At 39.3% G+C, this 45,531-nt stretch carries 47 protein-coding genes and 2 tRNA genes; 18 read left to right on the top strand and 31 right to left on the bottom strand.

Annotated features, from left to right (window positions below; genetic code table 11):
- The 17 genes from KZ793_RS00235 to KZ793_RS00160 form a co-directional block, all read right to left on the bottom strand.
- Window positions 1-677, bottom strand: a 677-nt coding sequence (locus KZ793_RS00235) for a tail fiber protein (RefSeq protein ID WP_225812459.1), incomplete at its 3' end; no start/stop codon positions are given.
- 2 nt (window positions 678-679) lie between these two features.
- Entirely contained in the window at window positions 680-1,252 is a 573-nt protein-coding gene (locus KZ793_RS00230; protein ID WP_225812457.1) for a DUF2612 domain-containing protein, read from the bottom strand.
- Entirely contained in the window at window positions 1,249-2,442 is a 1,194-nt protein-coding gene (locus KZ793_RS00225) for a baseplate J/gp47 family protein (RefSeq protein ID WP_225812455.1), read from the bottom strand. Before KZ793_RS00225 ends, KZ793_RS00230 begins: the two co-directional genes overlap by 4 nt.
- Window positions 2,435-2,782 (bottom strand): hypothetical protein, encoded by a 348-nt coding sequence (locus KZ793_RS00220; RefSeq protein ID WP_225812452.1) that lies wholly within the window; start codon window positions 2,780-2,782, stop codon window positions 2,435-2,437. Before KZ793_RS00220 ends, KZ793_RS00225 begins: the two co-directional genes overlap by 8 nt.
- Window positions 2,779-3,534 carry a phage baseplate assembly protein V gene (locus tag KZ793_RS00215; RefSeq protein WP_225812451.1) on the bottom strand — a complete coding sequence of 252 codons (756 nt, stop codon included), beginning with the start codon at window positions 3,532-3,534 and terminating at the stop codon, window positions 2,779-2,781. The genes KZ793_RS00220 and KZ793_RS00215 overlap by 4 nt, the downstream gene beginning before the upstream one ends.
- Window positions 3,534-4,487, bottom strand: a complete 954-nt coding sequence (locus KZ793_RS00210; protein ID WP_225812449.1) for a phage protein — start codon at window positions 4,485-4,487, stop codon at window positions 3,534-3,536. The genes KZ793_RS00215 and KZ793_RS00210 overlap by 1 nt, the downstream gene beginning before the upstream one ends.
- Window positions 4,488-4,592: 105 nt before the next feature.
- Window positions 4,593-4,898, bottom strand: a complete 306-nt coding sequence (locus KZ793_RS00205; protein WP_225812447.1) for a phage baseplate plug family protein — start codon at window positions 4,896-4,898, stop codon at window positions 4,593-4,595.
- Window positions 4,883-5,488, bottom strand: coding sequence for a phage baseplate protein (locus KZ793_RS00200; protein WP_225812445.1), 606 nt, complete (start codon window positions 5,486-5,488; stop codon window positions 4,883-4,885). The genes KZ793_RS00205 and KZ793_RS00200 overlap by 16 nt, the downstream gene beginning before the upstream one ends.
- Window positions 5,489-5,490: 2 nt before the next feature.
- Entirely contained in the window at window positions 5,491-7,257 is a 1,767-nt protein-coding gene (locus tag KZ793_RS00195) for a hypothetical protein (RefSeq protein WP_225812443.1), read from the bottom strand.
- A complete protein-coding gene (locus tag KZ793_RS22480) occupies window positions 7,247-7,372 on the bottom strand; it encodes a DUF6889 family protein (protein WP_255619107.1) in 126 nt (41 codons plus the stop codon). The genes KZ793_RS00195 and KZ793_RS22480 overlap by 11 nt, the downstream gene beginning before the upstream one ends.
- 56 nt (window positions 7,373-7,428) lie before the next feature.
- Window positions 7,429-7,860, bottom strand: coding sequence for a phage tail assembly chaperone (locus tag KZ793_RS00190; protein WP_225812440.1), 432 nt, complete (start codon window positions 7,858-7,860; stop codon window positions 7,429-7,431).
- Window positions 7,861-7,974: 114 nt separating this feature from the next.
- On the bottom strand, window positions 7,975-8,415 hold the full coding sequence (locus tag KZ793_RS00185; RefSeq protein ID WP_118986726.1) for a DUF3277 family protein: 441 nt from the start codon (window positions 8,413-8,415) through the stop codon (window positions 7,975-7,977).
- Window positions 8,416-8,424: 9 nt separating this feature from the next.
- Window positions 8,425-9,894, bottom strand: a complete 1,470-nt coding sequence (locus KZ793_RS00180; RefSeq protein ID WP_225812439.1) for a DUF3383 domain-containing protein — start codon at window positions 9,892-9,894, stop codon at window positions 8,425-8,427.
- Between the two features lie 3 nt (window positions 9,895-9,897).
- Window positions 9,898-10,446 carry a phage neck terminator protein gene (locus KZ793_RS00175; RefSeq protein ID WP_422615443.1) on the bottom strand — a complete coding sequence of 183 codons (549 nt, stop codon included), beginning with the start codon at window positions 10,444-10,446 and terminating at the stop codon, window positions 9,898-9,900.
- On the bottom strand, window positions 10,430-10,579 hold the full coding sequence (locus tag KZ793_RS00170; RefSeq protein ID WP_225812435.1) for a hypothetical protein: 150 nt from the start codon (window positions 10,577-10,579) through the stop codon (window positions 10,430-10,432). The genes KZ793_RS00175 and KZ793_RS00170 overlap by 17 nt, the downstream gene beginning before the upstream one ends.
- 180 nt (window positions 10,580-10,759) lie before the next feature.
- Complete coding sequence (locus KZ793_RS00165) at window positions 10,760-11,179, bottom strand: antiterminator Q family protein (protein ID WP_225812433.1); 420 nt, start codon at window positions 11,177-11,179, stop codon at window positions 10,760-10,762.
- A 1,365-nt stretch (window positions 11,180-12,544) separates the two neighbouring features.
- Window positions 12,545-12,620 (bottom strand) — tRNA-Thr (locus KZ793_RS00160).
- A 713-nt stretch (window positions 12,621-13,333) separates the two neighbouring features.
- Here KZ793_RS00160 and KZ793_RS00155 point away from each other — a divergent pair.
- The 8 genes from KZ793_RS00155 to KZ793_RS00120 all read left to right on the top strand — a co-directional run bounded on the left by KZ793_RS00155 (window position 13,334) and on the right by KZ793_RS00120 (window position 19,556).
- A complete protein-coding gene (locus tag KZ793_RS00155) occupies window positions 13,334-13,699 on the top strand; it encodes a Dabb family protein (RefSeq protein WP_118986721.1) in 366 nt (121 codons plus the stop codon).
- Complete coding sequence (locus KZ793_RS00150) at window positions 13,689-14,111, top strand: DUF2000 domain-containing protein (RefSeq protein ID WP_118986720.1); 423 nt, start codon at window positions 13,689-13,691, stop codon at window positions 14,109-14,111. Before KZ793_RS00155 ends, KZ793_RS00150 begins: the two co-directional genes overlap by 11 nt.
- A 13-nt stretch (window positions 14,112-14,124) precedes the next feature.
- Window positions 14,125-15,528 (top strand): phenylacetate--CoA ligase family protein, encoded by a 1,404-nt coding sequence (locus KZ793_RS00145; protein WP_225812426.1) that lies wholly within the window; start codon window positions 14,125-14,127, stop codon window positions 15,526-15,528.
- A complete protein-coding gene (locus KZ793_RS00140; protein ID WP_225812424.1) occupies window positions 15,525-16,472 on the top strand; it encodes a branched-chain amino acid transaminase in 948 nt (315 codons plus the stop codon). The genes KZ793_RS00145 and KZ793_RS00140 overlap by 4 nt, the downstream gene beginning before the upstream one ends.
- A gap of 21 nt (window positions 16,473-16,493) precedes the next feature.
- On the top strand, window positions 16,494-17,072 hold the full coding sequence (locus tag KZ793_RS00135; protein WP_225812422.1) for a prephenate decarboxylase: 579 nt from the start codon (window positions 16,494-16,496) through the stop codon (window positions 17,070-17,072).
- Window positions 17,073-17,140: 68 nt separating this feature from the next.
- A complete protein-coding gene (locus tag KZ793_RS00130) occupies window positions 17,141-17,764 on the top strand; it encodes a carboxymuconolactone decarboxylase family protein (RefSeq protein ID WP_225812420.1) in 624 nt (207 codons plus the stop codon).
- Window positions 17,765-17,829: 65 nt separating this feature from the next.
- Complete coding sequence (locus KZ793_RS00125; RefSeq protein ID WP_225812418.1) at window positions 17,830-18,777, top strand: ornithine cyclodeaminase family protein; 948 nt, start codon at window positions 17,830-17,832, stop codon at window positions 18,775-18,777.
- A gap of 152 nt (window positions 18,778-18,929) precedes the next feature.
- On the top strand, window positions 18,930-19,556 hold the full coding sequence (locus KZ793_RS00120) for a LysE family translocator (RefSeq protein WP_225812415.1): 627 nt from the start codon (window positions 18,930-18,932) through the stop codon (window positions 19,554-19,556).
- 337 nt (window positions 19,557-19,893) lie between these two features.
- On the opposite strand, the gene KZ793_RS00115 is transcribed toward KZ793_RS00120, so the two are convergent.
- Window positions 19,894-19,981 (bottom strand) — tRNA-Ser (locus tag KZ793_RS00115).
- Window positions 19,982-20,319: 338 nt separating this feature from the next.
- Here KZ793_RS00115 and rcsD point away from each other — a divergent pair.
- Window positions 20,320-23,010, top strand: coding sequence for a phosphotransferase RcsD (rcsD, locus tag KZ793_RS00110; RefSeq protein ID WP_225812413.1), 2,691 nt, complete (start codon window positions 20,320-20,322; stop codon window positions 23,008-23,010).
- A 4-nt stretch (window positions 23,011-23,014) separates the two neighbouring features.
- Window positions 23,015-23,668, top strand: a complete 654-nt coding sequence (gene rcsB, locus KZ793_RS00105; protein WP_118986712.1) for a response regulator transcription factor RcsB — start codon at window positions 23,015-23,017, stop codon at window positions 23,666-23,668.
- An 86-nt stretch (window positions 23,669-23,754) separates the two neighbouring features.
- Here rcsB and rcsC read toward each other — a convergent pair whose 3' ends face one another.
- Both rcsC and gyrA read right to left on the bottom strand, forming a co-directional pair.
- Window positions 23,755-26,571, bottom strand: coding sequence for a two-component system sensor histidine kinase RcsC (rcsC, locus tag KZ793_RS00100; RefSeq protein ID WP_225812402.1), 2,817 nt, complete (start codon window positions 26,569-26,571; stop codon window positions 23,755-23,757).
- Window positions 26,572-26,732: 161 nt separating this feature from the next.
- Window positions 26,733-29,369 (bottom strand): DNA topoisomerase (ATP-hydrolyzing) subunit A, encoded by a 2,637-nt coding sequence (gene gyrA / locus KZ793_RS00095; RefSeq protein WP_225812399.1) that lies wholly within the window; start codon window positions 29,367-29,369, stop codon window positions 26,733-26,735.
- 180 nt (window positions 29,370-29,549) lie between these two features.
- Between gyrA and ubiG the strand changes: the two genes are divergently transcribed.
- The 4 genes from ubiG (at window position 29,550) to yfaE (ending at window position 34,339) form a co-directional block, all read left to right on the top strand.
- On the top strand, window positions 29,550-30,272 hold the full coding sequence (gene ubiG, locus KZ793_RS00090; RefSeq protein WP_225812398.1) for a bifunctional 2-polyprenyl-6-hydroxyphenol methylase/3-demethylubiquinol 3-O-methyltransferase UbiG: 723 nt from the start codon (window positions 29,550-29,552) through the stop codon (window positions 30,270-30,272).
- Window positions 30,273-30,638: 366 nt separating this feature from the next.
- Window positions 30,639-32,930, top strand: a complete 2,292-nt coding sequence (gene nrdA, locus KZ793_RS00085) for a class 1a ribonucleoside-diphosphate reductase subunit alpha (protein WP_225812395.1) — start codon at window positions 30,639-30,641, stop codon at window positions 32,928-32,930.
- 12 nt (window positions 32,931-32,942) lie between these two features.
- The gene (nrdB, locus tag KZ793_RS00080; protein ID WP_225812393.1) at window positions 32,943-34,073 is read left to right on the top strand and encodes a class Ia ribonucleoside-diphosphate reductase subunit beta; all 1,131 of its coding nucleotides are present in this window, start codon (window positions 32,943-32,945) and stop codon (window positions 34,071-34,073) included.
- Window positions 34,073-34,339, top strand: coding sequence for a class I ribonucleotide reductase maintenance protein YfaE (gene yfaE, locus KZ793_RS00075; RefSeq protein ID WP_225812391.1), 267 nt, complete (start codon window positions 34,073-34,075; stop codon window positions 34,337-34,339). Before nrdB ends, yfaE begins: the two co-directional genes overlap by 1 nt.
- 127 nt (window positions 34,340-34,466) lie before the next feature.
- Here yfaE and KZ793_RS00070 read toward each other — a convergent pair whose 3' ends face one another.
- A complete protein-coding gene (locus KZ793_RS00070; RefSeq protein WP_225812389.1) occupies window positions 34,467-34,700 on the bottom strand; it encodes a FitA-like ribbon-helix-helix domain-containing protein in 234 nt (77 codons plus the stop codon).
- A 933-nt stretch (window positions 34,701-35,633) separates the two neighbouring features.
- Here KZ793_RS00070 and KZ793_RS22475 point away from each other — a divergent pair.
- From KZ793_RS22475 to KZ793_RS00055, 4 genes are all read left to right on the top strand, one after another.
- Complete coding sequence (locus KZ793_RS22475) at window positions 35,634-35,759, top strand: hypothetical protein (RefSeq protein WP_255619106.1); 126 nt, start codon at window positions 35,634-35,636, stop codon at window positions 35,757-35,759.
- A gap of 410 nt (window positions 35,760-36,169) precedes the next feature.
- Complete coding sequence (locus KZ793_RS00065; RefSeq protein ID WP_225812387.1) at window positions 36,170-37,183, top strand: PseG/SpsG family protein; 1,014 nt, start codon at window positions 36,170-36,172, stop codon at window positions 37,181-37,183.
- 37 nt (window positions 37,184-37,220) lie between these two features.
- Window positions 37,221-38,069 (top strand): phytanoyl-CoA dioxygenase family protein, encoded by an 849-nt coding sequence (locus KZ793_RS00060; protein ID WP_225812385.1) that lies wholly within the window; start codon window positions 37,221-37,223, stop codon window positions 38,067-38,069.
- A 1-nt stretch (window position 38,070) separates the two neighbouring features.
- Window positions 38,071-39,066, top strand: a complete 996-nt coding sequence (locus KZ793_RS00055) for a Gfo/Idh/MocA family protein (RefSeq protein ID WP_225812383.1) — start codon at window positions 38,071-38,073, stop codon at window positions 39,064-39,066.
- A gap of 425 nt (window positions 39,067-39,491) precedes the next feature.
- Here the strand turns inward: KZ793_RS00055 and KZ793_RS00050 are convergent, their stop codons facing one another.
- From KZ793_RS00050 to KZ793_RS00005, 10 genes are all read right to left on the bottom strand, one after another.
- Window positions 39,492-40,025 carry a hypothetical protein gene (locus tag KZ793_RS00050; protein ID WP_225812381.1) on the bottom strand — a complete coding sequence of 178 codons (534 nt, stop codon included), beginning with the start codon at window positions 40,023-40,025 and terminating at the stop codon, window positions 39,492-39,494.
- A 156-nt stretch (window positions 40,026-40,181) separates the two neighbouring features.
- Complete coding sequence (locus KZ793_RS00045) at window positions 40,182-40,508, bottom strand: zinc ABC transporter substrate-binding protein (RefSeq protein ID WP_225812379.1); 327 nt, start codon at window positions 40,506-40,508, stop codon at window positions 40,182-40,184.
- A 257-nt stretch (window positions 40,509-40,765) separates the two neighbouring features.
- Window positions 40,766-41,116: a nuclear transport factor 2 family protein gene (locus tag KZ793_RS00040; protein ID WP_225812377.1), complete on the bottom strand. Its 351-nt coding sequence runs from the start codon at window positions 41,114-41,116 to the stop codon at window positions 40,766-40,768.
- A 164-nt stretch (window positions 41,117-41,280) separates the two neighbouring features.
- Window positions 41,281-41,472 (bottom strand): contact-dependent growth inhibition system immunity protein, encoded by a 192-nt coding sequence (locus KZ793_RS00035; protein ID WP_225812375.1) that lies wholly within the window; start codon window positions 41,470-41,472, stop codon window positions 41,281-41,283.
- A 159-nt stretch (window positions 41,473-41,631) separates the two neighbouring features.
- The gene (locus tag KZ793_RS00030) at window positions 41,632-42,138 is read right to left on the bottom strand and encodes a contact-dependent growth inhibition system immunity protein (protein WP_225812373.1); all 507 of its coding nucleotides are present in this window, start codon (window positions 42,136-42,138) and stop codon (window positions 41,632-41,634) included.
- 158 nt (window positions 42,139-42,296) lie between these two features.
- Entirely contained in the window at window positions 42,297-42,803 is a 507-nt protein-coding gene (locus KZ793_RS00025; protein ID WP_225812371.1) for a contact-dependent growth inhibition system immunity protein, read from the bottom strand.
- Window positions 42,804-42,961: 158 nt separating this feature from the next.
- Window positions 42,962-43,468 carry a contact-dependent growth inhibition system immunity protein gene (locus KZ793_RS00020; RefSeq protein ID WP_225812370.1) on the bottom strand — a complete coding sequence of 169 codons (507 nt, stop codon included), beginning with the start codon at window positions 43,466-43,468 and terminating at the stop codon, window positions 42,962-42,964.
- 163 nt (window positions 43,469-43,631) lie between these two features.
- Window positions 43,632-44,138, bottom strand: coding sequence for a contact-dependent growth inhibition system immunity protein (locus KZ793_RS00015; protein WP_225812368.1), 507 nt, complete (start codon window positions 44,136-44,138; stop codon window positions 43,632-43,634).
- A gap of 158 nt (window positions 44,139-44,296) precedes the next feature.
- Complete coding sequence (locus KZ793_RS00010) at window positions 44,297-44,803, bottom strand: contact-dependent growth inhibition system immunity protein (protein ID WP_225812366.1); 507 nt, start codon at window positions 44,801-44,803, stop codon at window positions 44,297-44,299.
- Window positions 44,803-45,531, bottom strand: a 729-nt coding sequence (locus tag KZ793_RS00005; protein WP_450091396.1) for an endonuclease toxin domain-containing protein, incomplete at its 5' end; no start/stop codon positions are given. The genes KZ793_RS00005 and KZ793_RS00010, both read right to left, overlap by 1 nt.

Below are 45,531 nucleotides of genomic sequence, written 5' to 3'. Positions count from 1 at the left end.
GTTTCCACTAAACCAAGGTTTTTTATAAACTCACTTTTATTAGGGATATCTGCGCCATTTTGGTTTTTTGCCAACCTGCTGTTGGCATTATCTGTAGCCCTGTTCGCTTCATCATGAGCATTTTTAGCTGCTACATTTGCCGTATTTGCAAAATCATACGCTTCCTTAATTGCTTTTGGCGTCGCCGCTAAGGTTTCATTTGTGCTATTTGTTGCACTACTCAGTTGTACAACGCCCTTCTGAGTCAATGAGGCATCAGAAACACCACTCAATTTGCTTTCAGCGATTTTTCTAACATCGTGAACCGCTTTTGGAGTTGCCGCCTGATCTTCTCTGTCAGAGTTTGTCGCGCTGTTGAGTTGCGATATGCCTTTCTGCGTCAGTGAAGCATCAGGTATTTCTGTAGTAATTTTATGTTTTAATGCTAAATCCAATTGCGCTACGAGTTTCTCCAGATCACCATCATCCATAACGTCTTCACCGGTTTTTTCTGCAATGTATTTCCCTATCACCGCAGCAATAACCGAAGATTGTCGCCAAACTTTATTTAATCGCTCACTCCTCGCTATTCCCGATTTAAATCCCTCCTCAATGAAATCTGAACTTTCATATTCTTCTTGCGACAAAGCATTCGCGTTTTCACCAATGGCAAATGCTTTAAAGTCATTTTTAGCCATTTCTAACCCTCCACTATATGGTAGTTAACCGTTATACCCATAGGTTTAAGCGAGAGATAACCCTGATGGATGATTTCTTTAGTAATAGTACTGATTGATTTACCTTTAATAGTCACAGTGAATGACATATCCAAGTTATCTTCGAAAGATACAGATAGGCCATTATTTGAATGAATAAAACTCAGGATGTTATTAAACGACTCAGCCGTTCCATCCCAGTTATTTGCGCCTATTTTAGCTTTAATGACGATTCGGTAATTATCGTCATCCAGTTTGATATAACTTTTATCGCTATCAAACCGCCCTTTCCATCTACCATTATCAAATCCCAAGTCAGTAATATCAAAGGAGAAGTAATAGGATTCAATTGGGGTTTGAATCATTCGATTCCTCCCTACCCATTCTCCAATAATATCAAGCTGTTTGCCCACCGCTTTATCAAGGTCAAAACTGCTAATTAGTAAGTCTGTTGTCAGTGCATTCTGGTTGAAAATATCAGTCACAGCTTCAAGCATCCTGACATATTTTTTACCTTCCATGTGATATGCAGGAATCAGCTTCATATATTTGTTCATTCGAGCACCGTTACTATTTTAATATTTTCAGGTGAACACGTCGGCGCTTCATTAAAAGCTATGTCAATGTTCGCCGTTCCAGTTGTCGATGCTGATTTTCCCACTATCACAGATAATATTTCATATGTCTGTCCACCGTTTTTATTGCATAAGTTTGCCGGTACAAATAAGCGAGTAACATATACTCCATCACCAATATAAAGGGACTTTATATAGTTAGATACTTCATTACGAATATTATTGCCAATATCCGATGTATATCCGATAAAGGGTTTAATGTGTATTTCAACATAAATTGGCACCAGTGTAGGACGATAGAAGTTAATCGTTTTTTTATTGCCATAATCATCGGTAATCGTTTCAGAGGTGGTGCCAAATGTCGGTATACCCGGCGTTTTCTTCACCAAAATAGTCCGGGCAATCTCTTTCGAATCTCCACCATCAATGACAAGTGCAATGCTATGAGCGGGTATGCCATTCTCATCCGTTTTGTCCGAGTCGTTGTCATATCCCCGGTAACGTGAAACTCCATGCAGATTGGCAATGGCACCCATCAGTCCATCTATAATGGTTCTCGAAGGCAACGCAACCGAAACCGCTTGCCGTATTCGTAGTTCTATATCGGTTTCAATTCCCCGACCAAGTGTAGCAGCAACCGGGTTCGTCACTGTTTGCCAGCCCAGTGTCGGCGTAGCAATCTGATTAACTGTGTGAGGCAGTGCGCCAATCGCACCCGATTTTTGACATACCGCCGTTATAATAGCCTGCCCGTGTGTATCTATAATGACTTCATCCGGTAGTGACCAGTTGTTTCCCGAATCATCCCGAACAGAAGCGTTGCGGATAACAGTGCCCGCTCGACCAGTGACCAAAACATCCACTGTTGAGTTGCTGGAGCTTTTTCGGGTAATGCCGTTGATTTTGACATTACGGGAAAGTCCTTCACCCACCGCGGTTGTCGGGCTGAATGAGTTATAGGAGGCAATGGTTGCGTTATTACAACCGTGAACCACATAAGCTATCAACGATAGAAAAACACCGTCTTTACTGTCAGATTCAATGTAAATATCATCCCCATAAATATCCCTGAATATCGCCTTCCAGCTATTCAAGATGGTTTGATAATCAGGCGCATTGATCCCGTTTTTATCAATGGCAGGTAACATTGTGTTGATAATATTTTCATACATCAGCAGTTACTCCTGTCTGTCCATAAATCGTGTCAATCGTAACGGTAAGGGTGATTTTTCTTGTTTCCGGGTTTCTTTCACTACGGTAGTGGATAATGTTTAATACACCTGGCGTTTGCAGTATTCGCTGTCTGATAACCAGGTCATAAAAACCCGATGTGCCTTTACCCAACACGTCGTCGTAATCGGTTCCCTCCCGGTTATCAAGAAACCATTCGCCACTACGCAGCATCAAGCGAGTTTTGACTGCCTGTGCAACCGCTTCCGGTGTATTGATAAGAAAACTCGCTTCTCCGCGACCAAATACATAATCGTTGTCAATCTCTCTTCTGTATCTCATTGAGGTTTCCCCGTATGGCTTCCACCTGATTGCACACCACTATGTACGTGGTTTTTAAGGCTAATCCCCGCGGCTGTCACATCGTTACTCACCGTGACAGGGCCTTGCATGGTTGCGGTGCCACCACCAGCGCCCATCCCCTGCGATAAGTTGCCGTTAATGGTGACGTTGCCGTTCAGGATGATGTCAGGTGATGTGATTTCCGTACTGCCATTGGCAGTGGCGGTTAGTTTCGTCGGTGTGATAACCGTGACGTTATGGCTGTTGGGATCGAGTTCGATATACGCCGCACCATCATCACTTCTCAGTTGCGCGGTGTTTGTGCTGATATGCGATATTTTTTGTTGCTGAGATTGCGGGCCAATAATCGCAAATCCATCGGATAGGTTGTGCTGCCGGGGATCTACCGGCTCTTGTACACCACCCGATTGCCACCAATAATCAATGCAACGATCGGCAAACACGACCAGACATTCATCACCGGCTTTTACCGGGAAGGTTAGCGTTACGCCGCCGCCTCTTGGGAATATAACGGGGACATCCACTAATAATGGTAAGGATACTGATTCCAGTTCCCCGTCTTTTTTGCTGATTTTCCATCTAATAGCCGGTTGTGCTGTAACGGTTACCGCATCAGCATCAAATGATTGAATAATGCAAGGCAGAGAGACATATAATCCGGCGCTAATCACCTCTTGCATAGCAAAAAAGACCGCTTCGGGTCTATTTAGTCGTTCGTCAGTATTTATCATTAGCTGTCTGCCTTATCCTTATTACGCGTCAATTGATTCAGCAGTGTGTGATCGCTCTTAGCAATACACATCATTTTCATGTACCACTCAGTTCCGCGCGTGTCGCCGGAATAATTTACATTGAAGACGATGTAATCACCGTCAACATCCAACATTGCCGGCTGTTCTTTTGGCTTTTTATGACTTTCAGGATTAAACGTTTCTCCAGTAGAGAGATCGGCCGGCGTGATTGAGCGGTTATCCAGCCTGATTAATGTACCGGGGCGGATATTGGGATTAATTAAGCATGTAACGTTAATACCTGATCCAATAGTTTGTTCAGGCATACCAATCAAACCCGTTTTTAAGGTAAGTACAATCGCTTCCGTCAGATACTTATTTTTGGGCACAATATGCAATTGGTTATCTTCATAGCGCCAATTAGCATCACACTGTTTTGCCAGATTAGAAACTTCATTACGGTGCATACCAAAAAGTACTTTTCCTCTGGGTGAAGCTGATTGACTAAATTCCGGACGCAAGCCTGTGGTAATGCCATATTTGGCAATATCACGCATCAGTAAATGATCTAAATCTGCTTGCGAATATCCCGCCGCAATGGTGGTATTCACGGTTGCGTAATTGTGTGGTTCATCCCCATCCGCCGCATAAATCACAACACAAGTATCGGTTGGGTTATCCCTCTTTACATACGTGTATTGGATCTGGCCTGAGAATATTTGCCCTGAGTTCTCTTTATAACCGGCCACAAATTTAATCTTGTTAAACTCATTCCGGCGTAATTTATTACTGGTTTCGTTATTAAGATTATATAGGGTGAAAACACCGGTAGCAGGATTGGAAGATTCCGTCCTGCTAATGTTAAATGTGATTTTCAAGTCTGATAAATTTACTTTTTCGCCATCTTTGTCTACAACGATAAGGTGGCATTCTCTTATCCATTGTTTTGACATAATTCACCTAATTAATAGAAGTAAAATTAATAGAAGTAAAAAACCGCAATTACGCGGCGTATGTAATAAATTATTACAAAATATCTTACCCTTACTCTCATCACGTTAACTTACTACAAAGTATAACCTATCCTCTTTACCAAGATTATTTCTGAAAGGTTTCTCCTGATTTATATCACCATAAAAAATTAATGAGCCGTTAAAACCAAGATGACGATGCTGTTCCAGTAAGTCAGCCCCAAAAACCAACGGTAAACCTGTGACAATAAATTCACTGTCCGGCGTCATAATATCCAAAATCCAACCCGCGATATCACGCCACATCAATCTCATTTTATAGTTGATGCCATTTAGCTGAATATCGAATTGCTGATTTTTGGGTGATAAAGGAATTTCTACAACCCTAGCCATTTTTTACCCCGCTTTATAACAATGTCAAGAATACGTTGTGGTAATGACGGCTTTACCGTGACTTTAGCGCCCATATTAACTACAGGTGCTGTATCTTCAGGATTTTTCATATTTTCCGCTGGCGCAGCCTTATTCGGTGATGTTTCAACAATAACAATTTCACGTAGGTTTAAAACCACCGATAAAACATTTTCACTGGTTTTATCCGTTGTGACACTGATATCTTTAATCAGCATATTTTTATATAAGCGTTTTCCCGTCACGACATCAAACGGTTTATGTGATGCCCTCAGGTCAAGTAGCTGTTGATATATATCGCGCGGACGGGTTCCAAGGCTCAGTCCGGTAGAAATATCAAATACCTTTGTCGTATCAATAGCATCAAGCAGCGAACCGCCACCCGCGAAACCTAAATCCATTCTCACTTCCGATGGGCTGTCATAAGCATGATCACTGAATGTTACCCCCTGCTGGACCGGATGATCGGTGATATTGGATGAGTCCGTATGTGTTTCTGAAATAACAACGCTCGGTACAATGACACCTATTTTTCTCTTTTGCTGAGAAAACATGACTGATAATATATCCATCGTTATCTCACCTGTGTTTGCATATTTCTCAGGAGCATACTGTGAGTACGTTCTACCGTTTCTCCGGTCAGTCTTGCCGCTTCTTTGGGAGATTCAACGCCGTTAACCTCAATATAGTAGTTTACGTCTCCTATTCCCTTCATATTATTGCTGGCAAATATTGGCGCACGATGTAATAAAGCAGGAGTAAATTCCTGATGATTCACCATATTATTGATATTTGTCACCGCACCGTTGATCATTCGATGATCAATGGAAATATTCCGCAAAGAATGAACCATATGATTTAAATGCCCAGCCTGCTTTGGAGGTTTATTCGCTGGCTGTAACTCCGCGATAATCGCTGACCTGATAAATTCAGGTGAATAGGGATTACCACCACTTTCCACTATCATCATGCTATCAATCAGTCGTTGCATCACATCAGGATCAGTGAGATCAAGGACCGTATCCTTAGAAACCCCCATCATTTTAGACACATTGGCAATATACTGTTTGGTTTTATTATGATCTTTCTTTGGTGCCCATACCGGAACAATACTTGCGATAGTCTGTAGCTTTGTTCCTGTAGTTTTACCATGAAAATAACGACTCAACTGGTGAGCTGTAGCCCTTAATCCACTGAATGCATCTGGATACTTAGCAAATCTGGGTTTTGGATTATCTTCAGGTACCGCTCCTGTCTGATGTACAAAGTTCATATTTAATGGATTGTTATTCCGTACTCCTCGCGAAGATTTTAATCTTTTTAGCTTTGCTGCTGTAAGCTCACTATTAAAAATATTCGTTGGCGGATTAACTGGTGTATTTAATCCCTTAGGAGCATTATGATGCTCAACAATGATAGCCTTAAGATGCTCCTTATTTAGTCGCTTATTCTGTCGTTTCTTTTTCGTTTTACCTGATCGTTCTGATACTTTACTGGAAATATCAGCAACTTTCTGGCTGTGTGCTTTATCGATTATCGTTTTTTTACCATCAATTTGTTCTTGGTATTTTTCATATTTATCTTTGCTGAAAAATGGAGTCAAGTCAGAAGCAATATAAATCCCATGTGTTGACATCCAATTATTGAGTTGATCATATGTTATCAGTGGTTTTTTATTTTCTTCATATTCTCTTTGCCGCCGTGATAATGTTTCAGCCATTGTTTCGTGATTTTTCTTTGCTTCTTCCTGTAATGCATTTAACCGACTATTAAAATCAAATAATACACCCAGAACAATTTTTCTTCCTGTAAATTTCCACAATTCATTCAATGTCGCCAATAAACCTTTCGCAGAAATTTCTCCTTTGTCTAACCATTTGACTAATTCCTCAATGGCATTAAATATGTCATCACTATCAAGTATGTTGGTATTTTGATTAGCACAGTCCGTTGGTATTTTTAATAACTGCTCACCCATCGATGCGACCAAGGAAGCAGAATTAAAATGGCGACCATTTGTAGCATGGGATTGAACATCAATACACGGCAGAAATGTCTCTACGCTCCCCACAGCTCGGCTGACGCCGCCATTAATAGATTTAATTTTTTCAATTGTTGCGTCTGTTTTTTGCAACTGTCCGCAGAGTTTGTCCAGCCCATTAGCAGCTTGAGTAATAAAATTCACCACCGCTAATGTTGCTTCTTCAATTTCCGCCCTCATTTTGAGAATATTAGACGTGACTTCGGCAGTAACAGCCATAAATTTACGCTGCCCTACTTCATCAACGTCAAACTTAAGTGATACCAGGAAATCTTTAATTATTTCAGCATTATTGCTCATTTCGCCACCTTTCTACCACGGCTTCATTTTCCGATTTAACATCAAGGGCATCATTCATCAATGCAATATCAGCCAGATCAAGGACGCCATTTTTCAATGATTCATAACGGCACATGCCCGCAATGACCGGGCGTAACAGATAATCACGCCCTTTCGGGAGGGTTTCAAAATTTAAACTGGATTGTCCTGGAATGACACTGCGCTCTCTAATGGGGCGGGAAAAAAATTTCCCAATGAGTCTCGAATAATAAAACCGACAATTTTCAGCAGTTCGAAGCCGTTGATGTCATCAAACATCAATACCTGTCCATCAGGTTCATAAATCCGACTCCAGATACCATTTTGTTCACGAGAAACCACTGATAAGCAAATATCATTAATTTCATGTCGGTTGGATTTTCCTAATGCGCTGATGGATTCCACCAAATAAGGGAGCACTTCTTCAAAGCCCGTTATCCCATCATCATTTCTGGCTGTCACCATCTTTTTCATCAGTGGCCCAAGTGCTGGAATAGCCGGAGCCAAAGCTACTGCTAAGTCCTGTTGCTGAAAAGCGTTTAATTTACCACCGCGATATTTTTTACCCTCAATTTCAAATTCCATGATCACTTATCCTCAAGCGCACTCAAACTACCGCAGCATAAGTCCGATATTAAAAATACGGACAAATGCTCCGGTAGATTTGACGGTGATTTCAATGTTTGTGAAGTAAGCCGGTTAGAATGTGCCTAACATGATGTCGATTTTTCCGCAATCAAATACCCAGGCAACAGTATTACCCGCTTTGGCATTCTGCAAGTCCGGCTGTTTCTGAAAGGCAACAGAACGTGCAACAGCAATGTCGTTACTTTGCTTATTGCGAATAACAATCACGTTATTGCCCCATGCTGCTGATGAAAGTGATTGCGCACTGAGCATAGCATTTAGTTTGGCGTTTACTGGACTGGTCTTAAGTAAATTAACCGTGATGGTTCCAGACTTGGTTGCATGCAATGAATGCATGACTTCCCCGTCTGCGCCAGTGGTCATGGTGTTTTTACTCTCCGACATGGTGACTGTAATCCCCTCATCTGAGAGCGCGGCACCGTTACCAAGATCAAAAGAACCACCGACTCCCGTAATAGAAGCGGAAACATCAAGAAAAGAATATGTAGCCATTTTCAACCCTTATCTGTTTACATTAATAATGACATCAGCGTAGTGAACAGCGCCTGCTAATTTTATGGCACACTGAATAACTGGCGCTTTTCGAGCTTCCCGATCAGCCTGTGCCTGTGTCGCAATTGGCGGTGCGTAAACGTAATACCCCTTAGTTAATGTTGCGCCCGTATCCAATGCGCCGATTGGATCACCTCCCCATACGCCATGAGCGATTAATCCGTTTGTCACCGCTTGAGCAAGTGATTGTTCAACATTGGTGATTAAACGTGTAACACCTTCATCAGTCTGTGGGATCTTGCTGATGCTGGTGTAAAGCAAGTTATAAAGATTGTTCTGAACGTAGTTTTGTAGCCAATCCAGGCCATGACGCTCATCAATGAAATCCCCATTCGCCATGACACCTTCCTGAATAATGGCAGTATCATTGCTGTATTTAACAAAAACATTGCCGTTTTGATTCTTCAATATATTGGCTTGCGTTGCGGTTAGGTTTTCTGCGATTACAGCGGGTTCCTGTTTAAATTTCAGGGTAATAGTGGTGTTATTACCGTCGAAATTGACGGTAAACATACGTCCAAATAGAGAAGCAACGGTATAAGGTTTACCGGTTGAATATTGCCAGAGTGTGCGCTGATAGTTTTTCTCTTTCAGTTTTGAACCAATGTCGGTCTTAATGTCAGCATCCAATACATCCGCTTTTTGCACTGTATGCCCATAGATACGGGAAACAGACGCGGATTCGATGTAATCAGCAACAGACAGAATATCTTCATCCGTCAACGTACCATCGGCAATAACTAGCCCATACCAGCCACTGGATGCCGATCCCAGTGCTGCCACCGCCTCAGCAATGGTTTCTGCTTTGGTAGATTTGATAGCGGTAGCACCCGATATTTCATCCAACTTTAATACATCACCAATATAAGTTCCCGTCGTTGCCGGTGAAACATAACCAACCGTACCAACAGAATTCGGCATAATAGCGAAACGTGAAGAGGAACTATCATATGTGACTGAACAATCTTTTAACTTATCCGCCACCCGTTGGGCCACGCCATTAAGATTGGTCTCTTTACTCAAATCGACGCCGCTATATACCGTTTCTTTACCGTTAATTGTCAATTTAAAAGAACCATCGGTGACGGCAGTAAATTTGCTGATCAATTGTTGCGGTTTGGTCAGTATTGCTCCTTGTAAAGCAGAGGCCACATTGTCCTTAGCCCATCGGCCAATATATAAATCAACCGGACGGGGTGACTGGGAATAATAAAGCGCTGCGGCCTGATACTCTGGTGAAGTCAGTCCAAAATCAGCACCGACACCATCGATATCCGAATACCGGCGTAAACGCTCGTGAGGGTTGATCACGTTGCTTGCGCCGATGATCAATAACGCACCAAAGTTCCGGGACTGAGCCGCATGAGGAGCCATATTCAACGTGACATTGATAATGTTTGAAACAGGTAAACCCTGCATAATTTAATCTCCAAAAAATTTGACAGGCGCTTCCACCAGTGATTTAACACCGTATTCACGCACCACTTTTCGCCGCAAGGTGATCGTCATGTCATAACGACGCACCCTCTGGTTATTGATAAGTTCCGGTAAAGAAGTTAGCCGGCTGAGTTTATCTACTGAAAGACCAAAACGTTCCAACTCGTCATTGTTCTGACTGACCGCCAGTCCATCACGAAAACGGGCGCCGTACCGCTGGCCGTTCGGGCCATAAAAGGAAATCAAGCACACAATTTCCTCATGACGCCATAATTTGGTTCCTTCATCAGTCTGGTTCTCAAAAGCAGGCGAGGCATCCGAAATAAAATCCGTGATAACAAAATCACACCAGTCATCATCTGCCGGTAACCGGGGCAGTTGTGCTGATGTCCATCGAGAACGCACTTTATCGTCAGGCAAACCAGAAACACCCTCCACCCAACGACTCAGTACGTGTTCCAACTCATCATCGTACTCAGGCCCAGGCGTGACAGGTGTTAACCAACCCGCTTTATCACTACCGTTGCTCATCAAAAATACCTCCATCAAACAGCAATAACTCACCATGTGCCTGGGTAAACCAAGCACAATGCAGGCTTCGTTCCCAGTAGCGGGTTATGATTGATTTAACAGGGATACCAACCGCAAAAAATAAGGAAATAGCCATGAGCGATTCGCGGTGGTAAATACGAAAAAGGCCGCAACAAAGTGCGACCTCTACAATTATTATTTAAATTTTCACTTCTATCGGTACGTAATAGCAGATGCTGCAAGAACCGAATGAAATAAGCCCCGATAAAAATATCGGGGCTTATTAGCTTTAGCGCTTATTCGCAACTTTAACAGATTAGTACACTACCATAGCTTTTTGCGTACGCGTAAGCTTTTTGTGCTCTCGTATTTCATCATCCATTTCTAACTTAATATCAAGCATAGCCAAACATCCCTGCACAAAACTTTCTCCCTTTTGTAACCGGGAACGTACTTCAATATCAGGTACTTTAATTAAACGCGCGATGGCGCGTTTGGAAAGCCTTAAAGCGTAGTACATAAATAAAACTTCAATTTCTTCAGACTTATCTACCGTCTGCAACTTTGCGATACAAGCATCAATGATCAAGCCATCGTTATCACAGCAGGAAGAACGTAATGAACGAGTTGACGCAATCAGACCTTTAAATCCAGCAGCGATCGGTGGCCAATTAACACCCGTGGCATCATCAACCCAACCGCCCCAACACTCTAAAACTTGTTGAATATTGCGCATACATTTTGACCTTAACTTTTATACCCTTCATCTTTCAAGCTGCTGCTTTGTTGGCTACTTTCACTCACCCCAGTCACATAGTTATCTATGCTCCTGGGGATTCATTCACTTGCCGCCTCGCTGCAACTCGAAATCTATTAGGTATAGTAAAAAATAGTAGTAAAAATTATTTTCATGATGGTCTCATGCATCCATGCATTCGGTATTATAACAAATTTCTCATTCTCTATTTTTGTGTTTCTCTGTTACGTAACTACATCGTTTAAATAAATCTGTTTACTTAGTCTACTAAATGCAAATAGTAAATAACCCCGATTCTGGACTAAGCTTAGTTTCAGAGGAAAACACATAATATCGTTGTTAATACGGATGACCACAAAGTGTTTATCTTCCTCATCAACGTATTTATTATATAAATTCATAATCTTCATTTAATCCTCTAATGTACCTTCCTTTAAAACGCTTAACGCCTAAAATAATACGCCTGTTCTTTATTATTTATCAAAAGTTTTCAAGTAACATAGAACCCCCTTTTTATTATGAGATGAAAAACTCATTAAATAAAAAGTAGCACAGATTTTTTATCTCATGGATATTTAAGTGCAAAAAATATTTTAAATCCACTTTGAAGCCCGCCGTAAAATGCCGATTAAGAATGGTTCCCATACCTATGCCAAAGGCACAGAAATCAACCTGTTTACATGGTAATGGACAACGAACCGGTGCAAAAGTGAGATCTCAATAACCTTATTCCAAATATCTCCACCAGATTAGACAAAACATTTAAGACATCAACAGGATTAATGTTGCTAGCGATAAATTACCGATTATCAGGTAAATATCTATGTGAAAAGTTTTAACATTGTCAGATATACCCTCTGCTGATTAATGAGATTTTTAAACTCACACTCTTCGGTAAATAGTTAGCAAAAAGTATTCTCCTGGCCTGAAATTGCTTTTATCTGACATACTTTCACAGCATCTAATACCCCTACTATTTCCTGCTTTATCTCATCTTATTTTCGGCTCCCGCCAAACGAATAGATGGGCATACGCCTATAGCAAACATTCTTTCATGTCTGGAAAACAGACATCCCAAACGCTAATATTTTTCTCTGTTAGTTTTTACCAGCGAAAATAAATCCGTATTATCTGAAAATTTGCCATCCTATATTTCTAGTTACGTGGTTTCATTTCGACCCGCTTAACCGTAAATTTAACCATGCTATAAATTCAGAAACTCGCTTTAGCGGGAAATTATAATGGAAAATAGCAGAATTAACTGGATATATAAACAGAATTATCTACTGTCAGGCAAGAAAAAAGCCGTTACCTTCTAAAAAGATAACGGCTTCTTATTTGATTTGGTGCCGGCTACCGGATTCGAACTGGTGACCTACTGATTACAAGTCAGTTGCTCTACCAACTGAGCTAAGCCGGCGTGTTTCAGGGCTAGCCCCTGAAAGCGAGCGCAGTATATTACAACCCATTGCAAACAATCAAGCATAAATAATAGATTATTTTAAAATATTACCAAAACACCTATCATTAGTGACACACTCAACAACATACCCTGACTTGAAAGCCCACTAATACAAGGCTACTGTCTCGAATCCTCTGAAATGCAGCCAATGAGTGGATTATTTTCAACATCAAAAAAACGGGTCATTTACTCACAAATCAGAAATAACAACGAAATATTTTATTATCTTTGCTACCTATTAGAAAATAGCCATTGGTCGTAAAATAGCCTGATCGTCTGGCAGCAGTGGAAGATAAAATATCCAAAAGGCAATAACCTGCCTCCAAGCAATATGAGGCTCTGTTAACATGTTAAAAAGCAAATACTCAAAATAAGGTAGAACACAAGGCGACAAAACATGTTTTCAAGGCATAAGCGGAATCAAATTAAGATTGTTTTTTATAAGCCAAAGGCAAGCCATAACCGCTGTCTTATCATTGTCAGAATCACAATATTCCCACTCTTCTTTAAATCATTACCATAGGGAAATAGTTGACTGCTATAAATGCAATGTGCTATTTAAATTAGATGCAAATCAAAAAAACTAAATCAGGCATGCGCTAATATTAGGTATAAATCAGATCGTTTCTATAGGTTATTATAACTCAAAATCATTAATTATGAGGTAAATTATGCTGGGCAAAAACAACTTAATTGCACATCAAGTCTTATTTACCTTCAAGGATGGAATAAGCTGGGATAGTGAAAAGGCTATATTAGCAGAGAAGATGACTTTAAATCATATAAATGAGATAAGTGAAATTAAAGGATGGTTTTGTGGTCGCAGTACGGTAGACAGAAAGCAATCAGTTGACTTTAGTTTAATTGGTTACTTTGAAAGTTACGAAGACCTGAACATATATATGCATCATCCCGATCATATAAAAGGCGTGGTGCTATGGAAAGAAATAAGTACATGGACAGTCTCGGATATTATTATTGATATAAATAAGTTGATAAATTTCACTCAGTTAATAGGAAAGTCGTATGAAGTTTGACGAAAACCTACATAAAAGTGTCGTCGTTATCGCTGATAGTCTGCCACTTGGGTTAGCCATGAATGCACTGAGCGTCATTAGTGTTTCAATTGGTAGAAATATCAACGGAATTGTAGGACACGATGTCTTTAGTAAAGATAGCATTTGTTATCCCGGTGTCATTAAAACGCCTTTGCCTATTTTGAAAGCAAGTCACGATGTACTGGACGCTATTCATAATGAATTAAAATCTAACGATAATTTTAAATTGAGCCCTTTCTCCTGTTTAGCACAATCATGCAGAACATATGAGGAATACGAAGGAAAATTATCTTCTGAGCATTCGGATGAATTGAAGTTATCTGGAATTGGCATAGTTGGACCAAAGAAAGATATCAATAAACTCACTGGCAACTTACCACTTTATAAATAACCAGGTGACATATATGTATTCCATTTTTAGAAGTGAACTTCATGAATTAGGTATGAAATACCTTACCGAGTTAAAAAAATATCTGGCTGGCGAGATAAATATCTCCGCATTGGAAAAAATACAATACGAAAAATTAAAAGAAATCATAAATTATACGAAAAATGGGTCAATTTTCTATCAAGATCGTCTAGATGCAATAAACCTAAATGATGATGAAAATTTATCCTCATTGATTGAAAAACTTCCTTTTACGACAAAATCAGATCTAAGTCAGGCGGGAAACACGATATCTTCAGATAGCCTAAGTAACGCTTGGATATATTATGAAACCACAGGGACGACTGGGCCATCAACGCCTTGTCCTCGCAATGAAATAGACTCTTTAGTCAATAACAGTTTTCTGACTCTGCAATATGAGTCTATTTTCAATCAAGAAGACAAACAACACATTATTGGCGTGATGGGTCCAACGGAATTGCACTCCACTGGAGATACATTTGAAGATGTATTTCGCAGTTTAGGGCATACCGTTATCAAAATGTGGCCTCGTTCGCCGGTTGTTGGTATGCACAGAGTACTCAGGCTGATACAAGACCTCAAAATAACCGCTTTAGTTTGTACACCTGCGGTCGCCGCTGAGTTGCTAAAATATTGCCGGAACAATGCATGTGATGCCAAAGAATTAGGTATCGAGATCATTTTAGTCCTTGGCGAACTTATTACCCCTAATAGATTAAGGAATTTATCTCGGAATTGGGGTGCTAAAATTTACAACTGTATGTATGCCTCACAAGAAACGTCAATCCTGGCGGCTTGTGACAATACCAATAAGCTTATTACTATTCCATACAACAATTATTACGAACTCATTTGCCCTTTTACTCAGCAAAAGCTCAATGTTGGTGATAATCACGTTGCTGGTGAATTAGTGATTACCCATTTATATAAAGGGAATAAACCGCTGATTCGATACAAAACAGGGGATATGGTTCGATGTAAAGCAATAGGCTTAAATCAATGGGAAATAGAACCCATCGGCAGAGTAAAAGATGTATTAGTATTAAACAATGCTAATGTCTATGCTTTTGATATCGAAAATGCCATCTTTGAAGAGCTCGAATATTGTTTTGAATATTTTATCGAAATCCGCAACACAACCGGTATAGATGAGCTTAAGATCACTTTGGAACCGAGCGACGAATTAAATGATGCGTCACTTATTAGCAAGATAAAGGAAAAAATGGAATCCAAATTCAATATGAATGTCGATGTCCATGTAGGAGATGTCGGTGGACTTATTGGAACTGCGGCAATGGTAAGCTGGAAAGCAGCGCGCATCCATGATCTGAGAGATGATACCAACAATATTGAACGAAATTCGGCTTTAGAAATCATGAACAAGAGGGCAGCTAAATGACAACCAATATCGTTAGCCCGGTTAATAAAGATTGGATCGTATTTCTAGACGGGGAATATCTCAATTTTAGCAATGCGACCTTTCTTGCCAATACACAAGCTTTAAATTATGGCACCGGTACATTCGAAGGAATCCGGGCTTATTGGGATCAAGACAATAACCAACTTAATCTATTTAGAGTGCATGAGCACTATGAACGGTTAATACAATCAGCTAAAACATTAAAAATTGAATTACCCTATACCAGTCAGGAGTTAACCGACATTACTAAAAATATCATTATTAAAAATGGCTTCAAACAAGATATTTATATCAGGCCATTAGCGCTTAAAAAATCGTTAATGCCTGGTGAAAAATTTGGCGTTAAGCTAAGTGGTGTAAACTCAACCCTCTGTATTAACGCTTTACCTATGGGCGCTTATGCCAAAAAAACAGAGTTTAAATGTCTTATTTCAAAATGGCGACGTGTATCAAATGCGGCAATTCCATCATCTGCCAAAATTACCGGCACTTATGTTAATTCCGCACTTGCTCATGAAGATGCCAAAGAAAACGGATTTGATGATGCGATCATGCTGAATGAACAAAGCATGTGCGCAGAAGCAAGTACATCAAATGTTTTTATTGTAAAAGATAATTGCGTTATTACACCATCGCTTAGCGCTGGCATTCTTAATGGAATAACCAGACAATCTGTTTTCGATATTTGTAAATTCCGCAATATTCCCTGTATTGAGTCAGAAATTCAACAAAAGGATCTCTATGAAGCAGATGGCTGTTTTTTAACAGGTACTGGCCTCGAAATATCAATTGTTTCACAAATAGACGATGTGTCATATATACAAAAAGAAGATTCTATAGCCAATATTATTGCCAAAGATTATCAAGAAATAATTAGAGGCAGAATAGATGAGTTCTCACATTGGTTAAATCCGGTTTATTAGTGTAATTCCAGGAGAGACATCATGGAATGTGTTTTTTTTAGTTTCAACAAAGATACATTTGATGTTCTAAATATTGCTACCTTAGGCCCGTCAGGTACAAGTAGCGAACAATCCGCTATTCGTTTTGGTGAATTTGCCATTAAAAATAAAGTCGCCAAAAATTACCAAGTTGTTTTATGTAATACTTACGAAGAAGCAAGTAATCAAATTATTTTAAATAACTGTCAGGCATTGGTGGTAGCCAATGCTTATTACAATATCAGTGAGTTTTATATGGATAACAAGTTTAACTTGTCATCTGCATTTTTAAATTACACGCCTAATTATGGTATCGCTATTCGTGATGAATTAACTACAGATAATATCGTCATTGCAACCCATCCGGCACCAAAGGCTTTAATCCCAGAGTTGTTGCCTGATAATCTAAAAATTGCAGATATCATTTTTAAAGACTCAACCAGTTCAGCCGCAAAAGCTGTCGCGAATTCAGAGGTAGATGCCGCACTCACGACAGAAGTAGCCGCAAAATTACACAATTTAAAATTTATTTCTCATATTCGACCAATTCAAATGCTTTGGTCAGTATTTACAGCCGTATAAAAGCTAATGTTGCTTTAAAATAGGCAAATATATAGATCTATTTAAAATTTCAATATACAGAGGTTATTATGTCTTTACTTACTCTACACACCATTGCTACCACACCTGAAAAAAGTAAAAAATTACTTCAAAGTTCGATTAATGATTTCGGCTGGATACCTAACCAAAGTGGTTATATGTCAGAATCTCCTTCACTATTAGCCGCTTACCAACGAGCACACGACCTATTTATTGATAGTTCGCTGAATGAAGAGGAAAAAGCGGTTGTATGGATTACAACCGGAGTAGAAAATGGTTGTCATTACACAGTTCAGGCACACGGCTATATTGCAATTCATAATGGTGTGGACAAAAAAATAGTTAAGGCATTGATTGAAAAAACCGACGATCTCTCCCCTCGATTATTGGCACTGCGTGAACTTACCATAGAGGTTATTTACTGTCGGGGACAATTGAAAAGAAGTGCTATTGATCTATTCCTAAGCCGTGGTTTCAGCAAAGAGAATATGCTGGATGTGGTGTTAGGAGTTTCTCAAAAGAATATGTCGACAATTCTCAATAGCATTGCCGGAACCGAGATTGATGATAAATTCAAGCTGGATGATCTATACCGAATGGATTTCAAGATGCATCGCGACGGCAAGGGAGCGAATCCCCGGGAGCATAGCGAACTATGTGACCGGGGTGAGTGAGTGCAGCCAACAAAGAGGCAACTTGAAAGATAACGGGTATATAACTGATATTGAAAGGCATCAACATGCTTTATATCGATAAAGAAACCGTCGCGCGTTATTTGACGATGGAACTTAGTCTTAAGCTAAGTGAAATAGCATTTAAATTACAATCGGAAAGAAAAGTAGAGCAACCTTTGCGCAATATCATTAAAGGTGAAGACGGCTTAATGGGCACCATGCCGATTTATATTAAGGAGGGGCCATACAAAGGGTTTGGGTTAAAGTCGGTGGTAGTGAGGTTTCAAAGCAATAGCGATAAACCTTCACACATCGGTAGCGTGCTGGTTTACGACGAGCCAGGTGTTTCAGGGATTGCCGCGGTGGATGCCAGCGCTATCACAGAAATTCGCACCGCCGCCGCTTCTGCTTATGCAACCCATCTTCTTGCCGCAAAGGATGCTAGCCGGTTAGCGATACTTGGCACTGGCTTACAAGCAAAAGCACATTTGCAAGCCATGTTATATGTACGCCCGATTAGAGAAGTCACTTTATGGGGTCGTAATGCAGAAAGATGCCGAGAATTTGCCACATGGTGTGATAAAACGCTCAATCTTCCCATTTCGATCAAAGCCTCACCTGCTGAGGCTGTACTCAATAGTGACATCATTTGCACAACCACAGCATCGCGTGACCCTATACTCAATAGAAAAGAGCTACCGGTTAAATGTCATGTCAATGCCATTGGCGCTTCGGCACTGGGATTCCAGGAACTCAGCGAAGATATGTATAGCAATACAACCCTATTTACTGATTCCAATGAATCAATACTTGCCGCCTCTCAATCTGTTATTAAAGCAAGGGAGAAAGGCATTCTTAACGGGTCAGACATTGGGATAGAAATTGGTACCGTTTCTCAATCTCATTCCAATTTGTGCGATCAGGATGTGACTATCTTTCAATCCGTTGGTTTGGCCGTTCAAGATATGGTATTTTCTCGGGAAGTCATTCGACAACTAATAAAAACGCCTTAACTATTTTGGATGAAAATATGCCAAACGTAAGACGTTCAGTATTAGAAAAATGTCGTTATTGTCTATACTAAAGAGCCCTTATTTGTCACTTGCATTCGCAAGTGACATTTCTATGTTCTGTTACTTCAAGGTGTTATTTTGAGAGGAAAGATATGCTAGAAGTGTCACAAATAGTAACCTATACAGCGGCACTGACTGTTGCTGCGGCGATACCCGGCCCGGGAATGGCAGCATTGGTTGCCAGAAGTGTGAGTAGTGGCGCGCTGGCGGGATTTAGTGTGTTGTTTGGCCTGATTATTGGTGATCTGACTTATTTGTCCTTTGCTGTTTTTGGCTTGTCCATTATCGCGAGCAGTTTTGACACCTTATTTGTTATGGTGAGATGGGGTGCCGCATTATATTTGAGTTATCTGGCATGGCAGTTCTGGTTTGCCAATCATCAACCCATTGGTGAAGACCAACCCATTAAGAAAAAAGAGTTGGCTGCGGCCTGGTTATCTGGTCTCACTCTAACGTTAAGTAACCCTAAAACGATTGCCTTCTATCTCGCACTATTACCTTTAGTGATTAACATAGAATCTATCTCGTTGCAAAACTGGGGACTCATGTTAGTACCATTGACGGTTTTTGTCTTATTCAGCGTAGGAGCGGTATTTATTATCGGTGCTCTCAGTATTCGGCATCTGCTATCAAGCCAACGAGCACAACGGATTTTATTTAAAGGTGCGGCTGTCATTATGTTTGTAACCGCTGTATCCATGTTGTTCAAAGCCAATTAAAAAAGTTTAATTTCTTACCATCTCCACGGTTTTATTGAATAAGAATCTGTCCTGAAAAACCATTCTTGTCAATATACCCTTCATCTTTCAAGCTGCTGCTTTGTTGGCTGCTTTCACTCACCCCAGTCACATAGTTATCTATGCTCCTGGGGATTCATTCACTTGCNNGAAATCTATTAGGTATAAATCGTGGACACACATTGACATCCTCTGAAGGACCGGGTTTTACAGCGCACCGGATAATCACCTTATTGTTATGAGAATGGATTAATCATCACCTGAATTGCTTGCTGGAATGAAAAAACCCCATGCATGGAAAGTGCATGGGGTCAGTATTTGGCGGAAGGATAGAGATTCGAACTCTAGGATGGTTTCCCATCGGCGGTTTTCAAGACCGCTGCCTTCGACCGCTCGGCCATCCTTCCATGGCGCGGGATTATGCGCCTAACATGATAATATGTCTAGCCTCTGTCGTAAAAATTCTGTGATTCTCTTACTGTTCGCTCAATCCTCAATCTATACCCTTCATCTTTCAAGCTGCTGCTTTGTTGGCGGCTTTCACTCACCCCAGTCACATCGTTATCTATGCTCCTGGGGATTCGTTCATTTGCCGCCGCGCTGCAACTCGAAATCTATTAGGTATATAATATCCTTTCCAGCCCCGATCCTGCTAAAATTAGCCTAAATACATCGAATCATAAGATTCACCAATTTAACGAGCTCGCTAAACAACCAAGCAATTATTAAGGCTTTTACTCAACGAATGTATAACAAACAATTTTCTATTAATTCATCAACCATAAACCGTTACTACGGTCTGTTCATTATTCTGCTTTTTGTGTCCCTGTTTTTATACAGCTATAACTACTTCAATGCCTGGCTAATGGGGAAAAAATATGCGCTAAACAGTGTTGCAACCAAAATAGTATTACAGATAGAAGATTATCGTTACCACGCTAATTCTATCTTTAAACAAGCCAATAGCTCATCTTTTAAACCACCAGAACTCGTCACACCGATGAAGCTACGACCTGATGTTTACTGGCTTGAGAATCGTTATCAAACCATCGACACAATTATTTTTGGTCACCACAACACTGCAAGTGTAGAATTGGCACAACGCCTTTCCAATTATATGGAGATTTTGTGGGGTACCCGCAATGAATACAACTCCATGTACTATCTGAATGGTAAAGATAACAGCCTGTTTCTGATAACCACTCACTCTATTCTTAAACCAGAATTGAGATTTAAAGAAAGTTATCTAACACTGACCGCCGAATCAAAACGTTCAGAAATGCTGATGCAATCCACCGCGTTAGATGAACGGGAAAATATTTCATCAATCCGTAAGTTAAATGGCGAAAATATCTATTTTTATACTTATCGGGCGACGTTCAATTCACCGGGTCAATTGGCAACAGTTATCGCTTTTGATTTGCCTATTTGTCATCTTCTTCCTATGGATATGGCCGCAGCCAACTTCAGTTTATTGTCGGATGACGAACAACCCCCGAATGAAATCAATAAAGTCAATATTTCACAGAATGGTTTCTGGCTCGAATTTTCTCAATCACTCAAGGGTACGCAATACAAACTGTTGTATCGGATATCACTCAAAGATTTACTAATCGATTTGTTATACAGAAACATCTGGTTGTTACTGACTGATTCCATATTTATTATCCTGTCTTTAGGTGGGCTTATTTACATTCGTAGAAAATATATCGCGCCAAATGCCCTTATAAGCCACGAGCTACAAGTCAAGGATGCGTTAAGTCACGATATTATCTCCAATATCCCGATTGGCTTATTGATTTATGATTTCTCAGTAAATCAGATAATTATGTGCAATAACATTGCCGATCATCTGTTGCCGAATGTCGATTTAAATAAAATTAAGATGATGGCAAAGCAACATCATGGTGTCATCCAAACCTCAATTGACGATTCAGTCTATGAAATTAAAATGTACAGCATTCGCCTGTTGCCAGAAACTTATCTGTTTTTACTGCAAGATAAAGATCAGGAGTCATTAATTAGTCGGCGTCTACAACTTGCCCATTTGGAACACGATAAGAGTGTACAAGCTCGGCGTTTTATGCTGACCAACATTCGTTCTGAATTAAAACAACCAATAAAGGAATTAGATCATATCGCTTACCAATTGAAACAAATTCTTATAGAAGAAAATAGTGTTCGTATCGTCGATAATTTATTAACTAAATCCGAATATATATCCGACTGGATCGAAAACATTTCATTACTCAATGAATTAGAATCAGGTGAATGGCAAGCAAAAAATGAATCATTTTCATTATCAGTCATTTTAGAAGGCATTATTAAGAAAGTGTTTCCGAAGATGAATAATAAAGGATTGAATTATTATTATCATTGTAATATTAATCCCGAATCACTATTTATTGGCGATAGCACTGCCATCAGTAAAATCATCCTGATGTTAGTCAATTATGCAATCACGCTCACATCTTATGGAAAGATATCACTCATCGTTAACTATTCCCAAGAATACAAAGAACAAATTCAAATCGAAATTATAGATACAGGAGTTGGACTTAATTCAACAGACTTAACAAATTTGAATTATCCATTTTTAAGCAAAGCGACAAGTGATAAATATCAAGCCAATTCAGGGCTGACCTTTTATCTATGTAACCAATTATGTAGAAAATTAAATGGTCATTTTACTATAAACAGCAAACCCAACCTGGGTACGCACTATGCTATCAGTCTGCCCTTCATAATCGGCCAAGACCCATGCCCACCGCTACTGGAAGACATTACTGCCTTGCTGGATATCAGCAATACGGAGATCCGTAAGATTGTGCAAAATCATCTGCATCATTATGGCGCTGCTTACTTCGATAAAAAGCCAGAAAATATGAATAGAGAATACGATATCATGTTGACGGATAAACCCTATGATTCGACAAAATCGGCTATATTACTGGTTGATAATCTGGCCGGCTTTGAGCAGATAAAACCTGACTATATTAAGTGTAACTACAATCTGAGTGAAGCTGTTATCAATGCCATTTCGTTATTAATTGAGAGAAGTTTCAGTTTTAACGAACTCAATGCAAATTTAGAAATGTCAGCATTTAACGATGAAAGCAACGATTACGATTTTGGCAATGTTATAAATAGTTATCAAAAACAGCTAACTGACAGCGATTACCGACAATTATTTGTCGAGACAGTACCGATAGATATTAATAAGCTGTATACTGATATAGAACAATATGATCTGATATCGCTTTCGCAAACAGCACATCGCCTGAAAGGCGTCTTTGCTATGTTAGACCTAGAACTCCTCAAACTTTCTTGCGAAACACTGGAACAACACATAACAGACAGTAATGAAATAGAGATTAAGAATAGCATTAGCCGTATTGAATCCTTCATTAAAAGGCTATTGCAGCAGGGTAACTAATAAGATGAATAACCTTAACGTCATTATTGCCGATGACCATCCGATTGTCCTGTTTGGCATCCGCAAATCACTTGAGCGGCTTGAATGGATCAACGTCGTCGCTGAGTCTGAAGACTCGACCACGTTGATCAACAATCTGTCCTGTATTAAAGCAAACGTACTGATCACGGATCTGTCCATGCCTGGGGACATATACGGCGATGGGATCAATTTGATTAAATACATCAAACGCCATTATCCCAGGCTATCCATCATTGTTCTAACCATGAACAATAATCCAGCAATTTTAAGTACTGTACTCGAACTTGATATTGAAGGCATTGTCTTAAAACAAGGAGCACCAACAGATTTACCTGATGTATTGACGGCCCTGAAACAAGGGGAAAAATTTATGCCAGAAAGCGTTTCTGAACTATTGAAAAAAGTGACGAAAACCCCCTATGGTGATAAACCGTTATCACAAAAAGAGAGTGAAGTTATACGTCTATTTGCCCAAGGCTTTTTGGTAACAGACATTGCCAAAAAACTTAAACGCAGTGTCAAGACTATCAGCAGTCAGAAAAAATCGGCTATGGTAAAACTGGGGGTAAATAACGATATTGCATTACTCAATTATCTTTCTTCCGTCACTATTGATACGAGCAATCACGTTCAGTAAATACCGTTCGTTGTTTTAACATGAAAGTCCTCTCGATGCCCGGCAACTATTTGTTTGTACCGGGCATTGTTTTATAAATCATCGTTTCAAATCATCTTCGTCAGTACTTGGGTGAGAGTCACCAGAGAAACCGGTTTAGACAAACAATCATCCATTCCTGCATCAATACAGCGCTGTTTTTCTTCTGCCAGTGCATTTGCCGTAATACCAATAATCGGCAACTTACACCCATCATTCCGTAAATACATTGTTAACGCATAACCATCCATATTAGGCATATTGACATCCGTCAGAATGATATCAATCCCCCCGTTCTTCAAATATTCCAACGCATCTAATCCATCATTTGCCACCGTTGTTTGGAAACCAATGGATTTCAACTGATCAGCCAATAAACGGCGGTTGATAGGATGATCATCTACCACCAGAATCACAATAGTATTAAACCGAGTGTTTGCCTGAAAAACAGGTGGTGCGGTATTCAATACCACATTATGATTCGGTGAAACCAGCCGCTCAATCATTACCGGCAAATCATGTAAATGGTAAGTGTTATGTAACCAATAGTTTTCTCTGATTTGTTCCGGTGAGCCAATATAGTCCGTCGATAATTCAATATAAGCATACACAGGGGAAATAACCGCATCAGAAAAATCGCTGATAATAATTTCACTACCATCTGTGTTTTGCTCACTGTATAAAACCGTGTGTAAGCCATGATGAACCAGAAAACGCTGTAAAAATTCCTCCAGATAAAGATTACGTATAGCCAAGATGATTTTTCGCTGATACTCATTTATTAGCTGAATTTTTGGCCTATATTTCGCACCATATAAAGGTAAACGAATAGAAAACATACTCCCTATCTGTGGTTGTGAAATGACTTCAATATCACCATCCATCAGATTGATAAGTTTTTCACAAATCGCCAGACCAAGCCCTGTTCCCTGAGATGAGCTTTCCGTATTTGGCATGATCTGGAAAAATGGATCAAATAACTGAATAAGCGCTTTATCAGAGATACCGACGCCGGTGTCCTTTATCCTGACGTATAAGTAATCTCTATCAACTGTCATATGTATAATCACACATCCAGTATTAGTGAACTTAATCGCATTATTTAACAGATTAGATATAACTTGTTGTAATCGAACCGGATCATTGCAGATATAATCCGGAACATCCGGTTCAATATAGCAATACAAGGTCAACGGCTTTTTCACTACTAACGGTAGATAGTTAGAAACAACATGAGAAATAACTTCCTGACAGGAAAATTCTCTAGACTCAATTTTAAGCTGTTTAGATTCAATCTTTGAAAAGTCGAGAATATCACTGATAATTTTTAGCAACAGCGCTGAAGAGTTATTCATCGTTGATAACAAACGGACAGATTCAGTAGGCAATGAATGCGCCTGTAATAACTCCAGGTTTCCAATAATACCGTAAAGCGGCGTTCTCAACTCGTGACTGACGGTAGCTAAAAACATAGATTTAGAATAGTTAGCCTGTTCCGATGCCAACGCCATTTCCTGTAATGATTTTTCCATCCGCACACGGACACTGATATCAACCAAGACACAAATTGCCACCTCTTCATTCCTGTAGCGGGAATGAACAAAACTGATTTGCAAATGATGATTATTACTGGTTACAACATCAACATAACTGCTGGTTCTGTCACAAATAATATGAATAATCCGTTCCCGATCTTCATGCGTTAGCATTCTCAAATAATTATGTGCCAACTCATTACTCAGAATATTACTCCCATCACTGACCCGCAATATACTGATCCCAACCGGCGCTGAAGCAACAATCTTATGATTAAATTGTTCATGCTCCTCCAGACGAATCGCATTCTCTTCAGCCGGAGCAAACATTTTCCGCTCAAACAGATACACCAAGATAATGATGACGAAGGCAGATAACGCATTAAGCACAATACTGCTAATAATCTGTAACTTAAAACCTTCAAAAAGAGTTTTCAGTGGCAGCGCATAAATGATACTGAATGAAGATGGCATTAACCGACGTTTTAACAGTAAATCAGTAAAATTATCATCATAGCCAAAATAAGGCGCCTCCAACTGATAATCAGCATAATGAAGTTTATAGTCACCATTTGCTGGATAATGCAACACCGGTTGATTACTGCGATTCAATAACGTTATTGAAATTGGGCGGTCTTGTCTCTGAATAAAAGAGTCCAATCTGATGAATTGTTCAATGCCTATCATGGCAACCATCTGACCATTTACATATACCGGTGCCAATACATAGAGATGGCCGCTATCAGATCTTGCACCCGGTATAACCCAATAAACATTTCGTTCTTTACCTTGCTCTTTCAGGCTGATAAGCCTACGTGAATTTTCATAAACTATTTTTTTCAACGTATCGGGTTCAGTCGTGGTATTACGGATAGAAAAACTTACCATACACATACTTTGCGTACCCACCAGAAAAACCTGATTCAATCCCTGAGGCGCGGCAAGATTATCCTTCCAATAGAAGATAAGGTTATTCAACGAATTTAAATAACTATGCGTGTTGTTGCGAAAAGTATGACAGTCAGCGCTTTGGTTCAAAGGATGATAAGAAAACGCCGGGTTATCATGTGGAAAATCAAAAATAGCATTTTTTCCATTAGAATTCAGTAAATGCTTCTCGGTCATATATTGGATATCCCGCAGAACACTTGCTGTATGACGCACATAAGAGAGCGTGGAATCATAATTCGCATTGTATTCTTGCCGAATATCCGATTTAACTTCATTAAAGATATTAACCAGGTAAAAAGCTGTTAATAAAGCGCCTAACGCCCACAACATTAGGCCAAGCACCCGGAAAAGATAACGGGATATTTTTAGCGATGTACGAAAAGAAGAAAGATATCTCAAAAGGTTACCTGATAAAAACCAACATCATTAATAACAAGATATACCAGAGTTTAAAGATTACAAAACCCCATCAATCGCATATTTCGATACTAATAAAAATCCCTTTAAAAAAACAGGCACCGAAGTACCTGTTTCTTAATTAAGTGAAAAAATATCTTCACTTAAACCGGATCAACTGACTCGCTGCTGTTAGCATCTGGTAAATCGGTGCTATCACTTTTCAATTCTTCCCCTTCTGCTACCAGCCCATCTTCATCATCTTCATCATCTTCGGGTTCAGCAACCCGCTGTAAGCCGACAACTTTCTCATCTTCAGCGGTACGAATAAGGGTTACGCCTTGAGTATTCCGGCCAACAACGCTGACTTCCGACACTCTTGTACGTACTAATGTGCCAGCATCAGTAATCATCATTATTTGATCGGTTGGTTCAACCTGAATTGCCCCGATCACGTTACCATTACGCTCACTGACTTTAATCGAGATAACCCCCTGCGTTGCACGGGATTTGATCGGATATTCGCTTTCAGCGGTACGTTTACCATAACCGTTTTCAGTGACAGTCAGAATTTCTCCTTCTCCACGCGGGATAATCAGAGAAACAACTTTATCTTCACCATTTAGTTTGATACCACGTACACCGGTAGCGGTACGCCCCATTGAACGAACCGCTTCCTCTTCAAAACGAACAACCTTCCCTTCCGCGGAGAACAACATAACTTCGTTACTACCGTCAGTCAGGTCAACGCCGATCAGTTCATCACCTTCATTGAGATTAACGGCGAGAATACCAGCACTGCGCGGGCGGCTGAAATCTTGCAACGCGGTCTTCTTCACTGTCCCACTGGCCGTAGCCATAAAGACATACAATCCTTCTTCATATTCACGCACCGGCAGAATAGCCGTAATTCGCTCATCTTGTTCCAGCGGCAAAAGGTTCACAATCGGACGACCGCGGGCACCACGGCTGGCCTCAGGTAATTGATAAACCTTCATCCAGTACAAGCGGCCACGGCTGGAGAAGCAAAGGATCGTATCGTGAGTATTCGCCACCAGCAGCCTTTCAATGAAATCTTCTTGTTTGATACGTGCTGCGGATTTACCTTTACCCCCACGGCGTTGCGCTTCATAGTCAGATAATGGCTGATATTTGACATACCCCTGATGTGACAAGGTGACAACAACATCTTCCTGATTAATCAAATCTTCAATATTGATATCAGCCGTATTTTCCGTGATTTCAGTACGGCGGGCATCACTATATTGCGCCTTAATCGCCAACAACTCTTCACGGATCACTTCCATCAAGCGCTCAGGATTTTCCAGAATGAACAGCAATTCGCCAATTAATGTCAGCAACTCACGATATTCATCCAGCAGTTTTTCATGCTCCAGGCCGGTCAGTTTCTGCAAACGCAGATCCAGAATGGCCTGAGCCTGCTGTTCAGTCAGATAATATTTACCCTCATGCACACCATATTGTGGTTCCAGCCATTCAGGGCGGGCAGCATCATCACCGGCACGTTCTAGCATGGCGGCAACACTACCTAATTCCCACGGCTGAGCAACTAATGCGGCTTTTGCCTCGGCTGGCGTCGGTGCAAAACGGATAAGTTCGATAATAGGATCGATATTCACCAGTGCCACAGCCAATGCTTCAAGAATATGGGCACGTTCACGGGCTTTACGTAATTCAAAGACGGTACGACGAGTAACCACTTCACGGCGGTGGCAGACGAAGGCCGAAATAATATCTTTCAGACTCAGTAGCTTAGGCTGACCTTGATGCAGGGCCACCATGTTGATACCAAAAGAAACCTGGAGTTGAGTCAAGGAATAGAGGTTATTCAGAACCACTTCCCCCACCGCATCCCGTTTCACTTCAATCACGATCCGCATGCCGTCTTTATCAGATTCGTCACGAAGGGCACTAACCCCTTCGATGCGTTTCTCTTTCACCAATTCGGCAATTTTTTCAATCAGACGGGCTTTATTGACCTGATAAGGAATTTCGTGCACTAAAATAGTTTCACGGCCATTCTTCTCATCCACTTCAATTTCCGCACGGGCACGGATATAAATTTTACCGCGACCAGTCCGATAAGCCTCCTGAATACCGCGACGACCATTAATAATCGCGGCAGTCGGGAAATCCGGGCCAGGAATATACTGCATCAGCCCTTCAATGCTGATGTTTTCATCTTCAATATAAGCCAGACAACCATCAATAACTTCGGATAAGTTATGAGGAGGAATGTTAGTTGCCATACCCACTGCGATACCGGAAGAACCGTTGATCAGCAGGTTTGGTACTTTCGTTGGCATCACTTCCGGGATCTGCTCTGTACCATCATAGTTCGGCACAAAATCGACAGTCTCTTTTTCCAGATCCGCTAGCAGTTCATGGGCAACTTTCGCCATACGCACTTCGGTGTAACGCATAGCGGCGGCTGAGTCACCATCAACTGACCCAAAGTTACCCTGACCATCAACCAACATATAGCGCAGGGAAAATGGCTGAGCCATACGAACAATCGTGTCGTAGACTGCACTATCCCCATGTGGGTGGTATTTACCGATGACGTCCCCGACAACACGGGCAGACTTTTTGTAGGATTTATTCCAATCATTTCCCAGTACACTCATGGCATAAAGTACGCGACGGTGTACCGGCTTGAGTCCGTCTCGAACATCTGGTAGTGCGCGCCCGACAATAACAGACATCGCATAATCCAAATACGAGCTTTTCAGCTCTTCTTCGATATTGACCGGGGTGATTTCTCTGGCAATGTCGCTCATGGAGCCCACTATCCCTCATACATTCCGAATTCAAAGGCTTAGAACTATACCACAAACCAACCGTTTTATAAAAATCAGATACAGGCAATCAAAAATTAAGCCGTGTATACTATGGTGTATACTACGGCTGAACGGAGTGAATCCGCCTGCTAAAGCAAGTTTAAGGAGCGACAACCGCTGATGAACATCAAAACCCCTTCCACCCCAAACAATGTTGATCAACAGGAAATAGAGAAATTTGAAGCGATTGCATCTCGCTGGTGGGATTTGGAAGGTGAATTTCAGCCACTGCACCGGATTAATCCACTGCGTCTAAATTATATTTTGCAACGTTCTGGCGGCATTTTCGGTAAAAAAGTCTTGGATGTGGGCTGTGGTGGCGGTATTTTGTCAGAAAGTATGGCCCGTGAAGGGGCAGAAGTGACCGGACTGGATATGGGTACGGAACCCCTTCAGGTTGCCAGACTGCACGCCCTTGAAACAGGTGTCCCCGTGACTTATGTACAGGAAACAGTAGAAAGCCACGCCGAAAAATATCCACAAGCTTATGATATCGTCACCTGTATGGAAATGCTGGAACATGTCCCAGATCCACAATCGGTCGTTCATGCTTGTGCTCAGTTAGTGAAACCCGGCGGACACGTCTTTTTTTCTACCATTAACCGCAACAAAAAAGCTTGGCTTATGGCAGTAATCGGCGCGGAATACATTCTGAAAATGGTACCGAAGGGAACCCATGATGCGAAGAAATTTATCCGACCATCAGAGTTGATAGACTGGATTGACAGAACATCCCTGCGAGAAAAGCATATTATTGGCCTGCATTACAACCCGTTAACAGATAAATTTAGCCTTGGTCACAATGTAGACGTCAATTATATGTTACACACCCAGAATGTCTGACATATTCATCTGACAGATTAATAAATCGGCAAATAAACCCTATTTTCAGGAATTTTTTTATTCATTTTTGCCGGTGTTTCTGTCAGAGCAACCGCTAGTAATGATGCAGGATTCCGGCTTTTTAATAAATTTAGTCCTCAAGTTATCCACAAGAATCCGTATTTTTGTACACTTGATAAAAGCTGTTTTTAACATTATCTTGTTGTCATTATTTAGTGTACCCCCTACATATTGTGTTCCTTAACATTCCATTACCACTACTCTCTCGTGGGTTTTTTCGCCACTGAGAGGGTTATGTTTTGGTCTGGGTAAAGACACAAAGCAGGTGGGAGCGAATTTGAAAGTAAATGTAAGGTATGCCTGTCCATGAACCATAGTCTGCTAGTAACAAAGCGTGATGGCCACAAAGAACGAATTGACCTTGATAAAATCCACCGGGTTGTTAACTGGGCAGCCGATGGACTGAAAAATGTCTCGGTATCACAAGTAGAACTGCGTTCTCAAATCCAATTTTACGATGGCATCAAAACCTCAGATATTCATGAGACGATGATCAAAGCGGCCGCTGATCTTATCTCCGGTGATGCACCTGACTATCAGTATCTGGCCGCCCGCTTGGCAATTTTCAACCTGCGTAAAAAAGCTTACGGTCAATTCGAGCCACCCGCACTCTATGACCATGTATCCCGTATGGTGAAAATGGGCAAATATGACAAGCATTTACTTGCAGACTACTCGAAAGAAGAATTCGAGCAAATGAACGAGTTTATCGACCATTGGCGTGATATGAATTTTTCTTACGCGGCGGTTAAACAGCTTGAAGGTAAATATCTGGTTCAGAATCGGGTTACCGGTGAAATTTATGAAAGCGCCCAATTCCTTTATCTTCTGGTCGCGGCTTGCCTGTTCTCCGGTTATCCGAAAGAGACACGGCTGGGCTATATTCGCCGTTTTTACGACGCGGTTTCCACATTTAAGATTTCTCTGCCTACCCCGATCATGGCAGGTGTACGCACCCCGACGCGTCAGTTCAGCTCCTGCGTATTGATTGAATGTGATGATAGCCTGGATTCCATTAATGCAACTTCCAGCGCGATTGTGAAATATGTTTCTCAACGTGCGGGTATTGGTATCAATGCAGGCCGTATTCGTGCACTGGGAAGCCCAATCCGTAATGGTGAAGCCTTCCATACCGGCTGTATTCCTTTTTATAAACATTTCCAGACTGCGGTCAAATCCTGCTCTCAGGGGGGCGTTCGTGGCGGGGCCGCTACACTGTTCTATCCATTATGGCATCTGGAAGTTGAAAGCCTGCTGGTACTGAAAAACAACCGTGGCGTTGAAGGAAACCGCGTTCGTCACATGGACTATGGCGTACAACTTAACAAGCTGATGTATGAGCGCCTGATCAAAGGTGAAGAGATTACCCTGTTCAGTCCATCGGATGTTCCAGGGCTATATGATGCCTTCTTTGCCGATCAGGATGAATTTGAGCGCTTGTACACCAAATATGAGCAGGACAGCAATATCCGTCAGCAACGTCTGAAAGCCGTTGAGCTCTTCTCCCTAATGATGCAAGAGCGTGCTTCTACCGGCCGTATCTATATTCAGAACGTCGATCACTGCAACACCCACAGCCCATTTGATCCTTTCGTCGCTCCGGTGCGCCAGTCAAACTTGTGTTTGGAAATTGCACTGCCAACCAAACCATTGAATGATATCAATGATAAAAATGGTGAAATCGCGCTGTGTACCTTATCCGCATTCAACTTGGGGGCAATTGAAAATCTTGATGATCTGGAAGAACTGGCTATTCTGGCAGTCCGTGCCCTTGATGCCCTGCTCGATTATCAGGACTACCCTATCCTTGCCGCCAAACAAGGGGCAATGGGTCGCCGTACATTAGGCATTGGTGTCATCAACTATGCTTACTATCTGGCGAAACACGGTGTACGTTACTCAGATGGCAGCGCTAACAACCTGACTCACAAAACATTTGAAGCAATCCAGTATTACCTGTTGAAAGCCTCTAATGAACTGGCGAAAGAACAAGGCGCTTGCCCGTGGTTTAAAGAAACCACCTATTCTAAAGGTATCCTACCTATCGATACCTATAAAAAAGCGCTGGACACATTGACCAATGAACCGCTGCACTATGACTGGGAAGCATTGCGCAACGATATCAAACAATATGGTCTGCGCAATTCAACATTATCTTCTTTGATGCCGTCAGAGACCTCTTCACAGATCTCTAACGCCACCAACGGCATTGAACCGCCTCGTGGTTACATCAGCATCAAAGCATCAAAAGATGGCATTTTGCGCCAGGTTGTACCGGAATATGAGCGTCTGAAAAGCGCTTACGAACTCTTGTGGCAAATGCCGGGTAATGATGGCTACTTGCAGTTGGTTGGTATCATGCAGAAATTTATCGACCAGTCGATCTCTGCCAATACCAACTATGATCCGACACATTTCCCGAGTGGAAAAGTGCCGATGAATCAGCTGCTGAAAGATTTGCTGCTCGCCTACAAATATGGTGTGAAGACACTGTATTACCATAATACACGTGATGGTGCGGAAGACATTCAGGGTGACCTGGAAGAAGTCGTGGAATCGGCTGATTCCGATTGTGAAGGCGGCGCGTGTAAGATTTAATTTGAGGAAGTTATGGCCTATACCACCTTTTCGCAGGTAAAAAACGACCAGTTACAGGAACCGATGTTCTTTGGTCAGCCGGTAAACGTAGCTCGTTATGACCAGCAAAAGTATCCAATTTTCGAGAAATTGATCGAAAAACAGCTCTCCTTCTTCTGGCGCCCGGAAGAAGTTGACGTGTCTCGTGACCGTATTGACTATAATGCGTTGCCGGATCATGAAAAGCATATTTTCATCAGTAACCTGAAATACCAAACGCTGCTGGACTCTATTCAGGGTCGCAGCCCGAACGTGGCGTTTCTGCCCTTGATCTCCATTCCTGAGCTGGAGACCTGGGTTGAAACCTGGTCTTTTTCCGAGACGATTCACTCACGTTCTTATACGCACATCATCCGTAATATCGTTAACGATCCGGCGGTTGTGTTTGATGATATTGTCACCAATGAAGAGATTCTGAAACGGGCGAAAGATATTTCCGCTTATTACGATGATCTGATTGAGATGACTAATCATTACCAGCTATTTGGTGAAGGAACACATCAGATTGCCGGTAAAACCATTACTGTCAGTCTGCGTGAACTGAAAAAGCAACTGTATCTGTGCCTGATGAGCGTTAACGCGCTGGAAGCGATCCGTTTCTACGTCAGTTTTGCCTGTTCATTTGCCTTCGCTGAACGTGAATTGATGGAAGGTAATGCCAAAATCATCAAACTGATCGCCCGTGACGAAGCACTGCATCTGACAGGCACTCAGCATATGCTGAATCTGTTGCGCTCTGGTCAGGATGACCCGGAAATGGCTGAAATCGCCAAAGAGTGTGAGCAACAGTGCTATGACCTGTTTGTTCAAGCGGCGGAACAAGAAAAAGAGTGGGCGGATTACCTGTTCAAAGAAGGTTCCATGATTGGCTTGAACAAAGACATTCTGTGCCAATATGTTGAATACATCACCAATATCCGCATGCAGGCTGTTGGGCTGAAACTGCCATTTGAAACACGTTCTAACCCGATTCCGTGGATTAACGCCTGGCTGGTGTCTGATAATGTTCAAGTCGCGCCGCAAGAAGTTGAAGTCAGTTCCTATCTGGTTGGTCAGATTGATGCTGAAGTTAACCCTGACGACCTGAGTGATTTTGAACTCTGATGACAAGCTATAAAGTAACCCTGCATGGTATGCAGGGTTATCATATCTACAGCTCTCCCGAACTGCATAACAGTCTGTTAGAAGCACTGGAACAAGGTAGAGTTCAAGCTGAATACCAGTGCCGTGAAGGTTATTGCGGTTCCTGCCGTGTCAGACTGATAAAAGGCAAAGTTGGTTATCGACACAAACCTCTGGCTTTTGTTAATGAAGGCGAGATTTTACCCTGCTGCTGTCATCCACTTAGTGATATTGAGATTGAGCTTTAATAATTAAAATTGGTCTTCATGGTGGGCAGACAATAATGATTATTTGCTCATTATTACACATACCAAGAATGTAAACCGTGGCCACTGAGCCGCAGCGGCTCGGAAACCACGTTCGTATCTAGCAGGATCATTCAAAACTCATCGGCTCGGCAGGTGTCTTATCATGCTCGATCTCGACGCCCCGCGCCTCGCGGCCAATTTCTGCCAGCAAAGAGCCCAACTTAATGCGCCCCGCCAGTTGTACGGCATTTTCCAGAATAAACCGGATTTCGGCCTCAGCACTGCGGCCGTACGTAGCTGCGCGTACCTGCAAGGAGCGATGCACTTCGTCCGGTACATTTCTGACAGTAATGGATGGCATAGACTCATTTCCTCATTTAGCATGCATTGCAAACAATATGTATTATTGCAACCAAGACTACAAGCATGTGGGATAGAAAGAGAGTTAATTGCATTCAATAAAGTCCATTAACCATTAGTAAAGAGTTGAAAAGAAATCAGCACGCAAAAAAATATTATCCGAATAACAGAGATTTAAGCGTTTTCTTGCCATTATTTTACGAAACAAATCATAAAAAATAATGCAATAAAAAAATGGATAAAACGGTTAATGTGGTAGGGTTTAAGTCTTGAAAAAAGCTTAATATATAGAATTTTGCATCGAACTCTAGAGGCGATAATGTTGAAATAATTGGTACTAAAGGAAAAATATCTTTCTCTACATTTGGACATTCGGCCATTTCATATTATGACGAAAATAATACATTACACCAATTTAATATTGACAATCCAAAACATATAGAAATGCCATTGATTAATACTATCATTAATGAATTGCAAGGAAAGGGATTTTGCCCACAACAGGAGAATCAGGCTCACGAACCAGTTGGGTAATAGATCAAGTATTAAAAGACTATAGAATGAAGAATTATTGACAATATAAAAATGAATAAATCGGTTTTTATGGGAAAATAAAAACCAAATATATATGAGATCATTAAAAATATCGGAAGTTAATAAATGATCTTAAATCCTCTATTAACTTATTTTTAATTAGTTTGAGAGAAATTCCATTTAGTTATAATTTCATCCCCGATATTATCGGTAAGCTATATAATTCATGAGAGGTATTCAAACTGGAAACTAATAATGAATGAATCTGCTATTACTACCTAATTCCCTATCAAACAGATTCCTGATAAATAAAATTACTATACTTATTAAACTGGTCTAAATTAACATTTCCAAAGAATTTAATTAAAATTAAATCAAGTGTTTAATTATGGGAGGCAACATGAGCACTGTGACAAGAATCAGTATTACAGATCTTCCCGAAAGTCTGAAAACAGCGGTCAGAGAAGGTCAAACTGTTGTTATTAAAAAAGTAGCAAAGAAATCGGGAGTGATACAGCTCAGGTAAGAGCAGTGTCTAAACATCCTAAAATTACTCATCTTTATACCTGAGAAAAGAGCAATCGGTATTCTAGGCAAATCCTCAAAGAAACTCAGACAAATTGGTGCATTAGTGAACAAAATATCAGTACTGACAGAAGAAGAGTTTTCCAAATATAGTCACAAAACCCTCGCCATATTTGGAGTAAAAACAGGTAAATTAGATTTATAAAACACCTCCACAATAAAAATAATCTAAAAATGAGAATTTAGCAGGAGATATGTAAACATATAGTAACCAAAAATAGTTATTTTTAAATAAAAACATTGTACTTAACAAAAAATCAATTTACGCTTTATCCCCGTTCACCATAATATTTTATTATAAACTAATTGATGATCATAATCCCCTAATTATCTGAACAATCAAAATATAAAATGAGAGAAAAAATACTATTTATAGTTGCCGGCTATCCTGGAATCGGAATGGGACATGCTTTTAGAGTGGCTGATTTAAGCAAGAGTTTAAAGAATAACGATGTATATGTTTTATGTACTCATGAAAGTATAAATGCTTTCAATTACTTAAAATCTTTAGATATAAAACTCATTCTACAAAATAAGAATATACCCATTCACAAATATGTCAAAAAAATAAATCCAAACTTAGTGATAAATGACACGTTAGACACTGATGAAAGTTATATTAGCACCATAAAAACTTTAGGTAAAAAAATCATTACATTTGAAGATACAGGAAGTGGCGTAAGAAAAACAGATCTTACTATAAATGCTATTTATTCTTCAGGAATATATTCTCACGTCCTTTATGGACATAATTATATTGATCTACGAGACGAATTTATTTCATCAAATAGAATAAAAATAAATAACAAGGTAAAATCTATATTATTATCTTTTGGTGGTGAAGATCCAAACAACCTAACTTTACGATTTTTAAAGTTATTATTTACATGTAATTTCCTCCAGGATATTATAGTAAAAGTTATTACAGGTCCAGCTTATCCTTTTACTCAGGAATTAAATTCTTTCTTAAGCTCTGTAAATTATCAAAATATTCAATGGATAGATAATATTAAGACAGGTATGTCTCAACATATGTTAGCTTCTGACATTGCAATCAGCTCTAATGGAAGAACAATATATGAACTAGCCGCATTAGGTGTTCCATCTATATCAATTTCTGCAAATAAACGAGAAAATTTGCATGATTTCTCTAATACAGTAGGTTTTTTTAAACTAGGTTTACATAGTGATATTTCTGATGATGTTTTTATAAATTCCATTATAAAAATATTTGATTATGAAACCAGATTAAATATTCATAAAAAAACAATGTATTTAGATATAAAAACTGGGAAGGAAAGAATAATACAAAACATCATTAAGTTACTCAATGATAATACTCCAGCAAACTCTTTGACCATATAAAACAGAAAATAATCTTAACCACTTAAAGTGAGGAAATATGCTAAATAAAGATGAATTATTACAATTTAATAAAGACGGATATATTATTAAACCCATCTTATCAGAGTCTAAAATTGATTTCTACTTAAAAATAATACATGATCATATAAAACAAAATAATGATAAGATGTTTAACATTCAATTTATTCAACCAAAAATGGCAATTAAAGGAATTCAGTCAATTATTAGTCATAATAAAATTATTGAAATTTGCAATGATTTGTTAAAAGGTGGAGATATCATACTTGATGGTGCCTCATTATTCTATGCGAATAAAGGAGTTGATTACCGACAAGGCTGGCATCGGGATGTAATACAAATTCCTGATGAAGAAATTCTCGATTCATGGTATTCAGATAAACATTTCCATAATAATATTCAAATAAACATACCATTATATAAAGATGAATGTTTATGGTTTGTAAAAGGTAGTCATATTCGTAATTTTAACAATATAGAAAAAGAATTATTTTCTGGTTCCAAAAAAATAGCCCCAGTGAAATCACCCGATATTAATATTGGTAAAAAAATCATACTAAATCCAGGAGAAGCTATATTTTATAATAACTTGGCAATACATAGAGGGTATGGTGGCATATTGAAACATAATCGTGCAACAATACAATTAGGTTACCATACGAATAGATGTGAACCCACATGTCACTTCGGTGTAATGGATTATAAAAAATTCGATAAAAATTATATTAACTCACTTGATTCAGAAGTAAGAAACATGCTATATAATCATATATTGGAACGAAAAAAATGGGATAAATCAGAGTTTTACTATAATCTCCATCAAGATTTTATTAGGAAAGAATTTAATATAAACATATTGAGAAAATAAAATGCAAAAAACAATAAAATGGGGCATTATTGGTTGTGGTGATGTTACTGAAGTAAAAAGCGGCCCTGCTTTTTATAAATTAGATAACTCTGAATTAGTTGCAGTAATGCGACGCAATGCTAATTTAGCCGAGGACTTTGCCAAGAGACATAATGTGCCTAAATGGTATTCTGATGCTAATTCACTTATTAATGACAAAGACATTGATGCAGTATATATTGCAACACCACCCTCTACACATAAAGAATATACCATTTTAGCGGCTAAAGCTGGTAAAGCAATATATGTAGAAAAACCTATGGCATTAACATTTGAAGAATGTAATGAAATGATAGCGACTTGTAAATCGCAAAATGTCCCATTATTTGTTGCTTATTACAGGAGAGCATTGCCAAGATTCTTAAAGATCAAAGAATTAATTGAGTCAGGTGCTATAGGAACACCAAGAATTGTAAGTTGTATACTTTACAGAGAGATAGAGCAATGTTACCAAGATCCTCATCATTTACCTTGGGTTGTTAATCCAGAAATTTCCGGCGGTGGGTTATTTGTTGATTTAGCATGTCATACTCTGGATATATTAGATTTTCTTTTGGGAAAAATTATTTCTGTCAAAGGACATGCAAATTCACAGGGGAATGCTTATCCAGCAGAAGATTGCGTATCAATGTCATTTATGTTTGAAAACAATATCCAAGGTGTAGGTATATGGAATTTTGCATCGAATGCCAGAGGAGATAATGTTGAAATAATTGGTAATAAAGGAAAAATATCTTTTTCTACCTTTGGAAATTCAGCCATTTCATATTATGACGAAAATAATAAATTACACCAATTTAATATTGACAATCCAAAGCATATAGAAATGCCATTGATTAGTACGATAATTAATGAATTACAAGGCAAAGGCTTTTGCCCTTCAACAGGAGAATCAGGCTCACGAACCAGTTGGGTAATAGACCAAGTATTAAAAGAGTATAGAATGAATAATTATTGACAATATAAAAATGAATAAATCGGTTTTTATGGAAAAATAAAAGCCAAATATATATGAGCTCATTAAAAATATCGGAAGTTAATAAATGATCTTAAATCCTATATTAACTTTTTTTAATTAGTTTGAACGTTTTTCTATTTAGTTATAATTTCGCCTCAGATATTATCGATAGACTGTATAATTCATGAAAGGTATTCGGGTTGGACATGATAACAAATTTGCCTGTTACTTCTTGAATTTATTATCTGTAGTAACGAAAGAATCGTATATCCATCTAAGATATACCTTATGGATTTCAAGATGCATCGCGACGGCAAGGAAGCGAATCCCCGGGAGCATAGATAACTATGTGACCGGGGTGAGTGAGTGCAGCCAACAAAGAGGCAACTTGAAAGATAACGGGTATAAAACCAGCTTGACATATTCTAGCTAATAGAATTAAAGAAATTATTAATGTCTTCTTTCGATAAATCTTTTATTAGGACACTGATAATATTTTCATAATTATCCAGTCCCAACCACAAAGAATTATTACATTTGACCCAACTTGATAATTTATATTTCTCTCTTATCATCAACATAATAGCCTCCTGATAAATATCTACTTTAATCACACAATTAAATTCATCAATAAAACGATGGCTAAAATTATTACTTTCAATAAATTTCCACGGACTCATATCAACGATAGGAAAACCACATTTACTTTCATGTGATACAATAAAGTCATTATCCACATATTGGACAAAATCAGGATTTATTGCAACTAATGTAATTGCTGCTATTCTGCCATCGCTAGGTAAAATAGCAAACTCTAATAAACTTTTTTCATTATCGCCAATTCTCCAATACAAAGGGGTTTCGTTCATATTATCAACTAATTGGATATCAATAGGTATATATTCATCAGTATTGATGGTTACTTCCTGAATATTTACTAATTTTAATATTTTTATCATAATTTATCCAACTCATGTTTCAATACCGGAAAAAATAAACCGCTTTCTTATCCTAAGATATAAATTTCCATTATAGCTATTTGATATAGATAACCACAGTTATCAGTACCGAATATAATTAGAATTTTATATCAATCATAATGGCACCCTATCTACTCATGGCCCCGGCCAGATCAATTTCTCTTTTAAATTTCCAGGGATTATATCAAATAATTCCTTAATATAAAATAAGTGCTGGTTATAATTTGGTGAAATAGTATCATTACAATTATCGTAATAATATTTGGCCTGATGATTTAAGAAATAAATATCATGCTCTTGAAAGTTTTCATCAAGAATAGAATGGTAAAAATTATGGATTAATTCAGCTTCAAAATAACATGAAATATCCCTTCCTTTCAATTTTTTACTGTGAGTTTGTATATTCCTTATATAAGGTAGAGATAATGCTAACATCTTTATATATACTTCATTTTTTTTCATTTGCATACCTCATTAATATCAAGCATCATTTTTTACTAGTAATGGTTTGGAGCTTACCGGAGCATTCTTAGTTTGCGTCCACAAACCATTTTATAAAAGTTTTTCTATACACAATGAGTCACCAATTTTACGATATATTTCCTAGGCTGCTACCATACGATGATTTCCTTCCGCTATTTAATTCTCTTTTGCTTATGGCCGCTTGCTGGATTGTGTTGAATCCCTAGGCAACAGCACTGGCTCTAGCATACCCCAACCTATAATCCACACGGTGTACCTTGATGAAAAGTCAGGCGCCAATTATGTTCATTAGAAAATACCCAAATTGATGACCTCAGTGCTGCATGACCACCGTCCTGATTGTGAGTTCTGTAAAGTAAAATAACGCACATTTCTTCCACTATCGTCAGCCGGAAGTCAGAACTTACGATGCAATTAATACTATTTTCAGCTATCAGGGCGTCAATCGTTTCACTGCGGCCGACTAAGTGACCTGAGCGAGTGATTTCGAGAAAATCAGGATGAAGGATTTTCTCAAGCCATGCTCTGTCATACCGCCGGACACCGTGAAGACTACATTCCAGAGATGTTATTGTTTCAAGAAGCATATATCCTCCTGCATGGATATAGAAACTCGGATTTGCACCAAAAGGTGACATTTTAAATTTGGAATAACAAGGCATTTTTCTGGTGATTATGCTAACCGTCATGACGCATCAAAAGCACTAACCTAGTGTCAATACCTTTATATTATCCGCTACTCCCGTGGTATTCACCTCTTCTTGGATAATGCATCAAGAAGCTCCATACTTAATTGCTCGTCATTTGTATTTGGAGACAATAAATAGTGGCCTCCCTGTAGATCAAAACTGAGCATTCGATAATCAGAAAAGATCTCAGTGAGGTAAAAATCTCTATTAAATACGCATCTGGCATTTAATCCTTGTTTAAAATCTGCACTCATTATTTCACCACCGTGATTTTAGGGGTAAGTCTCATTTAATAATTATTTAGATTCTTCTGAGATAATTAGCGGACACGTAATAGTGATTACGTGCCCACCTTAATTAACTCTACAAATCAAAGCTCATGGCTAATCAGTACAAAAACCGTTGTTTTATTATCAGACATAACTTCTGCAACGTGAAAAAGCCAATCGTAATGCCGCACCCACTTCCTCAGGGGAACTGTCTGCCGGAATAATGACATAATCTGACTCGACAATACCTTTTCCTGTCCAAAGCTCAAGTTTTTCATGACCAGTAGGTCGTATTGTGATATTTCCATCCAGCAATTGTATACCACAATCTCGCATTCTTTTGAATAATTGACGTTTTGAACGATAACCATAAGTTTTGATTAATTCATCAATCCATTCTTTATATTGTTCATCATACTTCTCAGGCTCAAAGAAATCATCTATCTCTTCCAGAGGAATGAGCCTACTCTTGAATAACGCATCAAGAACTGCCATACCTAATTGCTCATCATCTATATCTGGAGATAGCAAATAGTAACTCCCTTGTGGATCAGCACTTAACATCCGATAACCGGAAAAAGTTTCAATGCAGTAAAAATCGCCATTAAACACGCATCTAGCATTTCGCCATCGTTTAAAAATTTCGTCCATTATTTCACCACTGTAATTTTCACAGTAAGACCTATTCAATAACCATTTAAGCCTTTTGAGATAATTAGCGGACACGTAATAGTGATTACATGTCCACTTTAATTAACTCTATAAGTCAAAGCTCATGACTAATCAGTACAAAAACCGTTGTTTTATTGTCAGACATAACTTCTGCAACGAGAAAAAGCCAATCGTAATGCCGCACCCACTTCCTCAGGGGAACTGTCCGCAGAAATTACGACATGATCAGATTCAGAAATACCATCTTCAGACCAGCCATCCAATTTTTCATGGCGGGATGGTCGTATCATTATTTGACCATCAAGCATGCAGATACCACAGCTTAACATTTTTTTAAATAATTGACGTTTTGAACGATAGCCATAAAATCCCATCATCTCAGTTATCCAATTTTTATACTGCTTATTACTTACATCATGATCAAAATAATCTCCGCATTCATCAAGCGAAATTATTCTGCTTTTTGATAAAGCATCAAGTACAGCCTTTCCTAATTCCTGATCAGATACAATTGGCTGTAATAAATGTTTGCTACCTAAGGGATCTGCTCTTAATAAGCCGTTACCTGAATAAGTTTTAACAGAGTAAAAATCTCCATTAAACATAGCGGTTGCATTTAACCCTTGTTTAAAATCTGCACTCATTATTTCACCACTGTAATTTTCACAGTAAGACCTATTCAATAACCATTTAAGCCTTTTGAGATAATTAGCAGACACATAATAGCTATTACGTGTCCACTTTAATTAATTCTATAAATCAAAACTCATGACTAATCAGTACAAAAGCCGTTGTTTTATTGTCAAACATAACTTCTGCAACGTGAAAAAGCCAGCCGTAATGCCGAACCAACTTCCTCAGGAGAACTGTCTGCCGGAATGATGACATAATCTGACTCGACAATACCTTGCCCTGTCCAAAGCTCAAGTTTTTCATGACCATAAGGTTTAATAGTTATGACACCATCTAATAAACAAATATTACAACTGTTCATTCTCTTAAATAACTGACGTCTTGAGCGATAGCGATGAAATCCCATCATCTCTGTAACCCACTGATCATACCGTTCTTTTCTTTTTTCATTGTCTAAAAAATCACCAAGACTCTCATAGGGAATAAATCGACTTTTAGAAAGAGCATTAAAAACTGCACCCCCTAATTTTTCATCAGAAGTATCAGGAGATAACATATGGTTACCCCCTAAAAGGTCTAAATTCAGTGAACGATAACCTGAATAACTTGTTATTGAATAAAAATCACCATTAAATACACATCTGGCATTTAATCCTTGTTTAAAATCTGCACTCATTATTTCACCACCGTAATTTTCACAGTAAGACCTATTCAATAACCACTTAAACCTTTTAAGATAATTAGCGGACACGTAATAGTAATTACGTGTCCACCTTAATTAACCCTATAAATCAAAGATCATATCATAACTAATCAGTACAAAAACTGTTGTTCTATCGTCAAACATAACTTCTACAACGTGAAAAAGCCAGCCGTAATGCTGTACCAACTTCCTCCGGAGAACTGTCAGCAGAAATTACGACATGATCAGATTCAGAAATACCATCTTCAGACCAGCCTTCCAATTTTTCATGGCGGGATGGTCGTATCACTATTTGACCATCAAGCATACAGATACCACAGCTTAACATTTTTTTAAATAATTGACGCTTTGAACGGTAAACATAAAACCCCATCATTTCGGTGATCCAGTTTTTATATTGTTCACTATTTGCATCATAATTAAAATAATCTCCATATTCATCAAGTGGAATTATCCTACTTTTTGATAAGGCATCAAGTACAGCCACTCCCAATTCTTGATCAGATACAATTGGCTGTAATAAGTCGTTACTTCCTAAGGGATCTGCTCCCAATAAACCGTTGCCTGAATAGGTTTGCACTGAATAGAAATCACCATTAAATTTAACTCGCGCATTTAACCCTTGTTTAAAATCTGCACTCATTATTTCACCACCGTAATTTTCACAGTAAGACCTATTCAATAACCATTTAAGCCTTTTGAGATAATTAGCGGACACGTAATAGTGATTACATGTCCACTTTAATTAACTCTACAAGTCAAAGCTCATGACTAATCAGTACAAAAACTGTTGTTTTATTGTCAGACATAACTTCTGCAACGTGAAAAAGCCAATCGTAATGCCGCACCCACTTCCTCAGGAGAACTGTCTGCCGGGATCACGACATAATCAGATTCAACAATGCCTTTTCCTGTCCAAAGCTCAAGTTTCTCATGACCATAAGGCATAATAGTTATGACTCCATCTAACAAACAGATATCACAGTTATTCATCTTCTTAAATAACTGACGTTTTGAGCGGTAACCATAAGATCTCACCAAATCTGTGATCCAATTTTTATACTGTTTATCATTTGCATCATGATCAAAATAATCACCACATTTATCAAATGGAATTATCCTACTTTTTGATAAAGCATCAAATACAGCATTTCCCAATTCTTGATCAGATACAACTGGTTGTAATAAATGTTTGCTTCCTAAGGGATCTACCCTTAATAAGCCGTTGCCTGAATGGGTTTGTATTGAATAAAAATCACCATTAAATTTAGCCCCGGCATTCAACCCTTGGTCAGGATGCTTATTCATTATTTCACCACTGTAATTTTAATGTTAACGTTCTTTTCTGTACCATAAGCAATTGCACGATTAATCTGAACCCATTGTTCAGGGGTTGTAGCCTTTGGTACTGCAATATGTACTTCACGCTGCGAAATGCGGCTAGCATTAACAATGCTACTTCCCTTCACCGCGCCTGTAAAATTAGCGACAACATCAATATTCCCTTTCATTGACGTATATATCTGCTTGGGGTCCTTTATCCGTGCAGCTGTACGTGTATCTATAGTTTTAACACTAACGGCTGTACGTGTTCCGATATCATAAAAATCAAAAGTCTTAAACCCTTCGGGTAACCGAGTACCCTTTGGCATCTTCGTAGCAACAAAATCCTCAAAAGGATACCCCTGTTTATAGTTACCTTCTCCCCACGTCATTTGGGTTTTGCTACCATCTTTTTCTACCCGATATACATACCGTATGTCTACTGTTGGGTGCGGATCTTTTGAGATGACTTTCGACAATTTAGAAGTGGCAGATGTAGACCCTTTGACCGCGCCAAGGCCACCGGCTGCCATACTGGCTATTCCAGTAACCAGTTTTCCTATCTCCAGACCCGCATTATAGGCCCCTTCCAGACCCGCTTTTTCATATTCGGCTTTGACAATATCAAGCTGCTTAAGATAGCTATCCTTTGTTGCCTGCCAGATAAAACCGGGCATATCCTCCTGAATCAACAGTGTTCTAAGCGATTCAAT

The sequence above is a fragment of the Photorhabdus antumapuensis genome, assembly GCF_020387775.1.
Taxonomy (GTDB): Bacteria; Pseudomonadota; Gammaproteobacteria; order Enterobacterales; family Enterobacteriaceae; genus Photorhabdus; species Photorhabdus antumapuensis.
The sequence above is the reverse complement of the archived record's forward strand: the minus strand, read 5'-3'. Positions and strand labels throughout refer to the sequence as shown.

What these genes read in the sequence shown, in the direction of transcription:
- KZ793_RS00155 (WP_118986721.1), top strand. Translation starts at nt 13,334, where the DNA reads ATGCTGGGCAAAAACAACTTAATTGCACATCAAGTCTTATTTACCTTC.
- KZ793_RS00135 (WP_225812422.1), top strand. Translation starts at nt 16,494, where the DNA reads ATGGAATGTGTTTTTTTTAGTTTCAACAAAGATACATTTGATGTTCTA.
- nrdA (WP_225812395.1), top strand. Translation starts at nt 30,639, where the DNA reads ATGAACCATAGTCTGCTAGTAACAAAGCGTGATGGCCACAAAGAACGA.
- KZ793_RS00010 (WP_225812366.1), bottom strand. Translation starts at nt 44,803, where the DNA reads ATGAATAAGCATCCTGACCAAGGGTTGAATGCCGGGGCTAAATTTAAT.
- KZ793_RS00045 (WP_225812379.1), bottom strand. Translation starts at nt 40,508, where the DNA reads ATGAAAAAAAATGAAGTATATATAAAGATGTTAGCATTATCTCTACCT.
- KZ793_RS00020 (WP_225812370.1), bottom strand. Translation starts at nt 43,468, where the DNA reads ATGAGTGCAGATTTTAAACAAGGATTAAATGCCAGATGTGTATTTAAT.
- KZ793_RS00035 (WP_225812375.1), bottom strand. Translation starts at nt 41,472, where the DNA reads ATGAGTGCAGATTTTAAACAAGGATTAAATGCCAGATGCGTATTTAAT.
- KZ793_RS00170 (WP_225812435.1), bottom strand. Translation starts at nt 10,579, where the DNA reads ATGGCTATTTCCTTATTTTTTGCGGTTGGTATCCCTGTTAAATCAATC.
- ubiG (WP_225812398.1), top strand. Translation starts at nt 29,550, where the DNA reads ATGAACATCAAAACCCCTTCCACCCCAAACAATGTTGATCAACAGGAA.
- KZ793_RS22475 (WP_255619106.1), top strand. Translation starts at nt 35,634, where the DNA reads ATGAGCACTGTGACAAGAATCAGTATTACAGATCTTCCCGAAAGTCTG.
- KZ793_RS00040 (WP_225812377.1), bottom strand. Translation starts at nt 41,116, where the DNA reads ATGCTTCTTGAAACAATAACATCTCTGGAATGTAGTCTTCACGGTGTC.
- KZ793_RS00070 (WP_225812389.1), bottom strand. Translation starts at nt 34,700, where the DNA reads ATGCCATCCATTACTGTCAGAAATGTACCGGACGAAGTGCATCGCTCC.
- KZ793_RS00025 (WP_225812371.1), bottom strand. Translation starts at nt 42,803, where the DNA reads ATGAGTGCAGATTTTAAACAAGGGTTAAATGCAACCGCTATGTTTAAT.
- KZ793_RS00200 (WP_225812445.1), bottom strand. Translation starts at nt 5,488, where the DNA reads ATGGATATATTATCAGTCATGTTTTCTCAGCAAAAGAGAAAAATAGGT.
- KZ793_RS00065 (WP_225812387.1), top strand. Translation starts at nt 36,170, where the DNA reads ATGAGAGAAAAAATACTATTTATAGTTGCCGGCTATCCTGGAATCGGA.
- yfaE (WP_225812391.1), top strand. Translation starts at nt 34,073, where the DNA reads ATGACAAGCTATAAAGTAACCCTGCATGGTATGCAGGGTTATCATATC.
- KZ793_RS00210 (WP_225812449.1), bottom strand. Translation starts at nt 4,487, where the DNA reads ATGTCAAAACAATGGATAAGAGAATGCCACCTTATCGTTGTAGACAAA.
- gyrA (WP_225812399.1), bottom strand. Translation starts at nt 29,369, where the DNA reads ATGAGCGACATTGCCAGAGAAATCACCCCGGTCAATATCGAAGAAGAG.
- KZ793_RS00050 (WP_225812381.1), bottom strand. Translation starts at nt 40,025, where the DNA reads ATGATAAAAATATTAAAATTAGTAAATATTCAGGAAGTAACCATCAAT.
- KZ793_RS00145 (WP_225812426.1), top strand. Translation starts at nt 14,125, where the DNA reads ATGTATTCCATTTTTAGAAGTGAACTTCATGAATTAGGTATGAAATAC.
- KZ793_RS00185 (WP_118986726.1), bottom strand. Translation starts at nt 8,415, where the DNA reads ATGGCTACATATTCTTTTCTTGATGTTTCCGCTTCTATTACGGGAGTC.
- KZ793_RS00055 (WP_225812383.1), top strand. Translation starts at nt 38,071, where the DNA reads ATGCAAAAAACAATAAAATGGGGCATTATTGGTTGTGGTGATGTTACT.
- nrdB (WP_225812393.1), top strand. Translation starts at nt 32,943, where the DNA reads ATGGCCTATACCACCTTTTCGCAGGTAAAAAACGACCAGTTACAGGAA.
- KZ793_RS00230 (WP_225812457.1), bottom strand. Translation starts at nt 1,252, where the DNA reads ATGAACAAATATATGAAGCTGATTCCTGCATATCACATGGAAGGTAAA.
- KZ793_RS00120 (WP_225812415.1), top strand. Translation starts at nt 18,930, where the DNA reads ATGCTAGAAGTGTCACAAATAGTAACCTATACAGCGGCACTGACTGTT.
- KZ793_RS00195 (WP_225812443.1), bottom strand. Translation starts at nt 7,257, where the DNA reads ATGAGCAATAATGCTGAAATAATTAAAGATTTCCTGGTATCACTTAAG.
- KZ793_RS00215 (WP_225812451.1), bottom strand. Translation starts at nt 3,534, where the DNA reads ATGATAAATACTGACGAACGACTAAATAGACCCGAAGCGGTCTTTTTT.
- KZ793_RS00225 (WP_225812455.1), bottom strand. Translation starts at nt 2,442, where the DNA reads ATGTATGAAAATATTATCAACACAATGTTACCTGCCATTGATAAAAAC.
- KZ793_RS00130 (WP_225812420.1), top strand. Translation starts at nt 17,141, where the DNA reads ATGTCTTTACTTACTCTACACACCATTGCTACCACACCTGAAAAAAGT.
- KZ793_RS00060 (WP_225812385.1), top strand. Translation starts at nt 37,221, where the DNA reads ATGCTAAATAAAGATGAATTATTACAATTTAATAAAGACGGATATATT.
- KZ793_RS00165 (WP_225812433.1), bottom strand. Translation starts at nt 11,179, where the DNA reads ATGCGCAATATTCAACAAGTTTTAGAGTGTTGGGGCGGTTGGGTTGAT.
- KZ793_RS22480 (WP_255619107.1), bottom strand. Translation starts at nt 7,372, where the DNA reads ATGTGCCGTTATGAATCATTGAAAAATGGCGTCCTTGATCTGGCTGAT.
- rcsB (WP_118986712.1), top strand. Translation starts at nt 23,015, where the DNA reads ATGAATAACCTTAACGTCATTATTGCCGATGACCATCCGATTGTCCTG.
- KZ793_RS00220 (WP_225812452.1), bottom strand. Translation starts at nt 2,782, where the DNA reads ATGAGATACAGAAGAGAGATTGACAACGATTATGTATTTGGTCGCGGA.
- KZ793_RS00150 (WP_118986720.1), top strand. Translation starts at nt 13,689, where the DNA reads ATGAAGTTTGACGAAAACCTACATAAAAGTGTCGTCGTTATCGCTGAT.
- rcsD (WP_225812413.1), top strand. Translation starts at nt 20,320, where the DNA reads ATGTATAACAAACAATTTTCTATTAATTCATCAACCATAAACCGTTAC.
- KZ793_RS00180 (WP_225812439.1), bottom strand. Translation starts at nt 9,894, where the DNA reads ATGCAGGGTTTACCTGTTTCAAACATTATCAATGTCACGTTGAATATG.
- KZ793_RS00125 (WP_225812418.1), top strand. Translation starts at nt 17,830, where the DNA reads ATGCTTTATATCGATAAAGAAACCGTCGCGCGTTATTTGACGATGGAA.
- KZ793_RS00015 (WP_225812368.1), bottom strand. Translation starts at nt 44,138, where the DNA reads ATGAGTGCAGATTTTAAACAAGGGTTAAATGCGCGAGTTAAATTTAAT.
- KZ793_RS00030 (WP_225812373.1), bottom strand. Translation starts at nt 42,138, where the DNA reads ATGGACGAAATTTTTAAACGATGGCGAAATGCTAGATGCGTGTTTAAT.
- KZ793_RS00190 (WP_225812440.1), bottom strand. Translation starts at nt 7,860, where the DNA reads ATGGAATTTGAAATTGAGGGTAAAAAATATCGCGGTGGTAAATTAAAC.
- KZ793_RS00140 (WP_225812424.1), top strand. Translation starts at nt 15,525, where the DNA reads ATGACAACCAATATCGTTAGCCCGGTTAATAAAGATTGGATCGTATTT.
- KZ793_RS00205 (WP_225812447.1), bottom strand. Translation starts at nt 4,898, where the DNA reads ATGGCTAGGGTTGTAGAAATTCCTTTATCACCCAAAAATCAGCAATTC.